Annotated in this window: 47 protein-coding genes; 22 read left to right on the top strand and 25 right to left on the bottom strand. The window is 61.0% G+C overall.

All coding sequences use genetic code 11. From position 1 onward, the window contains the following. Positions 1–78: 78 nt before the first annotated feature. The 9 genes from HTS88_RS18315 to HTS88_RS18275 all read left to right on the top strand — a co-directional run bounded on the left by HTS88_RS18315 (position 79) and on the right by HTS88_RS18275 (position 8,934). Positions 79–666 carry a recombinase family protein gene (locus HTS88_RS18315; protein WP_174180900.1) on the top strand — a complete coding sequence of 196 codons (588 nt, stop codon included), beginning with the start codon at positions 79–81 and terminating at the stop codon, positions 664–666. A gap of 196 nt (positions 667–862) precedes the next feature. Then, positions 863–1,885 carry an Abi family protein gene (locus HTS88_RS18310; RefSeq protein ID WP_174180898.1) on the top strand — a complete coding sequence of 341 codons (1,023 nt, stop codon included), beginning with the start codon at positions 863–865 and terminating at the stop codon, positions 1,883–1,885. Positions 1,886–2,482: 597 nt separating this feature from the next. Then, entirely contained in the window at positions 2,483–3,196 is a 714-nt protein-coding gene (locus HTS88_RS18305) for a GntR family transcriptional regulator (RefSeq protein ID WP_174180896.1), read from the top strand. 57 nt (positions 3,197–3,253) lie between these two features. Beyond that, on the top strand, positions 3,254–4,171 hold the full coding sequence (locus HTS88_RS18300; RefSeq protein ID WP_174180894.1) for an ABC transporter substrate-binding protein: 918 nt from the start codon (positions 3,254–3,256) through the stop codon (positions 4,169–4,171). 1 nt (position 4,172) lies between these two features. Beyond that, the gene (locus HTS88_RS18295; RefSeq protein WP_174180892.1) at positions 4,173–5,123 is read left to right on the top strand and encodes an amino acid ABC transporter permease; all 951 of its coding nucleotides are present in this window, start codon (positions 4,173–4,175) and stop codon (positions 5,121–5,123) included. A gap of 1 nt (position 5,124) precedes the next feature. Beyond that, on the top strand, positions 5,125–5,913 hold the full coding sequence (locus HTS88_RS18290; RefSeq protein ID WP_281359095.1) for an amino acid ABC transporter ATP-binding protein: 789 nt from the start codon (positions 5,125–5,127) through the stop codon (positions 5,911–5,913). A gap of 24 nt (positions 5,914–5,937) precedes the next feature. After that, positions 5,938–7,077, top strand: a complete 1,140-nt coding sequence (locus tag HTS88_RS18285; protein WP_174180890.1) for an FAD-dependent oxidoreductase — start codon at positions 5,938–5,940, stop codon at positions 7,075–7,077. A gap of 114 nt (positions 7,078–7,191) precedes the next feature. Then, entirely contained in the window at positions 7,192–8,220 is a 1,029-nt protein-coding gene (locus HTS88_RS18280; protein WP_174180888.1) for an NAD/NADP octopine/nopaline dehydrogenase family protein, read from the top strand. 396 nt (positions 8,221–8,616) lie between these two features. Continuing rightward, a complete protein-coding gene (locus HTS88_RS18275; protein WP_174180886.1) occupies positions 8,617–8,934 on the top strand; it encodes a hypothetical protein in 318 nt (105 codons plus the stop codon). 623 nt (positions 8,935–9,557) lie between these two features. Here the strand turns inward: HTS88_RS18275 and HTS88_RS18270 are convergent. From HTS88_RS18270 to HTS88_RS18200, 15 genes are all read right to left on the bottom strand, one after another. Next, positions 9,558–10,379, bottom strand: coding sequence for a hypothetical protein (locus HTS88_RS18270; protein ID WP_174180884.1), 822 nt, complete (start codon positions 10,377–10,379; stop codon positions 9,558–9,560). Positions 10,380–10,551: 172 nt separating this feature from the next. Next, a complete protein-coding gene (locus tag HTS88_RS18265) occupies positions 10,552–11,793 on the bottom strand; it encodes a UPF0158 family protein (RefSeq protein WP_174180882.1) in 1,242 nt (413 codons plus the stop codon). 116 nt (positions 11,794–11,909) lie between these two features. Further along, the gene (locus HTS88_RS22240) at positions 11,910–12,149 is read right to left on the bottom strand and encodes a toxin (protein ID WP_174180880.1); all 240 of its coding nucleotides are present in this window, start codon (positions 12,147–12,149) and stop codon (positions 11,910–11,912) included. Further along, complete coding sequence (locus HTS88_RS18255) at positions 12,149–12,436, bottom strand: ribbon-helix-helix domain-containing protein (protein ID WP_217432719.1); 288 nt, start codon at positions 12,434–12,436, stop codon at positions 12,149–12,151. The genes HTS88_RS22240 and HTS88_RS18255 overlap by 1 nt, the downstream gene beginning before the upstream one ends. A 233-nt stretch (positions 12,437–12,669) precedes the next feature. Continuing rightward, positions 12,670–13,098 (bottom strand): DUF4913 domain-containing protein, encoded by a 429-nt coding sequence (locus HTS88_RS18250; RefSeq protein WP_174180878.1) that lies wholly within the window; start codon positions 13,096–13,098, stop codon positions 12,670–12,672. Beyond that, positions 13,095–14,864: a type IV secretory system conjugative DNA transfer family protein gene (locus HTS88_RS18245; protein WP_174180877.1), complete on the bottom strand. Its 1,770-nt coding sequence runs from the start codon at positions 14,862–14,864 to the stop codon at positions 13,095–13,097. Before HTS88_RS18245 ends, HTS88_RS18250 begins: the two co-directional genes overlap by 4 nt. Continuing rightward, complete coding sequence (locus tag HTS88_RS18240) at positions 14,861–16,453, bottom strand: helicase HerA domain-containing protein (RefSeq protein WP_174180875.1); 1,593 nt, start codon at positions 16,451–16,453, stop codon at positions 14,861–14,863. Before HTS88_RS18240 ends, HTS88_RS18245 begins: the two co-directional genes overlap by 4 nt. Beyond that, positions 16,454–17,962, bottom strand: coding sequence for an SCO6880 family protein (locus HTS88_RS18235; RefSeq protein ID WP_174180873.1), 1,509 nt, complete (start codon positions 17,960–17,962; stop codon positions 16,454–16,456). It abuts the gene before it with no gap. Beyond that, positions 17,949–19,133, bottom strand: coding sequence for a TrbL/VirB6 family protein (locus HTS88_RS18230; RefSeq protein ID WP_485062184.1), 1,185 nt, complete (start codon positions 19,131–19,133; stop codon positions 17,949–17,951). The genes HTS88_RS18235 and HTS88_RS18230 overlap by 14 nt, the downstream gene beginning before the upstream one ends. Positions 19,134–19,239: 106 nt before the next feature. Beyond that, the gene (locus HTS88_RS18225) at positions 19,240–19,989 is read right to left on the bottom strand and encodes a DUF8175 domain-containg protein (protein WP_174180869.1); all 750 of its coding nucleotides are present in this window, start codon (positions 19,987–19,989) and stop codon (positions 19,240–19,242) included. Positions 19,990–20,011: 22 nt separating this feature from the next. Next, positions 20,012–20,281: a hypothetical protein gene (locus tag HTS88_RS18220; protein ID WP_139031148.1), complete on the bottom strand. Its 270-nt coding sequence runs from the start codon at positions 20,279–20,281 to the stop codon at positions 20,012–20,014. A gap of 43 nt (positions 20,282–20,324) precedes the next feature. Continuing rightward, positions 20,325–20,915 (bottom strand): DUF6668 family protein, encoded by a 591-nt coding sequence (locus HTS88_RS18215; protein ID WP_174180867.1) that lies wholly within the window; start codon positions 20,913–20,915, stop codon positions 20,325–20,327. Positions 20,916–20,959: 44 nt separating this feature from the next. After that, on the bottom strand, positions 20,960–22,396 hold the full coding sequence (locus HTS88_RS18210) for a chromosome partitioning protein ParA (protein ID WP_174180866.1): 1,437 nt from the start codon (positions 22,394–22,396) through the stop codon (positions 20,960–20,962). Between the two features lie 35 nt (positions 22,397–22,431). Continuing rightward, complete coding sequence (locus HTS88_RS18205; RefSeq protein ID WP_174180864.1) at positions 22,432–22,944, bottom strand: hypothetical protein; 513 nt, start codon at positions 22,942–22,944, stop codon at positions 22,432–22,434. Next, on the bottom strand, positions 22,941–24,020 hold the full coding sequence (locus HTS88_RS18200) for a CHAP domain-containing protein (protein WP_174180862.1): 1,080 nt from the start codon (positions 24,018–24,020) through the stop codon (positions 22,941–22,943). The genes HTS88_RS18205 and HTS88_RS18200 overlap by 4 nt, the downstream gene beginning before the upstream one ends. A 456-nt stretch (positions 24,021–24,476) precedes the next feature. On the opposite strand from HTS88_RS18200, the gene HTS88_RS18195 reads away from it, so the two are divergent. From HTS88_RS18195 to HTS88_RS22440, 5 genes are all read left to right on the top strand, one after another. Beyond that, the gene (locus HTS88_RS18195) at positions 24,477–24,800 is read left to right on the top strand and encodes a helix-turn-helix domain-containing protein (protein WP_139031143.1); all 324 of its coding nucleotides are present in this window, start codon (positions 24,477–24,479) and stop codon (positions 24,798–24,800) included. Between the two features lie 82 nt (positions 24,801–24,882). Next, positions 24,883–25,086 carry a hypothetical protein gene (locus HTS88_RS18190; RefSeq protein WP_012311495.1) on the top strand — a complete coding sequence of 68 codons (204 nt, stop codon included), beginning with the start codon at positions 24,883–24,885 and terminating at the stop codon, positions 25,084–25,086. Between the two features lie 352 nt (positions 25,087–25,438). Further along, positions 25,439–27,058: a bifunctional DNA primase/polymerase gene (locus HTS88_RS18185; RefSeq protein WP_246256442.1), complete on the top strand. Its 1,620-nt coding sequence runs from the start codon at positions 25,439–25,441 to the stop codon at positions 27,056–27,058. Between the two features lie 715 nt (positions 27,059–27,773). Further along, positions 27,774–28,898, top strand: coding sequence for a ParA family protein (locus tag HTS88_RS18180; protein WP_217432717.1), 1,125 nt, complete (start codon positions 27,774–27,776; stop codon positions 28,896–28,898). Then, positions 28,895–29,266: a ParB family protein gene (locus HTS88_RS22440; protein WP_217432716.1), complete on the top strand. Its 372-nt coding sequence runs from the start codon at positions 28,895–28,897 to the stop codon at positions 29,264–29,266. The genes HTS88_RS18180 and HTS88_RS22440 overlap by 4 nt, the downstream gene beginning before the upstream one ends. A 236-nt stretch (positions 29,267–29,502) precedes the next feature. On the opposite strand, the gene HTS88_RS18170 is transcribed toward HTS88_RS22440, so the two are convergent. Next, positions 29,503–29,955 carry a hypothetical protein gene (locus HTS88_RS18170; RefSeq protein WP_174180860.1) on the bottom strand — a complete coding sequence of 151 codons (453 nt, stop codon included), beginning with the start codon at positions 29,953–29,955 and terminating at the stop codon, positions 29,503–29,505. Between the two features lie 235 nt (positions 29,956–30,190). Beyond that, complete coding sequence (locus HTS88_RS18165) at positions 30,191–30,790, bottom strand: recombinase family protein (protein WP_174180858.1); 600 nt, start codon at positions 30,788–30,790, stop codon at positions 30,191–30,193. A gap of 201 nt (positions 30,791–30,991) precedes the next feature. Here HTS88_RS18165 and HTS88_RS18160 point away from each other — a divergent pair, with 201 nt between their 5' ends. Both HTS88_RS18160 and HTS88_RS18155 read left to right on the top strand, forming a co-directional pair. Beyond that, complete coding sequence (locus HTS88_RS18160; protein WP_174180856.1) at positions 30,992–32,074, top strand: hypothetical protein; 1,083 nt, start codon at positions 30,992–30,994, stop codon at positions 32,072–32,074. Positions 32,075–32,332: 258 nt separating this feature from the next. Beyond that, positions 32,333–34,036 (top strand): AIPR family protein, encoded by a 1,704-nt coding sequence (locus HTS88_RS18155; RefSeq protein WP_174180854.1) that lies wholly within the window; start codon positions 32,333–32,335, stop codon positions 34,034–34,036. Positions 34,037–34,692: 656 nt separating this feature from the next. Here the strand turns inward: HTS88_RS18155 and HTS88_RS18150 are convergent. The 3 genes from HTS88_RS18150 to HTS88_RS18140 all read right to left on the bottom strand — a co-directional run bounded on the left by HTS88_RS18150 (position 34,693) and on the right by HTS88_RS18140 (position 37,901). Continuing rightward, positions 34,693–35,397: an 8-oxoguanine DNA glycosylase OGG fold protein gene (locus HTS88_RS18150; RefSeq protein WP_174180852.1), complete on the bottom strand. Its 705-nt coding sequence runs from the start codon at positions 35,395–35,397 to the stop codon at positions 34,693–34,695. A 68-nt stretch (positions 35,398–35,465) separates the two neighbouring features. After that, positions 35,466–36,539 (bottom strand): competence protein CoiA family protein, encoded by a 1,074-nt coding sequence (locus HTS88_RS18145; protein ID WP_174180850.1) that lies wholly within the window; start codon positions 36,537–36,539, stop codon positions 35,466–35,468. A gap of 534 nt (positions 36,540–37,073) precedes the next feature. Then, positions 37,074–37,901 (bottom strand): hypothetical protein, encoded by an 828-nt coding sequence (locus HTS88_RS18140; RefSeq protein WP_174180848.1) that lies wholly within the window; start codon positions 37,899–37,901, stop codon positions 37,074–37,076. Positions 37,902–38,237: 336 nt separating this feature from the next. Here HTS88_RS18140 and HTS88_RS18135 point away from each other — a divergent pair, with 336 nt between their 5' ends. After that, positions 38,238–38,999, top strand: a complete 762-nt coding sequence (locus tag HTS88_RS18135; protein ID WP_174180846.1) for a hypothetical protein — start codon at positions 38,238–38,240, stop codon at positions 38,997–38,999. Positions 39,000–39,190: 191 nt separating this feature from the next. Here HTS88_RS18135 and HTS88_RS18130 read toward each other — a convergent pair whose 3' ends face one another. Then, positions 39,191–39,892, bottom strand: a complete 702-nt coding sequence (locus HTS88_RS18130; protein WP_174180844.1) for a GIY-YIG nuclease family protein — start codon at positions 39,890–39,892, stop codon at positions 39,191–39,193. A 107-nt stretch (positions 39,893–39,999) separates the two neighbouring features. Beyond that, positions 40,000–41,160 (bottom strand): DNA cytosine methyltransferase, encoded by a 1,161-nt coding sequence (locus HTS88_RS18125; protein ID WP_174180842.1) that lies wholly within the window; start codon positions 41,158–41,160, stop codon positions 40,000–40,002. Between the two features lie 115 nt (positions 41,161–41,275). On the opposite strand from HTS88_RS18125, the gene HTS88_RS18120 reads away from it, so the two are divergent. Further along, positions 41,276–41,719, top strand: a complete 444-nt coding sequence (locus HTS88_RS18120) for a DNA mismatch endonuclease Vsr (RefSeq protein ID WP_174180840.1) — start codon at positions 41,276–41,278, stop codon at positions 41,717–41,719. On the opposite strand, the gene HTS88_RS22025 is transcribed toward HTS88_RS18120, so the two are convergent. Beyond that, positions 41,702–42,016, bottom strand: a complete 315-nt coding sequence (locus HTS88_RS22025) for a hypothetical protein (protein ID WP_174180838.1) — start codon at positions 42,014–42,016, stop codon at positions 41,702–41,704. The genes HTS88_RS18120 and HTS88_RS22025 overlap by 18 nt on opposite strands. Further along, positions 41,997–42,329 (bottom strand): hypothetical protein, encoded by a 333-nt coding sequence (locus HTS88_RS18110; protein WP_174180836.1) that lies wholly within the window; start codon positions 42,327–42,329, stop codon positions 41,997–41,999. The genes HTS88_RS22025 and HTS88_RS18110 overlap by 20 nt, the downstream gene beginning before the upstream one ends. Positions 42,330–44,194: 1,865 nt before the next feature. On the opposite strand from HTS88_RS18110, the gene HTS88_RS18105 reads away from it, so the two are divergent. The 4 genes from HTS88_RS18105 (at position 44,195) to HTS88_RS18090 (ending at position 46,955) form a co-directional block, all read left to right on the top strand. After that, entirely contained in the window at positions 44,195–44,623 is a 429-nt protein-coding gene (locus tag HTS88_RS18105; RefSeq protein ID WP_174180834.1) for a hypothetical protein, read from the top strand. A 73-nt stretch (positions 44,624–44,696) separates the two neighbouring features. Further along, a complete protein-coding gene (locus tag HTS88_RS18100) occupies positions 44,697–44,972 on the top strand; it encodes a hypothetical protein (RefSeq protein WP_174180831.1) in 276 nt (91 codons plus the stop codon). A gap of 657 nt (positions 44,973–45,629) precedes the next feature. After that, positions 45,630–46,613 carry a DUF4192 family protein gene (locus tag HTS88_RS18095; protein ID WP_174180829.1) on the top strand — a complete coding sequence of 328 codons (984 nt, stop codon included), beginning with the start codon at positions 45,630–45,632 and terminating at the stop codon, positions 46,611–46,613. Positions 46,614–46,805: 192 nt separating this feature from the next. Further along, complete coding sequence (locus HTS88_RS18090) at positions 46,806–46,955, top strand: hypothetical protein (protein WP_174180827.1); 150 nt, start codon at positions 46,806–46,808, stop codon at positions 46,953–46,955. A gap of 85 nt (positions 46,956–47,040) precedes the next feature. On the opposite strand, the gene HTS88_RS18085 is transcribed toward HTS88_RS18090, so the two are convergent. Next, a complete protein-coding gene (locus tag HTS88_RS18085) occupies positions 47,041–47,253 on the bottom strand; it encodes a hypothetical protein (RefSeq protein ID WP_174180825.1) in 213 nt (70 codons plus the stop codon). Positions 47,254–47,574: the final 321 nt, after the last annotated feature.

Raw genomic sequence — 47,574 nt, 5'->3', positions numbered from 1 at the left:
GCCGAGGCTCTTGGTCTTGACTTCCTTGCAGGACGGGTCTAGGACTCAACCTCACAGGCAAAGGGCTGTGAGGAAGCAGTGACCGGACAACGAATCGGGTACGTGCGTGTGAGCACTCTCGACCAGAACGAGAAGCGCCAACTCGAAGGTCAGGTTCTGGACCGGGTCTTCACGGATAAAGCCTCGGGCAGGGACACTGGTAGGCCGCAACTCACGGGACTGCTGCGGTTCGCCCGCGACGGTGACACCGTTGTGGTCCACAGCATGGACAGGCTCGCCCGAAACCTCGATGACCTGCGTGCTCTCGTCCAGGGCCTCACCCGCAAAGGGGTGCGCGTGGAGTTCGTGAAAGAAAGCCTGGTCTTCACCGGCGAGGACTCCCCCATGGCCAACCTCATGCTCTCCGTCATGGGCGCCTTCGCCGAATTCGAACGCTCCCTCATCAGGGAACGCCAACGGGAAGGCATCGCTTTGGCTAAACAGCGCGGCGCCTACAAAGGTCGGAAAAAGACCCTCACACCGGAACGAGCCGCCGAACTGGTTCAGCGCGCCAGTGACGGGGCTCCGAAAGCCGTTCTTGCTCATGATTACGGGATCAGCAGGGAGACTGTCTACCAGTACCTGCGCCAACCCAAGCAGGCGGGGAGCCCTCATCCTGCAGAGTAGCCCGCCGTTCTGTAGCTTGAAGGCATATGAGGGCACTCCTGCTGCGCCAGCGCTCCGCGCGTATGTTCTCCGCTTTCAAACGGAGGCTCATACAGCCCCTTTGCGGTGAATGTGTTAGATTCTATTTATCAGACATCGCCCCCCTCTGAGCCTCGGCTCAAGGGGGCGATTTTCATTGTGCGACAAACGGTGAAGCGTGGAGTATACGAAGGAATTTAAAGAGCGCGACGAGCTGCTTCAACAACTCGAAGTCCGTGGCCTCGCGATTCCTGACCGCGGTGAGGCGCTCAACTTCCTGACACGTGTCGGCTACTTCCGCTCCGGCGCGTACCGATACGTCTTCCGGAGGCTACTCCCGGCGGACAAGATCGATGCTCGCCTGCACCAGTACCGGTCAGACGACTACATACCTGGTGCGAGCATCGAGCACGTCATGAAGCTGGAAGCATTCGACTTCAAGTTGGCCCGGGTCTGTCAGGAAGCCTTGCTTGAATTCGAGGTGCGCCTAAGGGCAGCCATCGCCCACACGCTCGCCTCGAGGAACGTCGCAGCTCATGCATCCAAAGAGTATTTGGATGCGCAAAGTTGCGATAAAGCAGCCGGCGAGCACACAAAGTTTGACGCATGGACGAAGACCTGGCGGGACGCTGTTTCTTCCGGCGCGGAAGACGAAGACTTCCTCAAGCACCACCTGTTAAAGTACCCGGAACAAGATGTACCCATCTGGGCTGTCACTGAAGTATTGAGCTTCGGAAATCTGCCATTCCTATACGACCTCATGCAGACCCAGGACGCGCGCTTGGTCGCACGCATGTTTGGATTCGCCCACCCCAGCCGCTTCGGTGCCGTGCTGCGTATGATGGTGGACTTTCGAAACACGTGCGCCCACGGCTCGCGTCTTTTCAACCGCGCGTTCAAAAGACCACTTTCACTTCGCGAACATGACACAGACAGCGATCTCCTAGCCCACTTGCTCGAACCCGACTTCACGGTCACGCCCAAAGCACATCAGAGGCTCTATATCTACGCCGCCGTCATGGCCTTCATGCTCAAATCTCACACGAGTGGCACAAACTGGCACCTGACCTTCAAGACGCAAATCAGAAAACTGGACATCAAGCTTCAAGCACCGGACGGTTCCGACCTCATCTCACCGGAGGTGAGTATGGGCTTTCCCGCCAGTTGGTTGGACTTGGACCTATGGAAGCCCAAGCCCTGAAACTGGTTCACGTTGTTGGTGCCCCGTGCGAATAATGCTGGCACCAGGGTGATCTCAGGTTGACGGAATATCCGTTATCGGCGTTTGAGTGGGACGAATAGAAGTAGATGAGAGAACTCGTCTCTCGGTGTTTTTGGCTGTATTCGCAGGTCGGACGGTTGTAGTGAGGCCTTGCCGCCGATCGGCATGAACGAGTCCCTGGGTCCGTGACGAATAGGAAACCCCGTAGCCGGAATTGGCTGTACGTGGTCCGGCGGGGCGTCGCCGTGCAGCCCGAGACCACGCAGGGCCTCCCTGGCTAAAGCGATCGCCCGTCGGCGGAGCGCTGGCCTGCTTGTCAAACACTCATAGGGCCGCGAGAGGGGACGGGGCTTGGTTCCTGCCCGTGGGTGATCTCTGTCCAGCCCGGGTTTTCGGCCAGGGCGCCGATCCTTTCCGAGGGGCCGGCCCCAGCTTCCTGCCTCTCGGACTGTCAGCAGGAAGAGGGCGACTCTGGGTGGAAATTTCCCGCCGAGCATCCCAGGAAGCTGTGATGGCGGCAACAATTTTTTAGAAAAATCTATTGACCGGTCAATTACTTAATTGTACGGTCATTACATGAGCACGCCACTCCATGTGAAGATCCGCACGGGCCTCGAAGCGAGGATTCAGTCCGGTGAACTGCCCCCCGGGGCGAGGATGCCAACTGAGGCCGAACTGCAGGCCAAGCATGGCGTTAGCCGTTCAGTCGCTCAGCGTGTTCTTAATGATCTCGCCCAGGCCGGATTGGTCGTGCGTCAAAAGCGGTTGGGCACCCATGTCGCCGAAGGTGCCCGCCAAGTGAATCTGCTTCGTTCTCTGGATCCGCGGATCGAGAGTGCGGGTCTTCCCGGCCATATGGCTGTGATTTCGGCTGAAATCATGCCCGCCGGCAAAGCCGAGGTTGACGTACCTGGCGTTGATGACGATGACCCTGTCACACAGTTGGTCCGAGTCAGGCACGACCAAGATGAGACCCCAATCGTCATCGAGGTCGTGGCCATTCCCTTCTCCTTGGCACCCAGGCTGCTTGAAGAACAACTCGAAAGCCTGTCAGTCCGAGCTCATTTCGCTAAGAACAAAGTGTCAATCGCAAGATCGCGAATGTACTTCGACCCAATTCTGCTGGAACAACGCCACGCAGATCTTCTCGGCATCGAACCAGGGGTCGCCGTATTACGGCGGCGCCGACTTATGTGGCAGCCCAACGGGCAAATCGCGGAATCAGCTGCGTACTACCTACGCCCGGACGCCCTTGAGTTCTACGTCGAATACTCCGAATCAAGCCACTAGGAAGCCCAAGAACCTCATTCCTGGGCCGAAGATCAAAATTTTCAGGAGCACACCCCAATGAAACGACGACTTACCATACTGGCCCTCGCATCTGTGGTGGGCATTTTCGGGATGAGCGCTTGCGCCAATCCCACCGATAACGTTGGCGCCCAGCAATCAGGCAGCACCGACATCCTGGCAGCTGTCCAAAAGGACGACACCATCGCCGCGATGCTGCCAGAAGAGATCCGCCAAAAGGGCGGTTTCACAATTTCTATCAATGCCGACGTGGCCCCCGTGAAGTTCGTCGATGGAGACGGCAAGATCACGGGCCTGAACCCCGAGCTCCTCAGGGCAGCAGCGAAAGTTCTCGGCACCGAAGCCGAGTTCCAGGAGGGCACCTTCGATGCCATGGTTCCCGGGCTGGAAGCGAAACGCTATGACGCCATTGCTTCAGTCGCTGACTTCGTCGAGAGGCAAACCCGGATTGACTTTATCGACTACCTGAAAAACGGTACGGCGATCATCGCTGGCAAGAACTTCGAGAAGGACCAGATCACGCCCGAGCAGTTTTGCGGCATGAGCATCGGGTTCGCCCGCGGTACATCGCAGCAGGGCAACCTGGAGAAGTACGCCCAGGCCTGTGCAGAAAAAGGAGCACCCAAGCTGGAAGTCAATGGGTATCAGAACTCTGGCGCCGGGATCCTGTCAGTGAAGAGCGGGGCCGCGACCGCCTACTGGGGTGACCTCCCGCAGATGTCCTACAACGTCAAGACCGATCCCGATTCTTTCAAGATCGTCTACCAGGAACAAAAAAGCGTCCTTGGAATCGGCATCAACAAGGACAACCCGAAGCTCCGGGACGCGCTCCGTGCCGCCCTGCTCAAACTGGTCGAAAATGGCACCTACGACGCTCTCCTGGACAAATGGGGTCTCAACGACTTCGGAATCCCGGACATGCATGTGAACAGCACCAACAAGCTTGGAGGCAAGTAACATGTCCAGCCTCCTAGCGAAGCGACGGACAACCCAAGCGTCCACAGCATCAAGGACGCCGACCGACCTGGCTGGCCTCAAAATCAGGCCCAGAATCGGCGTAGCCCAGTGGCTAAGCATCGCCCTGGCCGTATATCTGGGACTGGCAAGCATCCAGTTCTTCGTCTTCAACGACAACTGGAAATGGGATGTCGTCTTCTCCTATCTGTTTAGCCAAATCATCATAAACGGCCTGCTGAACACGATCTACCTCACACTTCTCACGACCTTCTTCGGGCTGATTCTGGGTGTGTTCACGGCCTGGGCACGCATGTCCCCCCTGGTTGTACTGCGAACAATCGCCATCCTCTACATCTGGTTGATGAGAGCCATGCCCCCGCTGGTCATGCTGCTGTTCGTGTTTTTCTTCGGCGCACTGGCTCCGACGTTGGGCATCGGGATTCCTTTCGGGCCGACCTTCGCCTCGGTTCCCGCTAACGAGGTTATATCCCGCTTCAGCGCCGCAATCATCGGCTTGTCAATCTACCTTGGCGCCTACTCAGCAGAAATCTTCCGTGGGGGCATACTGGCCCTGCCCTCAGGACAGTTCGAGGCCTGCAAATCCCTCGGGCTTCCACCTTTCAAGGCCTATCAGAAAATCCTCGGCCCTCAGCTGATCCGCGTCATCATTCCCTCGCTGGCCAATGACGTCATCACGATCTTCAAGAGCACATCGCTGGTCTCGGTTATCGGCTACACCGAACTTCTGACCACGGTTCAAACCATTTACGCACGGAACTTTGAAACCATTCCCCTTCTCGTCGTTGCGGTCATCTGGTACTTGGTGCTGACAAGCATCGCGATGTTCGGCCAAGCACGGCTGGAAAAGCGGTTCGGACGCGGATTTGCGCGCCGGAACCCTAGCGACCCAAAGCCAGCAGCTCTTGAGAACGCAGGCAAGGAAAACCTCTGAGATGACAACCAACCTGAAATCAGAAACACCGTTGCTTCAACTCGTTGGAGTGAGTAAACACTTTGGCGCCCTCAAAGCCGTGGACGACGTCAGCCTCGACATCCGCAGCGGTTCAGTAACCTGCCTTGTCGGCCCATCCGGTTCCGGTAAGAGCACCCTGCTCCGCACGGTCAACATGATGGAAGAGATCAATGAGGGCGCCATCTTCTTCGAGGGCAAGATGATAGGACACGAGGTCCACAATGGTCACCGCGTGCCGGTGTCCAAGAGCGTCGCGCGTAAACAGACCCTGAACTTTGGCATGGTGTTCCAACACTTCAATCTCTTCCCGCACTACACGGCGCTGGAAAACGTAACGGCTGCACCGATGATCGTAAAGGGCCTCCGGAAGAAGGACGCCGAAGCTATCGGGCGGCGGGTACTGGAACGAGTTGGTCTGGGCAGCCGAATGGATCACTACCCCAGCGAGCTCTCGGGCGGCCAGCAACAGCGCGTTGCCATCGCCCGTGCTCTCGCTATGGAACCTAAAGTCCTGCTCTTTGACGAACCCACCAGCGCCCTAGATCCCGAACTTGTCGCAGAAGTCCTGGCAGTAATGAAGGGCCTCGCGGAACAGGGATCAACCATGATGATCGTCACCCACGAAATGCGGTTCGCAGAAGATGTCGCCGACGAGGTCGTCATGATGGACGCGGGCCGCATCATTGAGCGCGGAGTGCCCCAAGAGATACTTCACAACCCCACAACACCCCGAGCAAAGAAGTTCTTCGCATCCGTCGGGGCACTCTAAGACCCAGAAAGGCTGATATCAGTCGTGCAACATAAAGTAATCGTCATCGGGGCCGGAGTCATAGGCTGCTGCCTCGCAGATGAACTAACACGCCGGGGCGCGTCAGTCACCGTCATTGATGCAGCCGAAGTCGGATCTGCCACCAGCGCTGCCACTTTCGCCTGGGTGAATTCCAACAACAAAACCCCCGAGGAGTACAGCAACCTCAATCTCCTCGGCCTTCAAGCCCACGAGCGCTCAGCCTCCCGAGGCGGCGGCCGATGGTTCCACCAAACCGGAAACGTCCAGATCGCACAAAGCAACGACGAACTCGAAGCCCTCCAGCACAAAGTGGAAAAGCTCGCATCCAACGGCTACGAGGTGCGCCTTCTAACTCCTGCCCAAGTACGGGAACTCGAACCCTCACTTGAAGCCCCACGCCTTACCGGCGGCGCTTTCTACCCTGAAGAAGGCTGGATCGACACGCTCACCATGTGCACCAGCCTCCTGAACCGTGCTATTACGGGCGGGGCCACCTTCGCCCCCTATGAAACGGTCACAGGCATCCAACCCAATCAGGTAACGACACGGACGACTGACGGGACTACCCGCAAACACCAGGCCGACACGATCATCCTTGCCGCCGGAAACGGAACCCGCAAGATTCTTGCCACGGCAGGGATCGACTTTCCGACATTGGAGCCATCAGGAACCGGGGCCGGGAAGGATGCGAAGAACGCCGGCATCGGGATCATCAGCACCACCGGCCCCATCGCCTCCGGGATGCGCCATATCGTCAGGGCGACAGGTATCGCCATGCGCCCGGCCCGCAATGGAGGAATCACCTTCGCAGACCACCCTACAGGCGGGAAATGGGACATAGACGACCCCCGGATCTGGACCGTCCCGGCGCTACTTCTTGAACGCGCCCGTGAACTCTATCCGACCCTGAAGAACGTATCTACAGAAAACGTGAGCCTTGGCATCCGTGTGCTGCCGGAGGACGGCCTGACCATCGCGGACCGCCTCGCCGACTACCCGTCCATATATGCGGTCGCCACGCACAGCGGGGTGACGCTCTCGGCGCATCTGGCCGAGGCAGTGGCGGATGAAGTCCTGGATGGCCGCCGCCACCATTCGCTTGAGGCCTTTGGCCTGGCACGATTTGAAACCGCCAACCTCTAGTCCTTCAACTCGCTAGCAAACTCGATGCAGATCGGAGATAGCGGCGAATCCATTCAGCCGGCCTGTCACTCCGGTGACAGGCCGGCCCTGCCCTGCACGTGAAAAGAGAAATGGATGACGAACGTTGTTATCAGGTCGCAGGAGAACAATGCGGCCGCCACCTCCTTGGCCCTCGCCCTGGCGGGCCACGAGGTCGCGCTCCTGGGCGCGGGACTAGCTCCCGGAGAGCACTCATTTCAGTACCTCGGTCAGCAGAAGACAGTACGTTTATCGACGATCCAAGCGCTTAATCCAACCACCCCGACGGCTGGAGTCGTGTTCGCTGAAGGAGAGAGTGTACGTGACGGTATAGAGCACATAATCCGCAACTACGGCACCCCAGATTTTTTTGCAATCATCGGTGGCGGTATCAGTGGGATTGCGGAAGCTCTGAACACCGCGAAGGCTTACAACATCAGTGCCGCCCATATCCTGCACGTTGGAAGCTTCATCGTCAACGGCACTGGCTCGGACGTTAAGGCCGAAAAGCGAAACGTCCTGGCTGGCTTTCTTGACGATGAAACCCCGTCCACTCTCATCGATTTGGCAGAGGCAACGTTCCCCCAAATAGCCATTGGTGACGGCCCTACCGTAGCCCTCTCGAGTGTTAATGCGTTCGTGCACCTCCCGCCCATGCTGCTTAACGCTATGAACGTTGAGCGGGGTGAAAACCTGCGGCTATACGTTGAAGGGTTCGGTGACAGCGTGTGCAGACTCCTCGAAGCCCTCGATGAAGACCGCCTTCGTCTGGGTAATGCGCTTGGCTGCCGCCTCACACCTATCCCGGTACTCCTGGAAGAAAGCAGGGGACCCGAGGGCCTGCCGGGAAAGACCCTTAGAGAAAAGATCAACTCATTCCCGGCCTATCAGCACATCAAACTTCCCTCAAGCCTTCACCACCGCTACCTCTCCCATGAACTTCGCTCCACTTTCAGCCCTATGAACGAGATTGCCAAGGCTATTGGCATTCAACTTCCTTCAATCCATTCGGTCGTCCGCTTGGGCGAGATCCTCCTAGCCACAGACCTGAGCAACGAGGCCAAACCAGTTGCGCGGCAGTTCCTCAAATACCTCCCCACCCCGATAGGCCAACACAGGACATGACAGCAGAACGAGTTCAGAAACACTCCCCTGGCACCGTGTCATGGGCACCGCGAAGGGAAGAGCCCGGCCTAGCCTTGTAGAAGACGCCACCCGCTTGGAATCGTTTCACCTGTAATGACGATCCTTGCCATTTCTGTCAGGGTCCGGAAACCGATTAGACATGCGGCTCGCCCCGAATACGGTGCCCTAAGGCCCGAAACTTGCGAGGGGATGTCGGTCGTGATGGCGGGCGGCCGCTCAGTCTCCTCATCGACTGCCCCGGGCAACAGCTAACAGGAACGCGCGAAGCTACACCCAACCTGGCCGCACGGCCTGGCGCAAGCCCTGGCCAGAGGAACGGCTGGGCTGGGTGCGTTGCCTTCGTTCCCTGACACAACCCCGATTTAAGGACTACTAATGTGCCCTCGTAAGAAATTAGGCGCCCACAGGGGACGTGTCGGCGCACAGGCCGGCTACCAGATTCCCTTTGAAGAATTTGCCGCCGTCTTGCGCCAGCTGCGCAAGAACGAGCAAGTGATTGTGCAGCTTCTCAACGGCCGAAGCACCACTGGGTCTGTTGATCTGGTGTCACTCAACGCGGACCTACTGTGGCTCCATACTCATCATGGCCGCCAAATGTTTCTCCATGAAGATGTCCGGGACATTACGAAATCTGCCCCCGACACTCCAAAAAAAGCAGAGACCCTGAGGTTAGGGCGGGCAGAGAAATCATAAGACCACAAGAAGCTGGCTCCATAAAGAAGGGGACGGATCGAATTCAGCGATGAAAGAAGTCGATCCCGCGAAAACGCAGAGCAGGATTAAGTAGCCGGGATAGTGACTTCGCTCTCCCAACTGGTTGGAATTAGCAACGGCCGACTGCTCGTCGTAATTCGGGGTATCGCTGGGCCGGCCTGCTTGAGGGCGGCAGCAGTCTGACCTTGTACGTAGACCAAAACCGATCTCATGATTCCTTCAAGGAAGTCCTATAGTGCGGATGTACTACACCCCAACCTGACGTCAGCAGCAAGAAAAAAGGGCGTCAGAATAGGGTCTTCAGAGCGGTTCTTACACTCCCCACTCTTCTGTCTTAGATTCAAATCTGACAGCCAGCCCCGCTGAGGAGCTTGCGCGGGGCAGGGACGCAATTGGGCAACAGCCTGTTGCCCAATTGTCCAGAAACCGTCTGGACAATTGGTTCCGCTGCCCACACTCGGGGACAATCCTGATGGGTTATCCACCGCTACTGCTGCGAAGGGAGCTATCCTCAGGGCTCCCAATTCCAGCTGTGGATAACCCGGATTGACCACAACTATGGACAGCTTCTAGTCCCACCTTTGTGCCTTGGACTCCTGGCGTCAGGGCAATTCGTCGAGTTTGGTTCGGAGGTTCCTAAACACTGCGTCGCGCTGCTCTTGGGAGAGCTGCATTAGCGGCACATCACGCAGCTCGTCGAGGTTGAAATCGGTGTCCTCCCGGTCCTCGTCCTCGAGCATGGCGAGCATGTCCTCGTAGGTCAGGACCATTATGTTGCCGTCCAGTGGCCGGAATCCGAGTTCGCCCCAGTACTTGGCAAGGGCGCGGCATTCTCTCCGGTGTTTCAGGGATCCTTCATCCGTATCGTCCTTGAGCCCGGGTGCCGCGTGCAGGACGGTGACGACGGTACCGCGGCCGATTGCTCCGAGGATAGCCTTAAATATTTGGTGCCCGGCCCGGTGCCCACGGAACCGCGGCTGGACGCTCACCCAGGACACGATCATCAGATCGCCTTCTAGGACCGGTTCGCTCTCGACGCTGAGCTGACTGGGCTCGGATCCGGCGACGATGAACGCTTCGGCGAATCGGGACAGGTCAGCGCTGTGGGCGTCCAAGGTGTCGAAGAGATTGACGCTGCCAACGTCCGGGACGAGGTGGACGCTGGCTTCGGCGACGGTGACCCGGCCTTGGGCGTCGGCGTCGAAGGTGTCGTAGTCGGGTTCGAGGATGTCAGCGTCGATGTAGGCGCGAATGCTCCATGACTGCGGGTAGTCTTCGGGCCGTTCCCAGGAGTCGGGGCGGGCGGCGTAATCGAGGGCATACGTCAGGCGCATCCACTCAAGGGCGTCGCTGATCTCGTCGTGCTCCTCTGGCCGCGTGCCACCATCCACTTCTTTGCCGCGGGTGTGCTCGTTACCGGCCATGAGATTCCTTGCCCGCTCCCCGACCAAGGGGTGCTCTGAATGTTGTCCAGTGTGCCGGGTTCACCGTACCCGACACTGGCCCTGGCGTGACAGTAAACCTCTCCCGAATTTCCAGTGGCCATTCAGGCGGGGTAGGTCCGCACGTCGAAGGAACCAGCCGGCCGAGCCCGGGTCAGCCCACGTGGATGCCGTTGTCGGCGAGGTATTCGCGGGCGCGGCCCATCTGCCGGTCGGTCGAGAAGGCGTACCAGTGTTCGCTGAGGTTCTCGTTGTGGACGATTTCCCGGAACCGGGAGAAGGCGCCTTTTCCCTCGATCGCCCGCTCCAGGCGCTCCCGGAGGGCTTCATCGTGCTGCCGTGCGGCGAAAGCTGCCATGTCCTGCCAGCCGTTCCCGGAACTTGTGCGGTTCAGCCGAAGCCATCGGTCCGGTTCATCCTCTACGTCGATCGCGGTGTCCTGCCCGACGATCATCGGGTCAGTGGCGGCCTCGTCGTACGCCTGCCCGGTGTGAAGGTCGAGGTAGCCGCCGGTGGACAGATCGGGGTCCCCTTCCAAGATGATGCTAAGCATATCGAGGTCCACGGGAACAACCCGGCCTGGCAGCGGCAAGCGGCGCAGGGATGCCAGCAGGTCCTCGGCCAGCACCTGGTCACCGGCGCAGCCGCGCCGGGTCAGCCGGTTGATGACCGACAGTGCCACCGGCTCGGCTTCCTGGCGCCTGTGCTTCAGGGCGATCGGTATGCCGGCCCCCACCTGCTGGAGGGTGTCATTGATGTCGCGTCCGGTCAGGGCTGCGAGGAAGCGGGCCGCGTCTGCTGCCGCGATGGCTTCACGCATCTCGGACAGGTCGAGCATCGGCACCGAGACCTGTGCGGGCCACGCGTGCAGCAGCATCGGATGCGGTTCGCCCGGTTTCGCCGGGACCCGGCTCTCCCCGTCATCAGTGGCCCACCGGCGCCCGTACTGGTCCGGGATGCTGCCCCAGCCCCAGTACGGCAGGGGGACATCAGGACGGACACCTAATACCTCCAGCGGGTCGACCTTTGCCTCCCCAACCACGCACCGGTGCGTCCACGCGTCACCAAGGTCAAACATGAACTGGAACTCAGACCCCGGCCCCAAGGTCCGGGCGACCTTGGTAACTGCGATGTCGATAGCTGTGATGACCGGCCCACCGCCGGATCCGGCCAACTCGGCTCCCGTCTCTTCATCCGTGATTACCCGGCCGTCGCCCAGGGTGAACATTGACAGGTGCGCCCGGTCCCAACGGGCGAAGGCATCGTTGATGGCGTTGGCGAGATCCAAGAAGGTGTGCGAGGGTCCGACCGCGAAGATGCGCCCCGGCCAAGGCCACAGCTCCTCACCACGACCACCGAGCAGTTCCACCGTCACCGATAACCAGGTTCGCGCCATACCCCCAAGGATGGCACGAACCGCGGCGGCGCCTTCGTCGCGTTACTGCACGACGCCGGACACCAGCATCCCGAAGGACGGCGGTGCCGCGAGGAGGGAAGGCACGGGAAGCGATTTCAGGCGAGCAGGTCCAGGTACTGGGTTCGCGCTTTCATTGCATGGATCAGCAGCTCATTGCCGCTGTCGAACCGAAGGACGACGAGTTCGATCAGCCGGCCTGCGGGGTCGAATCCGAGCCTCAGCTGCCGGGCCGGGCTGTCCTCGTCGAGGTCCGCAAAGTACACCGCGTGATCTGCCGCGTAGATCCCATCCTCCGCGCTGATCCCATGTTTAAGAGCAGATGAATGCGCCTGCACTACGCGGCGCTGATCCACGCCCGGACAGCCGCGCGGATAGCTTCCGAACGGCTCAGGTGATCATGCTCGGCTCGAGCAGAGAGCTCCTGCAACAGGGAGGCATCCATGCGCACCGGTACCACTTCGCCGGGGCCCTCACCGACCGGACGGCGGCCCCGCTTGCGCAGTTGCTCGACGGGATAGCCCCGCTCAGCCTCATCGGCCCACGCTTGGATCACCTCGTCAGTGACCGGCACTCCGTTGATCTTCTCATCACTCACATTCAAATCGTAATACGAAATTGACATTGGTGGAAGGTCCAAAAGAAAACTCGATGTTCGCCGTCCCTGTGAACGCCCTTTAGCGTGTCCTCATAACAGCCAACGGACGGCTTCATGGACCCGCCCATGTGGGCTTCCTCATCAGGTAGACCTGTGGCGTGTCAGCTCTGACAGGCAGCTCACTTCCAAGGATCTGCAAAGCATGGTCGCCTGCCTGAACGAAGCAGTGCTTCCAGGCGCGCAGTGGAGGGCAGTCGCTGCTAGTCAAAGATTCCTGCTTCGGGGGTCTTGTGGGGAAGGGCAGTTCTGTCCGGGGTGGGGGTTTTGTGTCCGTCGTAGGCGCATTTTTTGAAGGGGCCTTCTTTGTCCATGAGGATGCGCATGTGTGGGTCTGCGTGGTTCAGCCACCAGGTGCTGACGCCGAGGGCAGGTTCGAGCCGTAGGTGTTCCCACGCCCGCCAGATGGCTTCCATCCGGATGAGGGCTTCGGGGTGTTTGTACCACTCGGGGCACCACGCGTTGGCTGCGCCTTCGTTGACTTCGCGGACGTAGGACTGGGCCAGGAGGTCAGCGAAGAATTCCACGGCGCTGGAGTACACCAGTTCCGGTTCGGGCTCAGCGTGGCTGTGCCCGCCGGGCGGGGACTGCTCCTCTTCGTCCCCGAAGGCGTCCCCGAACTCTTCACTCACGCCTTGTCCCCGTCCGTCCACGGGTTGTGGGCGGCAACGGCCACCGGCTCGTGCTCAGTTGTTTCCTTGGCTGCGAGGGAGTCCCTAACCTTCTGGGCGTGCGGTCCGTTCATCCAGGGAATCGTTTCGATCATGGTGGCCGGGGCCCCGGATGCGAGCAGGATGGCCCGGAACCGTGGCAGCGCTGTCAGGTCGGCGACGGACAGGATTTCGTCCTTGCTTTCCTGGCGTGAGGAGGAGGACCCGTTCTTGCTGTGGCTGCGGGAGACGTTGATGTAGCTGTATTGGCCGATGAGGCGTGAGAGCTCGTCGAGGTAACCGACTTCGGAGACGCCGCCGCCGTAGATTTTGACGTTGGATGCTGACCAGAGCTTCCGCATTCCTTCGAGGTTCCACACTTCCACGCCCTGGGACCACGACTGCAGGATGGTCATGAGAATGATGCCGCGGGAGCCGTAGTGGCTGTACTGGTCCGGCAAGGCTTTCCACCGGCAGACGTTCGCGGCTTCATCGAGGATGCCCAGCAGTGGGGTTGCGAGGCGCCCGCCGGGTTGGGAGGTGGCGTACTTTTCGGCAGCTTCGACGACGGCGACGGTCAGCGCCGTGACGAGCGGGCCTGCGGTGCCGACGCCTTCGCGGGAGAGGCTGTAGAGCGTGCCTTTGCCGCGGACGAAGTCTTCAGGGACGAACTGCGGCCGGGGGTCGGTGTCGACGGTTGTGCCCGGTGTGGGGGTGACCCACTGGCTGACGTCCCGGTCGGTGAGGCAGGAAACCATTTGCCGGGCGGTGCCGTAGACGCCGGCCCGCTGCTTTTCCGGTTCCCGGATGTGGCCAATAACCATGTCTGCCAGCAGGTCAAAGCCGGCGGCGCGGAGGATGTCAGCCGGTGCTTCGTCGTGCGGCCGGGTCAGCCAGGTGTACACCTGCGCGATCGGGGCGGCGCTGAGCGAGGCGGCGAGCAGGAGGGCTTTGAGCAGGTTTTGCCCGGCCGGGTCAAAGTAGGCGTCGGGTTTTGTTCCGGGTTCCCGGGAGCCTGCGGCGAAGTGCTGGGCCATGTTCCCTGCCGTGGCTTCGTTCTTCACGTAGGAGAGCGGGTTCCACCACCAGGATGGTTCTTCCTCGGCCACGGCTTGCGGGTCAAAGACCCACACCTGACCGGCCTCGGAACGGATGGGGCGGGTGACGTCGACGATGTCGCGTTTGTTGGATGTGGCGATCACTGCGCCGGGTGCGTCCAGGATGGCGGGAACGGCGTAAGAGGTGGTCTTCATCGTGCGCGGCCCGGCGATGAGGATGAGCATGTCTTCCCACGATGCCCAGAGCGGGCGCTTTCCGGCAACGCTGCGGCCAAGGCGGACACCGGTGGAGTTTTCCACGCCGAGGCGCACGGCAGTTGCCGTGGCACCCTTGGTCGAGAGGTGGTTCAGGTCCTTGCCCCGGCCCATGTACACCGCTGCCTTGTCCACCCGGGTGCGTTTGCTCGCGGTCCGGGACCGGACCACCAGCACCGTCACCAGCAGTGCGATCAGGACACCGGCCAGCACGCACGCCACCACCGTGGACTGGTCCGGCCAGGGCACCCGTCCCTTGGCCAGCCCGGCGATCAGGTCAATCGGGTGCGCCGGCGGGGCGCCGAGGCCGGCCATCCACGACCCGAGGTGGGCCGCGGCCCAGGTGCCGCCGCCGAAGATGGTGGCGGCGCCGATGGCGAGCCAAATCCCCAGGGCGTCGCCGAGGCCGGTTCCCTTGCGGTTTGGAGCACTCATGCCGCACCTTCTTCCCGGATGGGAGCTGCTGCATCCAGCAGGGTTTCTGCCGGTGCATGCCAGAGGCGGTTTGTGTCGTTCAGGGAGGCTTCGATGGAGGTCAAACCGATGGTGACGGGGATGCCTGGGCGGCCGCCGACCTTGATCAGGAACTTTCCCCGGCCCGGGGGTTCGACGTCACCGCCGCGGGAATCCCATGCGGGCGGGTCCTGCCAGGAGATGAGCTTCTGCTGTTCCTGCCTGGAGAGCGGGATCGCAGCCGTCAGCAGCGGCATCTCCGAAGCGGGGAGGCCTGCGCAGATGACCATGCCGGAACGTTCAACGAACCCGCGGGCTTTCATCCGGTCTTCCTCGGCCGGGAGGGCCAGCAGGTCGGACATGGTGTGGGAGATCATGACCTGCCCGACACCAACACTCCTGTTGAGCCGGGTGAGCGCGTCGACGCGGTCGACCATGCCCTTGCCGGAGCGCAGCGCCCGCCACAGCTCATCCAGGACGACGAAGTAGTTCCGGCGTGGTTCCAGTCCGGCGTCGGCGAGGGCGTTGGCGACGTTGACGGTCCCGAATCCGTAGGACCAGCACGCCAGGAGGACCGCTGCCTGCAGGTCGGTTTCGGTTTCGTCGATGCTGGAGACATCGAAGACCACGGCACGGTCCCGCCGCATGGGGTTAGTGGTCTGCCGGGAGAAGATTTCGCCGAGCTTCCCGCCACCGGTCAAGCCCAGCAGGGTCGCTTCCAGCGCCCGGGTTTCCTGCAGGTAGACGGTCATGTCGCCGCGGTCCAGGGCGACCTGGCGCAGCTCGGCCGGGGCCGCGGTGATGACGTCGAGAAGGTCTTTAAGGACCGGAATGCCGTCGAACGTGTCATCGAGCACCCGCAGGGCCCGGTCAAGGATGGTTTGTTCCTGATCTGTCGGGGGTGAGTTCCGGCTGATCGTGATGAGGGAGACGACCATATTCAGCCGCCGGCCGTGGGCGTCGGCCCGGACACGGACGGCCGCGTCGTGGTGCCCTTCTTCTTCCAGCCGCTGGGCGACCTCGACGGCCTGGCCGGGATCAAGGATGTTCAGGTAGCCCCGTCCCCGGCCGAGCCGGATGACCTGACCGCCCAAAGCCTCCACCGCGTCGACGTGTTCTGCCTTCAGGTCCCCCAGCACGAGGGGGTGCACGCCCTGGCCGGAGAGGCCCAGGAGCATCCGTCGCACCAGCGTGGATTTTCCCAGCCCGGGTTTTCCGAGAACGAACGCGGACGGGTTGGAGATCAGATGGGCGCGCTGGAACCAGCTGATCGGGTCGCAACAGACCGTTGCCTGGGTTTCCTCATGCCGGCCCAGCGGCACACCAATCATCGGCGACGACGTCCCGGAGCTGAACGGCCACAACCCGCACACCTGCACCGTCGTGCCCCGGTACTCCCGCACCGCAGGAACCAGGGCAGCTGCTCCCCCACCACGGCCGCTCCAGCCGCGTGAGCCGGGACCCCGGACACGGCCAGGACGCGAGGTCACCTCATGGTCACCGGCGGAAGCCTTTTTCGCTGGGTTTACTGTTTTCACTTTTTTCGCTTGCAGGATCGTGTTGCGGGCCATTTAGAGGGCCTCCCTGATCTCGCTGGGCAGCAGGATGTGTCTGGGCAGCACCAGGCCCAGCGGCAAGGACGCGGCGAAAGCGGTGTCCTGCGAGCCGTAGGCGCGGCGAAGCAGGACCCGGGCAGTCCCGGAGGTCTGCTCGATCGCGGCCACCGCATCCGGAAGCCGGGCATTGTCGGTCACCGTGGCAGTGACGACCATGCCGAAGTTCACGAGCCCGGCACCCTGGGCTTCTTCCTGGGCAGTCTGCGCCGCGGACCGGGCATCAACCAGGGCACGGGCACTGGGACGGTTTCCGGAGGTGATCCGGACATTCGCATTGTTCTGGTCCCGCTCCACCACTGCCGCGGCACGGGCCGAATCCATCGGACGGTAGAGCAGGGAGACGCGTTTGCGGTCAACGTCCCCGTGCGGGGCCAGCAGCCGGGACAAGACCGAAGAGTTCACCGAACCCCGCGGCGCACCCGTCATCGTCCAGGAGACAGAGAACGCGGAATCGTGTCGGTACTCGTCCCAACCGGCCTGGGTTGCGGTAGGGCCCACCTCGCCCCAGGTCAGGGCGACCGGAGAACCGGCCGCATGGGCCTCATCGATAATCAGCGCCGCGGGCGGGTCATAGGCAATCCGGACGACCTCGCATAGTTCCTGCGCTGACATCGGCCGGGCGATCCCGGCACCGGTGGACTGCAACCGGGCACCGAGCCCAGGGATGCGCGAGGCGATGTCGCGGGCGACGTCTTCCGGTTCCCGCTTCCGGGACCCTGCACGAAGGGAGGCGTTGAAGGTCAGGGACACCCAGGCCCGCACGGTCGCAGAACCTTCCGGGTAGGTCCGGATAACCTCCCGGAGGATGGCCTTGGCCGCTTCGGGGGCGTTCTCGTCAATGTTCATCTCGACTTCGTTGCGCAACCGGTAGCCGGAGTCCGGGGCTGTCTCCACGGTCACTGCGGCGGCTTCCAGCCCTGCCTCATCGCCTAGTCCGGCGAGCCAACCGCCCCAGTTCGCCACCCACGCATCGACCTGCTCGGGATCCACGAGTGAGGCGCCGTCGGGTTCGGTGGAGAAGATGACGGTGAAGTGGTTGGTGGTCGGCACGTGGAGCATGGCGAACGGGCGGTTGTAGGAGTCGTTGAACTCATACAGGCGCGACTTCGCCCCCAACCCCGGGAGCTGGTACATGCCCCACTCCGTCACCCCCAGCGGACCCGAGCGGTACAAGTTCGCACCCGAGGAACGGGCGAGCCGGAAGTTCATCCGTGTCGCGAAACGATCAACCACGGACTGGCCGTGCTTATCCTTGACGGTCAGCAACAGGACCAGCACCCCAGCAACGGCCAGGACGCCGAGCCCTGCAAAGAGACCCCAGATGGCAAAACTGATGATGCCCAGCAACAGCCCTGCCATGACAATGCCGGTACCGATAGCGCCAAGGTCCCCCAGACCTGCGGATCTTGGGACTCGCCAGTTTCCGTATGACGGTTCCTTGTATTCGGTATTAATTGCTGCCACTGGGGCCCTCCCCCGTTGAATCTTGCGCTGTCTGTTGTGCGGCCGAAGAGGCCCGTGAAGCTACCTGCGCGCCGACGGCGACAGCGACACCGGCCGGACCTGCAGCCTTCGCCGCTCCCGACGCCGCCCCGGTACCAGCTGTGCCGGCCCCCGTCCCTGGTGTCGCCGCCCCGGGGCTTCCTGTGGTGCCCTTACCGGGGACTCCCCCGGCTCCGGATGCTCCGGCGGATCCCGGTGAAGGTTTAGCGTTGCCGCCGTTGGTCCCGCCGGGACCTTGGCTGCCGGCAGGAGACGCACCGTTCTTGGACGGCTGGCTGGGCGGGGTCGGGGACGCGTTGCCGCGGCCGCTTCCGCTGCGGCCCAGCGATACGGCACCAGTGGCCATGGCCCCTGCAGCAGCAGCGGCTCCCCCTCCTGAGCCTGATGCGACCGCACCAACCATCGGGGTGACAAACCGCATCAAAGCCGGCAAGGCCAACAGGGCGACGATCATCAAGGCAAAGCCCGTGATGGAACCAATCAAAGCGTTCGTGCCGGAAAACGAGCCCATGAGCTGAAACGCCACCGCGTACACGATCGCGGCCGCCGGCTTATAGAGAATGAACGCGATCGTCCAGCCAATAGCTTTCTGGAACCACTGCCGGCCCATCTCGGTATTGGTGAAAGCTGCTGTGGTGGGCAAAATGCCGGCAAGTATCACCAACATGCCGCTGCGGATGACCATAAGGACGATCTGGACCAGCGACGCGAGCAGGCCCACCAGGCCCAGGATGATCAGGATGAAAACCCCAATGCCGGGCTGGTTCACCATGATCAGGACGCTCATGGCGTCGGCGAAGCCCTTGCCATCCGTGGAGCGTTCGATGATGGCTGCTGAAAACTCATCGGCTGCGATCACCAGGATGGAGATCACTCCCAAGCCAAGACCCGCAACCAGAGTAAGGGTTAGGAGAGACCGGAGCAGGTCTTTCAAAGGTGCGCCCCGCTGCTCCCAAATCATCCGAGTACCGCCAAGAATGACGGAAAGAACGGCCAGCGTCAGCGTCCAGTAAGACAGTTGCGAATCAAGGAAGCCCACTACGGGGCTGGCCGTTACACCATCCTCCGTTGTGAGATTTGTGGTCGGCATACTTATCCAAAACGTGGAGAGCGTTGTTACGAATTGGCTCATTCCCTCCAAAATCGCCTTAGCGAGGTTTCCGATGGCGTCGTCGGCTATACCGGCGGCTACGTTTCCGGCTTCGCATCTCCAGTCCCCAAATCCGCACTCGGCCATGTCAGACCCCAGACCAAGGAATGAAACCGCTTAAGTCTCTGACTTGTGAAAAGTCATTGACCATTTCTCCGGAGTCAGCAACGGCCAATTTCCAGTCGCCGTCTATCCACTCCATCGGCAACACCGCATGTCCAAGGACTCCGTTAGAAGCCTCCATGGCCAAGTCAACGTTGGCCTTCTCGGGCGAGTAGCTTTTCAAGACAAAGCCTCGGAATTGAACGGAAGTCGCCGCACCATTGCTGGAACTGGATGCAGTGGCGGCGTCCTTCATAGCGGCGTCTCTGCCGGGGCCGGGAACCAGGAGCTTCTCTGTGACTTTGACTGTCAGTTCGGGGTTACCTGCAGACGTCATGGCTATTAGGTTTGCGGCAGCATAGAGGGCGCCCGTTGGGGACTGGGCATAGCAATAACGGAACCCGTCTTGCTCCTCTACCCCAGGGCCGTAACTCTGAGGCTCGTTTGGTGCAGCGATTTTTCCGACGAGTGCCCATTCCGTTTGAGGGGCGCGTCCCAACGCCGTCTCAGAGCTTGCTTTTAGCCCGCATACGCTTTCGCTTCCAGCCCTAGTGGGGTCGGAAGCAGAGCTGTTCACTGAGGGTGCCGAACCGGAGTGTGCGTCACCGTCCCCTTTCGGAATGAGGAAGAGGACGATGACGGCTGCTATCAGTGCGACCACGAGGGCGGCCGAAATGATGAATCCGGGTTTGGTGAATGGATTCTGTTCGGTGGTGTTCTGTGTGGATTCGCTCATGATGAACCTCCGGGGGTCGGGTTTAGACGAATGCGCGGACAATGCCGGAGGCGCCGGTGATGATGATGCAGCCGGCGAGGACCCAGCCGAGCTTGGCGATGGATTCGCCGCCTTCGCCGCGTCGGAGCTGGATGACCATGCCGATGCCAACGATGATCACGCCCAAAACGCCGAGGACCAGGCCGATGCCGGAGGCCCAGTTCAGTACGGTGAGCAGGCCCTGTGCCTGGGGAGGCACAACAGGGGTCGGGTTCGGGATGACGCTGGCGGGAAGAGCTGCGATCAAGTTCATGGTGAGACCTTTCGAGGTATGGCGCTGTAAAGCTGTTGATTGATTAGTTGGTGAGTGCTGTGAGATCGGTGATCAGGCGTTGATACTCCCGGCCGAGTGTCCCGGTGTTGGTGTCCCCAAGCCGCCAGGATTCGACCCAAGGGAGCATCCAGAGCCGGGGGGCTCCCCCGCCGATGAGAGCTGCGAACTCCCGCAGAGCTTTGGGTAGTTTTCCCGGTGCATCGGCCAGGACCGCGAGGCCCAGCAGGTTGACGTCTGGAGCTGCGCCGGAGGCCCATTGGATGAGAGCTCTTTGCGCGGCTTTCAGGCCGTGCATGTCTGAGCGGCACACCAGCAGGACCGCCGGTTTGCTGAAGCCGTCTTCAAGGATGGGCCAGGCACGTTCTGTCGGGCGGGCGCCCTCCACGAGGTGGCTGAGCCGGGTCTCGCCCGCTCCTCCATGAACACCGGTAACCCAGACCGTTGCCGTGCCGGTGACCGCGCGCCGGGCGAGGCGGTCAGCTGTGTCCGGTTCCACCATCCCCAGGACCGGGCCGTTGATGATCGCCGGCGGAGAAACGTATTCATCTGCAGTGGCCACTTCGGGCTCTGCCGTTTCTGGACTGGTAACCCAGGGGTTCAATTGCTGGTTCATCTGCATCCTCCTTCCAGGACTGAGATGTGGCGGTCAAGGGGTACTTAGAAGCCCTTGGCGACGGCGGCCGCGGCAGCCAGCCATGCCCGCTGGGTGGCGGGCTGGAGGGCTTCGTAGCGGATGGGGCCGTTGACCAGCGCCGGATCGTAGGGAATCCGGACGACGGCCCGGACAAATGGCTCGAAGCCGTCGGCGATCCGCTGGGCCTCGTCCTTGGCCCTCTTTAAGGCATCTCCTGACATGGCGCGCTTGGCGTCGGTGGATTCGGAGACGATGACAACGGCGTTGCGGGCCAGTTCGGCGTCGTGGCCCCCACGGGATTCGAGGGTCTGCAGCGTCAGCCGGGCGGCTTCTGCGCGGTCCTCAATGGCCGTCACCGGCACGACAAGCTGGTTGGTGTGGTGAATCATCCGGCGCCAGTTCGCCGCCCGGGCGGTGTTGCCCGAGTCCATGACCACCAGCCGGTAATAGCGGGTGAGGACCTGGTGGGCGATGTCGACTTCCTCAGCAGTGACTTCGTGGTCGCCTTCCTCGTTCTCATCCGAGCGCAGGACATCGAACTTGTCCGCAGTCTGGTGGTGAACGAACTTGGCAATCTCGGCAGCGTTCGTTGACGGGGAAAGCAGTTCGGTCGAGGAATCGATCAGGTCCAGGACGCTCCGGTCATGGCCGCCCTTTTCGGTCCGCCACCCCAGCGTGCCTTGGGACTCGTTGTTGTCCCAGGCGACGGTCGCGGCCCCGCTGTAGCGGGCGAGGATGGCCGAGAGCATGACCACCGTGGGGGTCTTGTTCGCACCTCCCTTTCGGTTGACCACGGCAATGGTCCGGGGACCTGGCCAGTGCTGGCTGACCGTGCGGATATCCTCCCGCTCGGAGAGTTCTTCGGCGGACGGGTCCATCCGGAAGCCAAGGCGCGTGAGCGCACCCCGCCAGCCCTTCGTGGCAGGTTCCAGGACCGGTGCGCTGACCAGGAAGGAGGTTTCCTTCAGACTGCGCCGGGTCGGTGCCTCCTGCGCTTCCGGGGCCGGCGTTGATGTGGTTGCGGGTGTCAGGGTCATGAATGTTCCTGTCGCTAATGGGACGGTTCCCGGTACGTCACTGATCGGCTCGTCATTGATGGGCGCTGGGATGGGGGTTTCTGCAGCCGCAGGAGCGGGAGGTGCTGCGGCGGGGTCGGGAGCTTCTGCCACGCGGCGGCGTGAGGCCTTGGCCACGTAGCTGACCGACTCCTTAGTGCCGTCCGGGTTCACGATCAGCTCACCCTGGCCTTCCGGGTCATTGACCTGGACACGGACCGGACGGTTCAGTGTCTTGGCTTCCCTAACGACGAGGGACAAGGCGTTGTCGCGGAGTTGCTGCAGGGACTCCGCTGCTTTCACGTTCCGGGAGTTGCCGGCGACAACGACCTCGGCCGTGCCGTTGGCACGCACGATGGCGTTGATCTTCGGGAAAGCCGGGACATCTGTCTGATTCAGGACCATAGCGTTCTACCTTTCTGAAACGTGGAGGGTGGGGATCAGGAAGCCGGGGGCGTGAGCCAATTGACCTTCCACGGGGCTTCCTGACCCGTGCGAAGCAGCTGCACCGTATAGGTCCCGGCGTCGGTCGGAACCGCCGCCATGACCCCGTAGCCGTTGGCTTCATCGACGCTCAGCCTGGCCGGGCCGGTGACGCGGCTGGCGGGAATGTTGGCCGGGTCCACAGCCGAGTAATCAGCGGTCGCCTGTGGCGTCAACCATCGGGCAAGATCATTGGCCCACTGCTTTTCCTCCACACCAGGGCGGGCAAAATCCGCCATGGCCTTCTCAGCGACATCCACGGCCGCGTCCTTGCTGGCCTGATCCCAAGTAATGCCGATCGTGGCCGGAACCGTGCCCCCGGGAGCCTGCGGGCCGCTGCTGGCGCTCAGCGAAACCGGCGCGGAAGGCGTTGCTGTCATGGGCTCAGCCGGTGCCGGCGTGGTGTTCGCTGCCGGTGCGCACGCGGCGCAGAGCAGAGCCACGGCGATGAGGGCCAGGGGCTTCTTCATTTCTTCTCCTCTTGGGTGGGCAGGTACAGGAACGCGGAAGGGATCTCGTTGCTGACGGTCCGGGTGTAGTAGTTGTGATCGTCCGGGGGCGGGTTGCCGTTGTAGCCCTCTTCGACGTAGGTCCCGTCGTCTTTGACTTCCTTGACCACGGCGACGTGACCGAATGTGGGGTCCGCTCCCCCGGTTCCGGGTGCGTACCAGACGACCGCCCCGACCCGAGGTGTGGCGCCGGTGGGCCAGCCTTTGGCGTCCCAGCCGGCCTTCCACGTCAGTGCCGAGCCCAAGGCCTGCCCGTCGGGGCGGAAGGTGCCGTTGAGGAACTTGAATGGTTCGCCGGTGGACCCCATTTGCTGGTTCACGCGCCACAGGGCGAAGTCCACGCATTCGCGGTAGAACATGCCCAGCGGGGATGCGGCGGCTGTGCTGGCTCCGACCTGCATCCAGGTGGGAGAGTCTTTCCAGGGGTAGTCATCCCCGGCACCGGACTGGCCCGGGATGGCGCAGTCGTTGCCTTCGAGGGTGAACTTCCCGTCCGAGAGTGCCTGGACGAGCTTGACGGCCTCGGGCCAGTACTTCTGGTAGTGGTACGGGTCGGCGTTGCGCTGGACCTTGTTGCCGGCGATGGTCGGTTCCAGCAGCTCCCAGCCCTCGACCTTCTGCAGGGCTTTGATGAAGTTCGTGGCGCTGGTGGTTGGGTCCATACGGTCTGCATAGGAGCCCCACGCACCGTTGTCGCGCTGCTGGAACAACCCACGGGAGTCAGGGCCCGGTCCGTCGCCGTAGTCCAGAACGCGCAGGCCCGACTCCCCGAGGGACACCATCACGCTGATCATCTGTCCCTTCACGGACAGGTTCAGTGCGTTACCGGCACCCATGATCGCCGCGGCGTTTTTCAACTGCTCTTCGGTGTAACCCTCGACCTTGGTATCGCCGTCGATAGCAACGGAGACGGCCGGACCGCAGGTGGCGGCAGCAGGCTTCGCGGGGGCGAGCAGCAGGAGCATGGTGAAGATCAGGCCAAAGAAGAGACCGGGGATGGCAATGACTGCCACTACGCCAAGCGACTTGCGCTGCATTAGGACAGTCCCCCGTCCCGCTTGCGTACCCAGGACTCTTGGCACCGCAGGGCAACAACCCCGAAATAGAAGGCTTCAAGTTCTTGGGATGCACGCTCACGAAGCTCTCCGTGCATCGGCCACGGTGTGCCGCACGCCAACAAGTCGGTCACTGCCTGCACTCCCCCAAAAAAATACATCGTTTCCACAACTACCAGCCCGCGCGGACATTTCTCCACCGAGTGGACACAGCCCGCCATTCTCCACAAATTCAGAGCAAAACGCTTGTCAAAAGAGCTCTTTGAGACGGAACTAACTCCAAGACATCACTGGGCTCACTAGGTCGCCTGCCCCTTTCCTATTGCCAACGCGCACCTTCTAAGAAGCCAGTCTAGTGCATTTAATGCATTAGCTGTAGCTGGTAGTGCATTAAATGCACTAGCATGATCCGGAGGGCAGGTAAGACAAAATAGGAGGATGCCGCGCTATGTCAGTCCCAGCTCACCGATGCCAAAGAAGCTCGCGACGTTGACCGAAATCCTTGGCATTCCCCAGCTGCGGGCAGAAATCCTGCGCTTCCTCTCGCAACACCCGGACGGGGCAACGTCCGGTGAAATAGCGGCCGCTATCGGCACCCGCTACCAAACAGTTCAACGACACTTGGAACAGTTGGAAGAGTTGAAGGCGGTAAAAGCCAGTGTGAAACCGCCGCGCCAGGGCCATCATGTGGTCTTTAAGATCAAGCCCAACGTCTTGGCGGAAGCGGTCGAAAAAAACGCTTCCTACATACAAGGCTCATAACGACACGCCGGGGTACAGCGTCCCACTTAAGGCAATCGGATTGCTATTGGCTAGTGCTCAGTACCCCGAACTAGGAGGACCCATGGCACGGATGCATAAAGGCGATCGTCAGACCGTCACATCTAAGATTCCGCGGGCGGACGCCGAAAAGCTCAACAGGGTTGTTGAGATCACGTCCGAAAGCCGCTCCGAACTTCTTGCGCGGCTGCTGCATGACCACCTAAAGACCATTGATCTTGATGCCCTAGACGGCCAGGAGGCTTTGCCTATCGCAAAGGCCAGTTAAAAACTGAAGGCCCGCACTAAGGCGGGCCTTCAAAGCGTATGTAGTTCAGATCCGAAATCTTGGCGGACCACGATCTGAACTTTATCCAACACCCACCCAGTGGGTGGATCTTGTCGTACCCCCCGAGGAAGGAACTGGTCCTATCGTACCGCTTTTGGCATCCGCGTCAACGCACCCCAACAGCAGTGTCGACTGCCAAGTCGCGCCTGCTGACGCCTGGGTCCTTGCTCCACTTATCGCAGGCCATGCGTCATACCGTCTTGGCCGGTGGATAGGTGACCGTTTCCAGTACCCCCGACCCAAAGCTGTAGCCAACATCACTGCTGCGCTGCCGGCGCGTCCGGCAGCTGTTATGGTCCACGGGTCAGATGGCAGCGTTGCCACACTCTGCCTTGACCTGGACACGTCGAAAGCCGTCAAAGCAGTCGTTGACGCAGACGCAGAACGCCTGCGCACCATGCTCACCACCTGTGGTGTCGTCTTTGTGGAGGACTTCTCCCCCAGCGGCGGTCGGCACCTGTACATCCCGCTCCGGCAACGCCTAGATGCGGCCGAGGCGCGCGAACTTGTAGAAGCGTTGGCCCTGACAGCAGCGAGCCTAGATCCGAGCCCCCACCAGAACGTCACCGACGGATGTATCCGCGTCCCTGGCTCGGCTCACAAAACCGGTGGCCACCAGGTACTCATCACCCCCCTGTCCCAGGCATACGACGTCCTGCGGCGTAGAAACGCACCTGCAGCTATCGCTGCCCTCCGGACCGCGCTAGGTCCTGAACTGGCCCGCAACCGTGCCCTGAAATCGCATCAGGCCAACACTGCTGCCGCACAGCGCACAGCGGCCCACCATCTGCTGCGGCTGCATAGTGGCAGCGAGACCGCGCTGCGCCGAACCGCTCGCACCGGCAACTACGACACAACTCGCTACAAGAGCCCCTCTGAGGCCCGCATGGCCGTTCTCAACCACTTCAACGCCTGCGGCTGGACCCTCGCCCAGGTAGAGAACGAACTGAACGGCCAGTTCCCCGGCCTCGCCGCGCTCTACGGCACGCCTGCGAAGCAAAATCGACTTATCAAGCAGGAATGGGCCAACGCCGAAGCTTGGACAAAAACTGAACCCCGCAGAGGAAGGGGAAAAGATGCACTTATTAACAACACAAGCCCCACAAAACCCACAGGGGGGGCATCCAACCGCAGCACAGCTTCAATCCACCAACTCGTGAACGACCTGGAAAATGTGCTCTACGCGGTACTCGACCACAGACTCAAAGAACGCGGCCGCGAAGGGCTCAGCCTCCGCTTCCTCATCCGTGCGCTCCTCGCCTACATGAGGACGAAGGAAACCGATCTTCTGGACATTGGATGCCGCACTCTGGCTGCAGCTACGGGAAAGCACCACGTCACGATTGCGAGGCTCCTGCCAGCCTTGGTCCAAGCCTCAGATGGCATTCTCACCAAAGTCGCTGACGCCCGCCACAAAGCAGCAGATGTATACCTCATTCAGCTACCCGAGCAGTATCAACAACTAGCCCGTGAACTCAGCTGGCGAAAAGGTAAGATCCACTCCATTCGGCCCGTGTTCCGCGCCCTCGGCGACGCAGCAGCCCTTGTCTACGAGGCAATCGAACGCGGCCGCCACTCCCCCACTAGCGCAGAACTCATACGAAGCAGCGGAATCAGCCGCACGACCGTTGAGAAGGCCCTCATCGCAATGAAAGGGCTGGGCATGATCCACCGGGACGGCCGGCACTGGAAGATCACCGCTACAGCTAATCTTCGCGCCCTCGCGGAACGGCTGGGCGTAATGGAGGACTACCAAGCCCAGATAAGCCGCAACCGGCGGGAACGTGCTGCCTGGCATGCTTACTTGGATCGATTTTTAGACGGTCGAGTAAACGAAGGTGACCTTTACGATCCCGAGCGTGAAGAACATTGGATGCCACCCGATGACGCGGCGTTGTGGCTGGCGGCGTAGACGATACTCGGTAGCTGTTGGGTTCGCCGGTGTCGCAAGTGAAAAAAGCATAGACAGGGAAGCCAGCTTTTCAAGTAAAGCCACTGTTGCCGCCTACGTCCTGGGTCACGTTCTGGGCGGGAAATGACTACCCGGTAACGAGTCCCCGGTAGATGTTGGGCTCGCATGTCCACCAGGCGTGGTTCGTCGGTTTTCCAAGTGAAGAAAGGATAGTCAGGGAAGACGGGTTGGCAACGAAGCCTTCTGGTTTCACCGGGTTTGCAGGGTTCGCCGGTTTCACAAGTGAAAAAAGTATAGACAGGGAAGCCAGCTTTTCAAGTAAAGCCACTGTTGCCGCCTACGTCCTGGGTCACGTTCTGGGCGGGAAATGACTACCCGGTAACGAGTCCCCGGTAGATGTTGGGCTCGCATGTCCACCAGGCGTGGTTCGTCGGTTTTCCAAGTGAAGAAAGGATAGTCAGGGAAGACGGGTTGGCAACGAAGCCTTCTGGTTTCACCGGGTTTGCAGGGTTCGCCGGTTTCACAAGTGAAAAAAGTATAGACAGGGAAGCCAGCTTTTCAAGTAAAGCCACTGTTGCCGCCTACGTCCTGGGTCACGTTCTGGGCGGGAAATGACTACCCGGTAACGAGTCCCCGGTAGATGTTGGGCTCGCATGTCCACCAGGCGTGGTTCGTCGGTTTTCCAAGTGAAGAAAGGATAGTCAGGGAAGACGGGTTGGCAACGAAGCCTTCTGGTTTCACCGGGTTTGCAGGGTTCGCCGGTTTCACAAGTGAAAAAAGCATAGACAGGGAATACGGGTTGGCAAATCGATCCCCCACTGGTTTCACATGGTTCACAAGTGAAAAAAGTAAAGACACGGAAACCAGCTTCCCAAGTAGAGCCACTGTTGCTGGTTACGCTGGAATCACTTTGGAAGGGGAAGATATGAAACTCGATGTGGACCGCGGTGCCCTCAGCCGCGTGATTGCGGTAATAAACGGGAAGGGCGGGGTTTTTAAGACCAGCCTGGTTGCAAACGTTGGGGGACTTCTTGCCGAGGGCGGGTCACGAGTGCTCCTCGTGGACCTTGATCCCCAGGGAAACCTTGCCGAAGACCTTGGCTATGCCGATCAAGGCGATGGAGGTAGAAGCCTGGCAGCCTCGCTGTGCTTTGGGGGAGAACCAGATCTGCTCTTGAGCGTGCGTCCTAATTTGGACGTCATCGCCGGAGGTCCTCAACTTGATGATGCTGCCGCTTTCCTTGGAGCCAAGGCCCAGAAGGACCGTGACGCTGCACAGCTAGCTCTGGCTAAACTACTTGCCAGGGTGGCGGGGGAGTACGACCTTGTTCTGCTCGATTGTCCTCCAGGGAACGAGCCGTTGCAGGCCGCAGCTGTGGCTGCCGCCCGGTACGCGCTGGTGCCGCTCAAGACCGACATGTCCAGTCGTAAGGGCGTCGCCGCAGTCGCAGCGCGCATGGACAGCGTTGTTGGACTCAACCCGGCATTGGATCTGTTGGGCGTCGTCCTGGTCGGGACCGGTACGAATTCTAAGCAGGTACACAAGGTCACCCGGGACCACCTCACAGCAGATTTTGGTACTGACGAAGTGCTGTTTCCGATGTCCATTCGGCATGCCGAGGCAACCGCCCAGGCGTGTCGGGAACGCGGATTGCTGGCCCACGAACTGGAACGTGAACTTAGCAAAGGACCGAAATGGTGGGAGGTCCTCCGCGGGGAAGCGAAAGCCGGGAATGCGGGGCCGAAGTCGGCTTCCAGCGTTGCCGAGGACCTCCATGCAGTTGCTATGGAAGTAACGCGGCGCATCGCTGTTGCAGAATCCCAGGAGGTCAACGCGTGAGCGCCGAAGCAGCAACACCCGGCCGGCCCGCACTTGGCTTGCCTCCGAAACGCAATGCCGCACCCTCCACAGATGCCCCCCTGGCACGAATGCTCCCCGGACACCGACCCGATGCGCCAAAAAAGGAGGAACCCAAGGATTCCGAAACAGCCAACATGACGGTGAGTATCCCCGCTGCGCTCCGCAACCGGGCGAGGGCCGCGTACAAGGCGACCAGTTACGCCGAAGGAGACAACACCTGGAGCCATTTCGTGACCAAGGCCATCGAAGCAGAAACCGCGCGCCGCGAAGCTGAACACAACCAGGGCGAGATGTATCCATCCTGGGGAGAAAAACTTCCCGGCGGCCGACGTCTCAAAGACAGCTGAACAGCACCGCTAGGTCCGTAGATCGACATTGGGGTATTGCGGGCTGAAGGAAAAGCAGGGGGCAGGTTTATTCGTAGAACCTGGACAGGGGCTGGGGGGCATCAGTGACGCTGCCAGAGGTTCGTCATGGGGTGAACTGGGCGGACGTGTGGCAAAGCCGATCTGCTAGCTGCACCGCGACTTATCAGGCTCGCCCCGCCGGAGTGGAGACCACGCTGTCCTGCGCCAGGAAGCAGCTAGTTCTGGCCGCCGTCGATCACGCGCAGGGCAGGGGCGTCTTTCGGCCACGGATACAAGGTGTCGACCCGCTCAAATCCCAGGACGCCTTCAGGCTTTTCGAGGATAACAGAGTCCTGGTGGGAACCCGCAGCATGGGCAAGTGCCGCCAGCACAAGATCCAGCAACGCCCGGTCGAGCCCCGGTACAACGTCGGAGAGGGCAACCTGCTCATCGCCTCCAAGCGATGCCGCGATCATCAGGAATCGGCGCTCACCACCGGAAAGCCCGTCTATGTTCTCGGGGATGGCCTCGAAATCGACCCAGCTCCGGCCTTGCTCATCGCTGTGCATCCATGGCCAGCCCGCCTGGGCGAAGCGCCCATTGAAAGCACGGAGAAGAAGTTCTGTGGCGGCTTCGCAGGGGAGGGAGCCTCGTGCCCATTCACGTAGCGCCTGAGGAGTGAACGTCATACGTGCATCATGTCACGGCTGACCCGGCCCGCGGCGGGGGCCGGCAGGTCTCCGAGCTTAGGTCCGGTCAGATCTACTGAATGCCCGCGCGATCGCCTTGATGGGGTAAGCAGTCAGCCAGGTAATCCCAGCAAGAATCAGAAGAATCCCCACAGCGGTCAGCTGCCCGATGAACATCAGGAGCGCCACGAGCAGCGTTCCACCATAGGTCAGGACAAAACTAAACGTGTCCGTGTCAAAGGGCATTAGCGGTCAACAAGTCAGGGGAGGGGGAGCGAGGTGGCAGGTGCCGGTACAAGGTGGTGCGTTTCAGCCCAGTCTTGGCGGTGATCTCCTTCATGGAGAGGCCCTTGTCTCGCAGCAGGGCGGCGTGTTCGAGCTTGTCGGCATCGATCACGGAAGGCCGTCCAGTGCGGCGCCCGTTGGCAGATGCCACTGCGCGGGCATGTGAGGCGCGTTCTGCTGCATAGGTTCGTTCCATCTCTGCGAAGAGTGCCAGCATGACAACGGCCAGTTGCGCCAGGGGACTGTTCGGGTTCGAAGTGTCGATGGGCAGGGGATCAGCCAGCGTCCGGACACCGACGCCGCGTTCCTTGAGGTCGTGGACCAGGTTTAGGGTGTCCCGCACTGTCCGCCCCAGCCGGTCCAACGTGTGGACCACAAGCACGTCGCCGGCTCTGGCGTGACGTAACGCGTCCTGGAGCCCCGCGCGATCGGTGGTGGCCCCGGACTTCTTGTCCGAGAAGACCGTTTCGATGCCGGCGGCCGCCAAGGCGTCCAGTTGCCGGGCCAGATCTTGTTTCACCGTTGACACACGCGCATACCCAATCTCCATGCCTAAAACCGTACCGAAAGTTGCCCCTGTGACGGGCCATTGTGGCGGGGGTTTTGGAACAACAAACGGGACAGTCAGATTAAGCGGCATCTAGACGATCCGGATCCGCGGAAGAGTGTCCCGCCAAGGTGTCCCAGTTCTAAGGAACTGGGACGGCCTAGCGTCCCCGAGAATATGCCAGCCCAAATATAGGGTTCGACTGTGACTGAATCACCCGATAACGTGCCGAATCCGATAAAAACCCGTCCTGACTACGTTTTCTGGTTGGTGACCATTGGCGCGCTCATCAGCTTTGCGGCCTACATGGTTAGAACCCTGTGGCCAGGAGTAGACCCTGATCAACTCGCGGCAACTCAATCCATCCTGGCCAGTATGGGTGTCGCTTTCGTTTCTGCCGGAGTTCTCACTTGGCTAGGTCCAAAGTTTCGTATGGAGGTCAAGGCAGACGTTGAGACGGCGGTTGGCCAAGCAACGGCCACTGTGGCGAGCAATGTCCGTCGGGAGGTAGACGAAGAGGTCGCCAAAAAATTCGACTCCATGAGAGAAGAAATATACGCATCCCTGCAGTCGAGGATGGATGAACAGGACTCTGTGGTAGCCGACTTCCGGGACTCCCTTTCCCGAAAGTCAGCTAGAAGGGCTATGGAGTGCTTGTCGGAAATCGGTGCCTTGGAAGACGACAAATTGACTGTTCAGGCAGGCGAGCATCCGGGTTCGTTGAGCGTCTTTCTCTCTTTGCAATACGTGTCGGATGAACCCGGATATGGGGAGCCGCTCTACACAACTGTGGCAGACTACAGCCTTTGCTTAGGAGCAGACACAGGGGAAAAAGAATCGTTCGTGGTTTGGGCACCTTCCAAGACGTACGCGGATGTGGTTCAAGACCTGGCCTACGAAATCCAGGCAACTGCTGATGTCGGCCTTGCTCAATTCCAAAGTTACGACTGGGATGCCATAGGAAAACGCCTCGCTACCAATCTTCAAGTGGCCTTGGACTCACGCCGGAAAAATCCCGGGAAGATTCACCTTGCTGGACCGCTGTCAGAAGTAGTCGGCATCAATGAACCGTGGTACATCACTGCCAACTCGCTTGAATGTCCCAGCCACGGCTTCCGTGCTCTGGCTAGCGAGTTTCCTCCAAGACAAGTAGGAATGCACGGCAATGGCGTGATATTTCCCGATGCTGTTCCCCAGCCTGAATTCGCAGAAGGCGATGAGTGGAAGTACGTACTTGCGGTGGCCACTGACAAATTCAGCCCACTCAGAGTTGGTTCCCGGTATTGACGAGAGGCGAGGGCGGTGAGGACCGGCGACGACGTGCGGGAGGTCGAAATGGTCCGAGCGCCTAGTCAGTAGTTACTTTGAAGCGGCAATCGTTAGCACTGGTAGGACCGCCAATGGAGCCGGAGTGCATTCCGGCGGCGTACTCGATCAAAGCTGTCGTCCCGGCCCATTAGTGTTGACTCCGAACGCAGGGAATACATTGGAGGACACTTGTCATCAAACGAGGTTGCACTCGTCAACGCAGCATTCAGTGAGTGGATGAGCGCAAACGGACAGAACTTGCATCGTTCTGAGGCCTTCGAGCTCTTTGCGGCAGAAAAAGTCCTGCACTCACTGGAACTGTCATCCGAGGAGATCGAAGCTGGCAGGATCGGCGGCGCCCTCGATGGTGGCATCGACGCCGTTTACACCGTGTTGGGCGAACAGGTCATCGATGAAGATGATGAGTTGCTTTCCGAAGACACAAAACCGGGAGAATTTCCCCGCGATCAATCTCTGACGCTGTACATCGTGCAGGCAAAGGAAGAGTCTTCCTTTGGTGAGACGGCTATCGATAAGCTCTCGTCCTCTTTGGATCGTCTGCTGAAGCTCGACCCTGACGTGGAACTGCTGGACACCCTTTATGCTCCCGAACTACTTGCTCGCTTCGACATTTTTCGAAGGGCGTGGAAAAAACTGGTCACGCGACGCGTCAAGCTAAGGGCCGTGGTGGCCTACGCAACCCTTGGTGATGTGGCCTTGGTGAATCCGCGAGTGACCAGCAAAGGAATCGAGCTTTGCGGTCTCATAGAGCGACACCTGGTAGGCGGCACAGTCTCCTTCGATTTCTTTGGCGCAAAGGAACTTTGGGCCGCCCATGAAACCGTCCCTTCCTATGCGCTCAGGCTCCGCTTCGAGAAGCATGAAAATGATGGAGATAGTCATTTGGCTCTGGTCAAGGTGGCTGATTACTTCAAGTTCATCAGCGACGAATCTGATGGAAGCCTTCTCCGACACATCTTCGATTGGAACGTGCGTGACTATCAGAAGGGCGTGAAGGTCAACAGGGAGATAGCTCAATCCCTAGGAGATCCTGATGCCCCTGACTTTTGGTGGTTGAACAACGGGGTAACCATACTTTGCTCAGGTCAAGTGACCACCGCTGGCAACGAATTCATCCTGGATGACGTTCAGATTGTCAACGGTCTCCAGACCTCCCACACTATTCACCACGAAATGCAGAAAACTGCCGTCGCGGAAGTCTCCGCCGGCAGAAAGCTGCTTGTACGCATCCTCTCCACAGACGATCCTGAGGTTCGGGATCAAGTCATTCGGGCCACCAATAGCCAGACCCAGGTTTCCGACGCATCGCTGCGGGCTACCGACAAAATACAACGACAGCTTGAGAGCTACTTCCTCGCTCATGGTTGGTATTACGACCGAAGGAAAAACTTTTACAAGAACTCTGGGAAAAATGTCGAACGGATCGTCAGCATCGCATATCTTGCTCAGTCGGTCATGGCCATCGGATTGTCACAGCCTCACAGTTCCCGCGCCAGGCCCTCGACCCTCATCCGTAAGAACGAGGACTACCAGACCATTTTTTCGGAGAACTTCGACCTAAGCACGTATCTATGGTTGGCGCGGACCCAAAAGTCGGTCGATGCCTACTTGAAACAGCGGGACGACGTTTCCACTAGTGAACGTAGCAATGTGCGCTTCTACGTCTCAATGGTAGCTATCGCAAGGGCAAACCGGCGCCAGGTGCATAGTCCCTCCATGATTCAGTACCTGGCCCGAAACGAATTCATCCTTGGGGAACCCGCGCTAAATGATGCACTTTCATACGTGCGCGATTGCGTTAAGCGGGTTCGTGAGGAACATCGCATTTCTGAGGACAGGGCGGCAAAGACGGCTGAATTGACCGAAGAGGTGATCTCGATGCTTATCCCGGTGGAGGCCTCGGCGGGAGTCGAAGGGTAACGTCCTCTGCGCGGGACCTGAGCGATGACGAAGGATTGGAGAACTGCCGCCTGAGGGAGAATTTTTCAAAGAGCAGGGGCCTCAGTCGGAGCACCCTCAGCATGTGAGCCCGGATGGATCCTATGCGGCAATGGAAAGCAGCTCACGGCTGGGAGGTAGGTCTGCGAGTCGAATGGCTTCCTCCGTTGAACCTCGTCTGAAGCTCAACGCATACGGCGTCCTAATAGCGACCGCTATTACGTTCCGGGGGCTGACGTGCTTTGTTTGCGGCTTGCAAGCACTGCGATTTGAGCCATCGTCTCTTTGTATTGATCCAGGCCGCCAGGGTAGGGAACGGGTAGCCAGAGGATGCCTTCCCTGTCCGCGACGCGCTGGGCCACAGTTTCGGCATCCCAGGTTCTGTACTGCCTTGGCGGTGACCCAATCTCTCTGATGAGAAAAACGGTCGGGCTGTCTTCCGTGGCCCTTTCCCAAACCAACCAACCCTGCGCCTGCAACACGTCGAGAAAGTCACCCAAGTGTTGTTGACGATGTGTTTTGTAAGGCCGACGCGCTGCCATTGGTTGTTCTTCCTGGTCTCGGTGCCGTCCTAGCGCTTACTAGTCCAGTGTCCTCATTATCTCGCCAGGACCGTAGCAAGGGTCCAGCACATGGAATCACAGTTTGACTTTGAACAGGGTCATTTCGATCTGGTCCGCCCTCACCGGAGGATCGACATCTAGACGCTGTGTGGCCTCGGCCGCCCATTGCTTTAGTAGTTGGCAGTAGCTCTCATACGTTCCGGGTGCCCAAGTGTCTGTGCGGGCGTCAGGCCAGACTTCGAGCTTCTTCAGTTTTCCTGCCACGACGCGATCAAGGATCAGGTGTTTGGGCATGGGTGAGGTGCCTTCGGCGAAGTACATGAATTTAGTCCCGAAGGCCGGCCCTAGTTGCTGGATGCGGCCGCCGCCTCTTTCTGTTGTGAGTGTTCTGTAGACCGAACTGGGGGACGCTCCGGAACGGGCGGCCGTCCAGGATGCTTCCAATGTTGCTGCGGCGTGGTCGGGATTTTTTGCTAGTCCGTTGAGCCGGAGGTGCAGCCATGAGGCCCGCATTCCTAGTCCCCACGCAAGAGCGTGGTAGAGCAGTTGCATCGAGCCTTCTCGGGTCGGGATCTGTTGGCCGATTGTGAAAATCTCTGCGCGGGAGATGGTGATTTTGCCTCCGGTCGCGAATTTGCCTCGGGCAGTTGGAAGCCCGCGTTCGTGGAGTGCTTTTTGCCAGCGGTCGCTGTCCACGTGGACCGAGTGGTTCTGAACAGCTGAGGGGGCAACAAGGGAATTGAGAATGACTTCAGGCAGGGGACTGTTCAGATTGATCATGGCGTGACTCTACCCAGCCTGCGGACGTAACCGCGGGTGCTCAGAAAGCGCGTCCTGTGCTGACGGGATCACGTCTTGCTGTCGTGTCTCCTGCGGGAATGGACGTCGATCACGTGGATTATGATTTCGGCGTCCTTGCTCCGGGTTCCGAGCAGGGTTTTCCACCATGACGACCACGGCTTCCTACCCAGCCATTCGAGGAGTTCCGTAGCGGTCGCCTCGTCCAATTGCCCCTTGACGGTCCGCCTGTAGATCGCGTTGATTACCCTCAGCCGAATAGCGGCGTTGTCGGGGAAAAGGGTGTGCTGAAAGCGACTTTTCAGGCTCGTATGTAGAGCTTCGTAGGCGGGCACGGTGGGGGCAGCTGGTTTGGGTGGCCGCGGAGGTTTCGCGGCGTGCAGGCGCTCGGCCTGCTCCCGGGCTTCCTCGAGAACGGTCTTGATGCTGGGGGAGAACAGTCCGTTTGGCCGGATGATCCAGTCAGCAAGGGGACGCCATGTCGTTTGGATTGAGCCGGCGTCGTGTGCGCCGTGGAACCCGTAATAGCCGAGGTCGCAATCTAGAGTCTGCATATTGATCCTCACACGGAGTGCATACCGTCGTCTTTCAACCTCGCCCCAGCAGGCCTGGTTGTCCTCGTTCCCGTAGAGCCACTGGACGTGGTCTACAGCTTTCAGATAGATGGCAGAGCGGCGCTGCATCTCGTCGTGGGTGAGAGGCGATAGTTGGACTTCCAGGCCAAGACGCCGGCTGTCGTTTGCGCTTCCTATGACAAGGTCGCTTCGCCCCTTCTGATCAAGCGTTGTCACCTCCAAGTCGCACCGAAGCTGCGGGCTGCGTTCTACCCACAGCTTCAACGCTTTCTGGATGGCGAGGTGCGTGTACCCGTCTCTGGCGGAGGAGTCGGTGAGGGAGCATGCAGCTTCCGGCGCATGACTGAAGTACGGCAGGCGAACGTCCCCTGCCGCAAGTTTCAATTTGCCGCCGCACCCGCCTACCGCCACAGAGCAATAGAACGATGTGCCGGATGCCTTGGCATCTGATCGCATGGTTCTCGCTTCATATTTATCAGCGGGAGCGATCACTACTTCACGGGAGTCCGCCGCACCCACGACGGCGTAGATGTTGTCGTGGCGCTTCATTTCTGATGACTGTCAGCTCGAGCCGGCGTAGCCCCGGAATGCAGGCATCCGCAGCCCGGCTTGGGCGAGAGCGGCGCGCAGATGGTCCGGCCGACTACGGCGCACGAATTCGCTCTAACAGCGGGTGGTGATTCGTGCTCGATCATCAGGAGCCTCCCGTTCTGCAAGAGCCGTTGAGGAATGGCGGTTTGCCGGTCACCCTAGCAGGGGCCTCTGACGAACAAGCAGCTACCTGTCGGTACGGGATATTCCGGTTCAGAAAGGGCAGGTAAGGTAAGTGCACGCCCCCCTGGGTATGAAGGAAGGGGGGACGTGCACGTTCTGTGGTCGTTGCTACAGGTCGTTGTAGAGCTTTAGGAGCTCGCGGGCGAAGGCTAGGACACAAAAGATGCTGGCCAGCTGATTGTTGTGTCCTACCTTCTTCCGTTTTCGTGGTTTTTCTCGTGGGCTGGGCTTTGGTTTAGCCACGGTTCCCCTTTCATGATGGCCCCACGGAGGGAGCTGTCCCGACGGTCGGGAAATTTGGAGAGGGCACTATTTGGTGCCTGTTGATGCTTTCTGCGCTTCATCTCGAAGGAACTCGCGGTAGTCGGTGCTGTAGTGCCCCGCCAGTGCGCGGTGGTGAACTTCCTTTCGGCCTGCAGGGTGGCGGGCGTCTGGGATCTTTTGGACGTGTTGCCGGATGATGAGGCGTTTCGAGAGCTCCAAGTAGCCGCGTTCGGCCGTGCGTTCGCTTATGCCGTACCACTCGCTGGCCCGTTCTACGGGCATGGTGAAGGTGAGGGGCCCGGCGGGATCTTGTGTCTCTTTCAGCAGAATGAGAAACATGGCCTTGCCGGGGAGCCGGAGACGATCGATGGTTCCCTCTGTCCAGTAGTGGAAGGGCACGGTGAAGAAGCCCCTGCCCGGATCTGCTGCTGCGGCGTCTGGGCGTTCCTTTGTCCAAAGAGTTCCGTCGCCGTTCTCGCGATGGAGAACGATCTCCGGGGCGGTTTTCGGACCCTCGGTGTGCAATAGGTCCATCTCTTCAAGGACGCGCAAAGCGGACGCAATGGCCCGGGTAGTGCAGGGACGCTTTTCTGAATCGAGGAGCCGAGCCCAGGTGGCGAGGGCCAGGGGTGTCCCGTCAAGGATTGGTTGGAGTGCGTGGATCGTGAGTAAGAGGTCGAGGGCCCGTTCCTTCCGCCCTGTTACGAAGTCGGCGAGGATTGAGGGGCGGGGTTTGGAGGGTCGCTGGACGAAATCTTTGCGGATGCGCACGAAGCCGCGCTTCGCGTCCGTGAAGAGCTGGCTCCGGGTTTCCGCCGTGTCTAGCTCCGGCTTGTCGTCCAGGCCATCGAAGGGGTTCCGTTCGGTTGTCATGGGTACACCCTACGGGCTCAGCGGTCCTAAACGCCCAGGCTGGTACGGCCGGAAGGACTCTCTCAGGTGCCAGTTTGTTAGTCCATGTCGATACCCGTTGCGATCCATATGCGATACCAATGCGATACACGTTAAGGATGGGGGTGTGGGGGTGCCAGGTTTGGGGGGAAACTGCGCCGGCGGCAGCGATTCGGAAGGTGGGCGCTTTGTTCTTGCTTTTTCCGGCGGCAGCGCGCCTCAGAGAAGCAGAACGGCAGTCAAGACCGGTTCTAAGAAATGTCTGACCCTCGCGGCATCATGGCACTGACATGATCGTGCTTTCAGAGGGGTAAGAGTATGCACAAGGTTCCGGAATTCGCGCCGGTGTATTTTTTGGAGTGGCAGGAAGGTCTGGACCAGGAAATGCTGGTTTCGGAAGGGCTCAAATGGTTGTCAGCGCATCCGAACGGGGGGCGCGGGATTCTTGCCACCGAGGCCTCCCACGGACTGGAGCTGGTGCCTAAAGCCCTGGCGAAAGCCTTGGACTCTATCCATACCAAGAACAGGGGTGCCACTCCGAGTGCCGCGGGCCGACCTATTCTGGTGATGTTCCCCCTTCGGGAACTCCTTTTGAAGTTGACTTCCCGCCAGCTGCAGCGAGCTGCCGCGGTGTGCGTGCTGACCTATGGGGCAACCGATGTTCCGTTCCTCAATCATTGGCTTGACCGGATGGGAGCTGAGAACCTGGCGACTGGCGACAAGCGGACAGTTACTGAGAGGAGCGCCCTGGATCCGGTCGTTGAGGCCGCGTTCATCAGTCTGCGCGACAGTCTTCTCGGCCACCTGACGGGACCACAACACGACTATGACCCGAATGGGATCACGACGATGCTGGAACTCCAACGGCGGGGACATGAGCTGGACGCGGACAAGTTGGCCGCGTGGGCCAGCGTTCAGGGCTACAGCGAACACGAGATCACCGACTTCATCGACCATGTCGCTAAAGTCCGGCGCGGGCACCGCTACACCAAAAAGACAATCGGCACCTGGACGCCAAACTATGCCCGCTGGGTCGAACTCGCGGGCTCGCGCGAGGGGCAGGAAGTGGTGACGCCTTAGTGGAAGCTGCGCCACTTGGAACCTTCCGGGCTGTCAAGACACGGGACGCGGTCGCACGGACCCGCGACGGGTGGCCCTACTTCGAGGTGAATTTCCAAGGCATGAGCCCAGTCGGGGAGCCGCTGTATGAGATCCGCTTCGGCGACGGGGAATGGATGTTGGCCGTCGCCGATGACTTGGTCCCTGGCCAGTTATAGGGCGTCGTCTTCTTCGCCCGTGTCCGGTGCCTCGGCGAGCACAGAACCGACCAGTTGGCTGACGTTGATGGAATCGGGCGTTGGCATAGGACGCCCTTCAGCGACGGCCAGGCGTTGTGCGGATAGGAAGGCGAGGCGGACGGCCTGCACGACAAGGACCCGTCGGAGCCCGACAGTGACCTGTCCACGCTCTCGGACGACGTCGGCCAACCGTGAGACCGTTTCGGCTCTACGAGCGATGCGGATGTCCGCGTGACCTCTTTCGACCCGATGCAGCTCAGTGACCAGAGACGCCTTGAACGACGGAGGAAGGGGCACCGGATCGGACACAGGAGGGATCTTTTCGTTGAGAATCGCCTTGAATCGGCTTTCCTCGATGGCCCTCAGGTAGGCGGAGTACTCGTAGGCGTCGAGAAGGCGCGCCAGCTCCTTTTTCTCTTCCTTCGTCGTCGCATGGCGGGCCATCTCATCAAATTCCCAAAGAGGCCACACTTCTACTGCCGCGACTTCCAGCGGATCCAGGACGCGCATGGCAACGGCATCGGTCCTTTGGTTGGTCAGATGCCGGCCGACCCGCCCTGACAGCTTTTCACGTGTCTGACCCACATAGATTGGCTCTCCGTCATAGTCGTAGAACGCATAGATCCCGTATTTGGCTGTGCCTATTTTGCGGCCCTGTCCGTCCAGGCTTTCCATGAAGGTCTTGAGTTCAGCGCGGAACTGGCGGACGTCTTCTGCCGGGAGGGACTCGATAGGGTTCGCGGGCCCGGTTCCGGGCAGTGTTGCTTCACCGCGGGAGGACACTAACCAGCCACCCGTTCCAGGAGGGCAGGCTGAGCGAGCTCTCCTCGGATCAGAGGAGCCAGGTAGTTGTCCCCGACCCATTGAACGGCCGGTACTACGACGGCGTCTCCGAAGCCGAAGAGTATCTGGCTGTCACGCAGACCCTTCAGGTTGTATTCGGGGGCTCCCATGAGGCGGGCGTATTCGAGCGGTGTCATCCAGCGGACAGCGATCCTTCCCTGGCCGGCCATCACGACAGCCTGCTTGGAAGAACCACCGCGGGCGGTGCGCAGGCACCCGGAAATCTCATCGGCGCGGATTTCCCAAACAGGCACACCAGCCCGCGTTCGCCGGTACGCCGTCCGGTAGGTCACTAGCTCAGAAGATTTCATAGCTTCCAGACGTCCGCGCTGGACGGGGGAGAGGGAGTCGAGGAACCTCTTTTTGCGTTCGGCCTCCCACCAACGGCTGTCACGGGGCCCCATTGCCTCGATAACGTCCGCCAACCCCACGGTCATCATGGCCGGCGGCTCGGGGAGCGCCGCGCGGTGAGTCACCAACGTGTCATCCTGAAACACTCCTTGCAGCCATTCGGGACGCAAAGTGGATACTTCTTCGGTGTCTTCTTCTGGAACGTCCATGCTGCCGACAACAAAGATCCGGGGCCTTGACTGCGCGACGAACCGGCGGCCGTCCAGGGCCATGACGTCCACGCTGTAGCCGAGGCCGTTGAGTTCCCTGACAAGGGCTGCCATGTCGTCGCCGCCGTGGGATGTCGCCAAGCCGTTGACGTTCTCCAACGCGATCACTCGAGGCTTTTTATCCCCAAGCTCAGCCAGAATGCGGGTGAAGTGGAAGAAGGTGCCTGACTGCTTCCCCGCGAGTCCTCGGCGGTCTCCGGCGAGGGACAAATCGGTGCACGGGAAGCTCGCCCAGGCCAGATCCAGGTCCTCCGGGAGGTGAGAGCTGTTGACCTCAGCGACGTCTCCCAGGGCGAAATCGTGGTCAGTCCCGAAGTTTCCCTCGTACATCTCCTTCTTCGCGGGCTCGAAGTCGTTGGCCCAGACGATTTCAAAGCCTGCCGGTTCCAAGCCTGCGCGTACCAGCCCGATGCCGGCGAAAAACTCTGCCGCGCGCAACGGCGCGAGCGAGAGAGGAGGGAGGGAATGGACGTGATTCATGGGCCTAACGCTACTTCCGCGGGGAGTCCAAGTGCGAATTTCATCCGCGCCCGATCCCCGTGTCTTTGCTTACTTGGAGCTGGATCAGAACCCAGAGGCGGCATAGGTTGGCAAAGTGGAGAACTCCTTGGCGACCACACCTGCCACGAGGAAGGCGATGCAGGGCAACCGTTCCCGGGACACCAAACCCGAGTTGGCTGTTCGGTGCCTTCTTCATGCCAAGGGCTTGCGTTACAGAGTGAATTTTCGGCCGCTGCCCACCTTTCGCCGAACCGCTGATGTGGTCTTCACCCGGGCACGTGTCGCCGTCTTCATCGATGGTTGCTTCTGGCACGGTTGCCCGACCCACTACCGCGCCCCCGGGTCCAACGTCACCTATTGGAGCGCGAAGGTGTCCCGGAATCGCAACCGAGATATCGAAACGACAGAACATCTTGAAGCCGCCGGATGGACTGTTCTTCGCTTCTGGGCCCACGAGGACCCGGCGACGGTCGCACATGAAATCGCTGAGGCTATCCGCTTACACCGCACCGCCGGCGGGTCAGCAATCTGTTATTGATTCAAGCAGCCACTGCCGCGACAGAGGATCGCGGCGCAGCTCGAAGGTCCGCAGAGCTGAGGTCGATGACCCGAGACGGACCTGAACCCGCCAATGTTCGATGTCTACGACGTTTCCCACGCCAACCGGTACGGTGCGCTGTGTCTCCCACCAGGAGTCCCGGGCGAACCAGTGCAGGGGCTCCGCTGCTACCGCCCATATCCGGCCGTCGTAGCGGACGGCGAGGGGAGTGCCGGCAGCCGTGAACCGGACGTCTACGGGGGCGTTGAGGGTTGTTTCACTTGCTGTTGCTGTCACGGCTGGTCCGCTCTCCCAAATTCCTGTTCATCATTTTTTCCCGGCGGGTGACCGCTGAGCTCCACACCCAGGTGCGGTACGTCACCGGCCCGTCCTTCCACGTCACTTCGGCTGCCTTCGCTGTCCAGGCGAATACTTCGCCGTCCACCAGTTCGGCACAGTTCGGGAACCGAATCCACGCCTTCACCGGAATCCCCGGATACCCGTTCTTGACCGGGAAGTGCTCGAAATCGAGCTCTTCCATGGTCAGCCCGATTGGGCAGGCCCGCCGCGCGTACTGCGCCTGAAGCGCAGCAGCTTGCTCCGGTCCCATAACACAACCTTAGAACATATATTCGAATAGACACGCCAACAAAAAGCGGCCGTCGAAGCCGCAGGTTTCATTGTGGGGGAGGGGTACGACAAAGAACGGGTTGCACGGCCAATGGGGACAGCCTGAGCTGTGCGGAGGGCTCCACCTGCCCCCAGTGGGCACAACCCGTTCCCTCAAGCCCTGGGTTCCGCTGCGCTCCACCCAGGAACCGGTCCTGCGCTGCGCTCCGGCCTGTAAAAGCGTTGTTTTTGCTTTACATGTGGCTGGGTTGTTCTCCGTACAAGGCCACTGATCGTAGCCGTCCGGGTGCCCGGCCCGTCAACCCACGCTCCCGTCCAGGTCCACGCGGTCGCTGCGCTCCCTTACTTCGCGGCCCTGCCCGTGCGCTCTGCGGGGTTGACGGCTCACCCTCGACCGGCTGTGACAGTGGGGGCCTCGCACGGCGGGGCAGGAAGGAGGTGGCTACATGAGCATCGACGAACTGATCAAGCTCGCGACTTCGGTCGTGAGCCTGCTGACAGCGGTCATCGCTCTGCTTTCCACGCGGAACGCGCTCATAACGAGCAAACGCTCCCGAGCTGGCACTCGGAAGCGTAGGCGTAAAGCAAGGAAGGTGTAGCTACTCAAAGTCCGGTTGTCGTAACCGTGAATGGTTGCGGCCACCGGGCTCCTTCTTAAGCCTAGGTTCAACTCAACGATAAGGAAACCCTCATGGAACCACTGACCATTGTGAACTTCGTGCTCTCGCTGGCAGCGCTTGGCGCTTCCATCACCGCCTACCGAGCCATCTCCAGGCTCCGGAAGGACCAGGAAAGCTAAACCGGCGCAGGCCGGGCCACCCGACCAGGGCCGGCCCGGTCCTACCTGTCCGGTTCGGTGCCGGGCGTTGTGTCCTCATCCCGTACGCGGCGCAGCAACGCCGCCATACTTCGCACAGACGCGGCGTCTTCCTGCCAGGGCTTGCCGTTACGGGTACAGGCGTGGACGCTTTTCGCCCCGGAATCTTTAGCCGCTTCGGCGAATTCTGCCCAGGCCTCCTGCAGCTCTGACAGCTCCTCAGGGGTTAGCGGCTCTTCCGCCGCCGGCTCACTCACCGCAAACGGGGCAGCAACCGTTCTGGCCGTTGCTTTCTGGCGTCTGCCGAACAAGCTCCTCAGACCCACGGCTAACCCCCTTCTGGAATGAATGAATGTCCCGCCAGGGTGGGTCGCATTGGGGGGACGGCCTGCCCTGGCGGGACCCTTCCACCGTATCAACGCCAGTGAGTTCTTTTGACCAAGACAGAGGGCCAGCATTCCAAGGAATGCTGGCCCTCTGCTGTGTAAACATCCTGCTGCTTACGTCTTCGAGCATGCCACATCGACTGGCTTGTGTGGGAGTTTCAGGCCCTGCCGTCACCGGCCAACTGGGGGGAACAGCCGGTGACGGAGGACTCTCTCACTTTACGCCTGCGGGGACTGGTTTGCGCTGCGCTTCAACCAGAGAATGGGCGTCCGCTGGCGCGGCCGGCTGTTGGGTCCAGGGTGCGCCGTCGCAGAGCTCCGGACACCCTGGCCCTGTCTTGTCTACGACGTTTTCTGGTTGCTGTCCTGCGGATTCTAGGCGTCCGCTCCAGCCCGTCTAGCCCCGGTTCCGCAAGCTCCACCGGAGCCTGTGGCGCAGGAAATTCCCGCAGGCGCTCCTTCGTCGCTTACTTCCTGCGGGAATTTCCGGCACCTTGCCCTCACGGGTAGACAGGCCTCCGTCGGCCGCCGAGCAAGCAAGCTTGCCAGCAACCAAAAAACAACGGGGTGAGCAGGGGAGCTGGCCGGTCACCACGAGCCGCCCCACCCACCCCCACTTCTCGGACAAGAAGGAAACACCACATGAACGCAATCACCACCCAGACCGTGACCACCGCCGACACCGGAGAAACCATCGACGGTGTCACCGTCCTCGGGGATTACCACATGAACGGCGGCTACGACTGGATGGAACTCATCGGCGAACACGGCTGGGCCGTGATCCCCAGTTGGGGCCACGAGGGCTGGGACCTGGGCCAGTGGCCCTACGTCATGGTCGCCGGAATCCGCACCGCCGATGCCATCGGCAACCTGTTCGGCATGGCCACGTACTGCGAGGGCGACGTGACCTGCACGTACTACCGGACCAAGGCCCGGTTCTGGGACGCGATCAGCGAACAGGCGTTCTTCCACTGGAAGAACGGACAGGCCCACGGCCCGGACGACCTGCCCGAAGCCGCCGCCGAACTTCCCAGCCGGTACCGCATGCCCTACACCGTCCACGCCGCCTAACCACCGGAACCCCTTGCCGGGCGGAAACCCCGCCCGGCCAGGCCCCGGCCATCTTCACCAAAGGACAAGCACCATGATCGAATCCAGCCGCATCACCGAAAACACCGCGCAGACCGTTGTGTTCCTCGAAACCCTCGCCGCCCTCGTCGAGAAATCACCCGTGACCTACAGCGCGGCCGCCGCGAAAGACCTCGCCGCGCAGGTACGCGGCATGGCAGACGCGGTGACCAGAGATGCCCGCGTAGATCCTGGGCTGCTGGACGTGACCCGGCAGTACTCCACGCTGGACTGGCACAACGAACTCGTGGCCGTCCTGTTCTCACCGGAGCACCGGCCCACAATGACCTAATGCCGCACGGGGACTCATTTGCTCAAATACTCCAATGAGTAAGTGAGTCCTCGGCATTGCTGCCTGTACCTGCCCAAGGTGCGCGGGCGGTCCGCCGCCCCTGGCTGGCTTTGGTTGGTGGTCGCCGGCGGCGGACCGCCGTTCCCGCCAACAGCCCCGCGCGGATCACCTGGTGTCGGCGGCAAGCCCTGGGGGAGTGGCCGGCCCGGGCGGATCGGTGGCCCGGGGAAGGGCATGCTCGCAGGGCTCGCACTGGTTTGCGCTGCGCTTCAACCAGTTGATGGGCGTCCGCTGGCGCGGCCGGCTGTTGGGCGCTGTCGGTCCGTCGCAGAGCTCCGGCCCGTCATCACCTGGTTGTTTAGAAGCGTTTTCTGGTTGCTGTCCTGCGGATTTTAGGCGTCCGCTCCAGCCTGTCTAGCCCCGGTTCCGCAGGCTCCACCGGGGCCTGCGTGCCGAAAATTCTTTAGCCAGGGATCCTCGCACGCTCGGATCCCGCAAGATTTTTCTGCCCTTGCCCTGACGGGTAGACAGGCCTCCGTCGGCCGCCGAGCAAGCAAGCTTGCCAGCAACCAAAAAACAACGGGGGAGCAGGGAAGCTGGCCGGTCACCACGAGCCGCCCCACCCACCCCACTTCTCGGACAAGAAGGAACACCACCATGACTGAAAAACTGACCATCAGCGGTCCCGCTGACCTGATCGCCATCGTCCCGCACCTGCTGGGCAACCGCCCGAAGGAATCCTTCGTGGTGCTCACGGCACGCCGGAACACCCTGGGCGCAACGTTGCGGATGGACGCCCCGGCCGCGGCCGCGCCGCTGGACTACGCGCAGATGATGACCACCTACGCCGCCAATGATGAGAAGGCTACGGCCAGCTACGTCATCCTCTACACCGACGAAACCGGCGGGGACGGCCCGTTCCCCTACGCGGAGCACGTCGCGGCACTGAGCATCGAGCTCGCGACGGCCCGGATGCCTGTGCGGCAGGTCCTGCTGGTCACCAGCGCCCACTGGGGAACCTACGGCACCGCCGAAAGGAACCCGCTGGACGCTATCAAGGACAGCCAGGCCAACGCGACGCTGACCTACTTCGGCTCAGCGACGGACATCGACGTGTACAACCCGGCGTTGCTGGGCAGGTGGGCACTTCCGGTGGAAGCACCGGAGGGAACCGACGAGGACCTCGAAATGGCCTGCTTGACGTGGCAGGCTGTCCTGGACGCAGATGGAACGCCTGACACCGAAACCGCCCGTGCACTGGCGGCAGCATTCCAGCACCGGCACCTCCGTGACTATCTGTTCCGGGACACCATCACCACCCACAACGGCAGCTTCGGAGACGTGCTGACCGGAAAATTCACCGGGCGCCCCAACTGGGCACGCGTTGACCGCGCCGAAGCCATCGCCTTCGAGCTGATGAAGGTCGTACCGGCCGGACAGCGGGCACCCATGCTGAGCCTGATGGGCTGGCTGGAATGGCTCAAAGGCCACGGAAGCCAGGCCGACCGCTACCTGAAACTCGCAGCCGAGGACGTATCCGGATTCCGGCTCGCGGTGCTGCTGCGGGAACTGATCAACAACGGCCACATCGCCGACGTCGCCCGCAACGAAAACATGTCCTACAACCGCCGCCTGATCTAAGAACCACCAGAGGCCGGGACGGATCACCTTTGAGGGATCCGGCCCGGCCTTTCCGGTGGCGGGGCGGCCTCCCCCGCATTCGCTCCTCCGGCCGCCGATCACGCTGACGCGGGCGGAGCCCCGCATCCAGTTAACTTGCAGGATCCCGGACTACAGTGGGCATGAAGCATCACAAACGGGAGGGCACGCACTGTGGGACACGGATACATCCTGACCGAGGACGACCAGCCGGCTGCCGACGCCAGCCTGGCCGAGGACATTCTCGAGCTGCAGCTGCTCACCGCCGGCGACAAGACAGGGCCCGTCGACGTTGGCCACGCCCGGGAACACCACAACTTCTAGCACCCAGGCAGCAACGGCGCTGCACCACAGATTTCCTTTGTCCGAGGAAAAACCGCGAAAGGTCGGCCTACGTGCCGGCCTTTCGTCATGTCCGCTCGTTTTCAGATCTCCATCGCCACAACGTCACGGCCGCCACACTGTTGAGGAACGCGATGAAAACATCGCCCGAAGCAGGCCGACCGATGGCCAGGTCCACGGCCACCAGCACCAGCGATCCGGCTGCAGCAACCGTGAAGACCACAGCCAGGAGCCGCAGAACACCGTGAGGGCGGTTCGGGCGCGGCGCCGGATCAGTCATGCCCCACCCTAAGCAGGGCAGGAAAGCGTAAGCGATAGGGGAGTGGCCGGCCCGGGCGAATCCGGTGGCAAGTGGAAGGGCATGCTCGCTGCGGCTCGCACTGGTTTACGCTGCGCTTCAACCAGAGAATGGGCGTCCGCTGGCGCGGCCGGCTGTTGGGTGCTGCCGGTCCGTCGCAGAGCTCCGGCCCGTCATCACCTGTTGTTACAAGCGTTTTCTGGTTGCTGTCCTGCGGATTCTAGGCGTCCGCTCCAGCCTGTCTAGCCCCGGTTCCGCAGGCTCCACCGGTGCCTGCGTGCCGAAATCCTCGCACGCTCGGAT

The organism is Pseudarthrobacter oxydans, assembly GCF_013314975.1.
GTDB lineage: Bacteria > Actinomycetota > Actinomycetes > Actinomycetales > Micrococcaceae > Arthrobacter > Arthrobacter oxydans.
This window is presented reverse-complemented; position numbering and strand designations above follow the sequence as displayed.

Coding starts and splice junctions, on each gene's coding strand:
- HTS88_RS18210 (WP_174180866.1), bottom strand. CDS start 22,396: ATGGTCCTGAATCAGACAGATGTCCCGGCTTTCCCGAAGATCAACGCC.
- HTS88_RS18290 (WP_281359095.1), top strand. CDS start 5,125: ATGACAACCAACCTGAAATCAGAAACACCGTTGCTTCAACTCGTTGGA.
- HTS88_RS18145 (WP_174180850.1), bottom strand. CDS start 36,539: ATGAAGCGCCACGACAACATCTACGCCGTCGTGGGTGCGGCGGACTCC.
- HTS88_RS18155 (WP_174180854.1), top strand. CDS start 32,333: ATGAGCGCAAACGGACAGAACTTGCATCGTTCTGAGGCCTTCGAGCTC.
- HTS88_RS18140 (WP_174180848.1), bottom strand. CDS start 37,901: ATGACAACCGAACGGAACCCCTTCGATGGCCTGGACGACAAGCCGGAG.
- HTS88_RS18190 (WP_012311495.1), top strand. CDS start 24,883: ATGGCACGGATGCATAAAGGCGATCGTCAGACCGTCACATCTAAGATT.
- HTS88_RS18100 (WP_174180831.1), top strand. CDS start 44,697: ATGATCGAATCCAGCCGCATCACCGAAAACACCGCGCAGACCGTTGTG.
- HTS88_RS18240 (WP_174180875.1), bottom strand. CDS start 16,453: ATGGCCCGCAACACGATCCTGCAAGCGAAAAAAGTGAAAACAGTAAAC.
- HTS88_RS18095 (WP_174180829.1), top strand. CDS start 45,630: ATGACTGAAAAACTGACCATCAGCGGTCCCGCTGACCTGATCGCCATC.
- HTS88_RS18295 (WP_174180892.1), top strand. CDS start 4,173: ATGTCCAGCCTCCTAGCGAAGCGACGGACAACCCAAGCGTCCACAGCA.
- HTS88_RS18105 (WP_174180834.1), top strand. CDS start 44,195: ATGAACGCAATCACCACCCAGACCGTGACCACCGCCGACACCGGAGAA.
- HTS88_RS18270 (WP_174180884.1), bottom strand. CDS start 10,379: ATGGCCGGTAACGAGCACACCCGCGGCAAAGAAGTGGATGGTGGCACG.
- HTS88_RS18200 (WP_174180862.1), bottom strand. CDS start 24,020: ATGCAGCGCAAGTCGCTTGGCGTAGTGGCAGTCATTGCCATCCCCGGT.
- HTS88_RS18170 (WP_174180860.1), bottom strand. CDS start 29,955: ATGACGTTCACTCCTCAGGCGCTACGTGAATGGGCACGAGGCTCCCTC.
- HTS88_RS18130 (WP_174180844.1), bottom strand. CDS start 39,892: ATGGAAAGCCTGGACGGACAGGGCCGCAAAATAGGCACAGCCAAATAC.
- HTS88_RS18150 (WP_174180852.1), bottom strand. CDS start 35,397: ATGATCAATCTGAACAGTCCCCTGCCTGAAGTCATTCTCAATTCCCTT.
- HTS88_RS18255 (WP_217432719.1), bottom strand. CDS start 12,436: ATGTCAATTTCGTATTACGATTTGAATGTGAGTGATGAGAAGATCAAC.
- HTS88_RS18230 (WP_485062184.1), bottom strand. CDS start 19,133: ATGAGCCAATTCGTAACAACGCTCTCCACGTTTTGGATAAGTATGCCG.
- HTS88_RS18205 (WP_174180864.1), bottom strand. CDS start 22,944: ATGAAGAAGCCCCTGGCCCTCATCGCCGTGGCTCTGCTCTGCGCCGCG.
- HTS88_RS18135 (WP_174180846.1), top strand. CDS start 38,238: ATGCACAAGGTTCCGGAATTCGCGCCGGTGTATTTTTTGGAGTGGCAG.
- HTS88_RS18125 (WP_174180842.1), bottom strand. CDS start 41,160: ATGAATCACGTCCATTCCCTCCCTCCTCTCTCGCTCGCGCCGTTGCGC.
- HTS88_RS18280 (WP_174180888.1), top strand. CDS start 7,192: ATGACGAACGTTGTTATCAGGTCGCAGGAGAACAATGCGGCCGCCACC.
- HTS88_RS18185 (WP_246256442.1), top strand. CDS start 25,439: ATGGTCCACGGGTCAGATGGCAGCGTTGCCACACTCTGCCTTGACCTG.
- HTS88_RS18220 (WP_139031148.1), bottom strand. CDS start 20,281: ATGAACTTGATCGCAGCTCTTCCCGCCAGCGTCATCCCGAACCCGACC.
- HTS88_RS18300 (WP_174180894.1), top strand. CDS start 3,254: ATGAAACGACGACTTACCATACTGGCCCTCGCATCTGTGGTGGGCATT.
- HTS88_RS18305 (WP_174180896.1), top strand. CDS start 2,483: ATGAGCACGCCACTCCATGTGAAGATCCGCACGGGCCTCGAAGCGAGG.
- HTS88_RS18225 (WP_174180869.1), bottom strand. CDS start 19,989: ATGAGCGAATCCACACAGAACACCACCGAACAGAATCCATTCACCAAA.
- HTS88_RS18215 (WP_174180867.1), bottom strand. CDS start 20,915: ATGAACCAGCAATTGAACCCCTGGGTTACCAGTCCAGAAACGGCAGAG.
- HTS88_RS18265 (WP_174180882.1), bottom strand. CDS start 11,793: ATGGCGCGAACCTGGTTATCGGTGACGGTGGAACTGCTCGGTGGTCGT.
- HTS88_RS18165 (WP_174180858.1), bottom strand. CDS start 30,790: ATGGAGATTGGGTATGCGCGTGTGTCAACGGTGAAACAAGATCTGGCC.
- HTS88_RS18275 (WP_174180886.1), top strand. CDS start 8,617: ATGTGCCCTCGTAAGAAATTAGGCGCCCACAGGGGACGTGTCGGCGCA.
- HTS88_RS18195 (WP_139031143.1), top strand. CDS start 24,477: ATGCCGCGCTATGTCAGTCCCAGCTCACCGATGCCAAAGAAGCTCGCG.
- HTS88_RS18245 (WP_174180877.1), bottom strand. CDS start 14,864: ATGAGTGCTCCAAACCGCAAGGGAACCGGCCTCGGCGACGCCCTGGGG.
- HTS88_RS18085 (WP_174180825.1), bottom strand. CDS start 47,253: ATGACTGATCCGGCGCCGCGCCCGAACCGCCCTCACGGTGTTCTGCGG.
- HTS88_RS18110 (WP_174180836.1), bottom strand. CDS start 42,329: ATGGGACCGGAGCAAGCTGCTGCGCTTCAGGCGCAGTACGCGCGGCGG.